This window comes from Phytopseudomonas straminea (genome assembly GCF_900112645.1).
GTDB classification, from domain to species: domain Bacteria; phylum Pseudomonadota; class Gammaproteobacteria; order Pseudomonadales; family Pseudomonadaceae; genus Aquipseudomonas; species Aquipseudomonas straminea.
On record NZ_FOMO01000006.1, the window covers coordinates 225,621 to 274,585 of the forward strand.

At 62.1% G+C, this 48,965-nt stretch carries 65 protein-coding genes (1 of these 65 only partly in view); 12 read left to right on the forward strand and 53 right to left on the reverse strand.

Going from position 1 to position 48,965, the window contains the following annotated elements; all coding sequences use genetic code 11:
- Both BM279_RS16515 and BM279_RS16520 read right to left on the reverse strand, forming a co-directional pair.
- On the reverse strand, positions 1 to 592 hold the 5' portion of the coding sequence (locus BM279_RS16515; protein ID WP_093505496.1) for an MFS transporter. 551 nt of this gene lie to the left of the window's left edge; only the first 592 of its 1,143 coding nucleotides appear in the window; it begins with the start codon at positions 590 to 592; its stop codon lies beyond the left edge, outside the window.
- Between the two features lie 93 nt (positions 593 to 685).
- Positions 686 to 2,179 carry an aldehyde dehydrogenase gene (locus BM279_RS16520; RefSeq protein WP_093505498.1) on the reverse strand — a complete coding sequence of 498 codons (1,494 nt, stop codon included), beginning with the start codon at positions 2,177 to 2,179 and terminating at the stop codon, positions 686 to 688.
- Between the two features lie 247 nt (positions 2,180 to 2,426).
- Between BM279_RS16520 and BM279_RS16525 the strand changes: the two genes are divergently transcribed.
- The gene (locus BM279_RS16525) at positions 2,427 to 2,786 is read left to right on the forward strand and encodes a cupin domain-containing protein (protein ID WP_093505500.1); all 360 of its coding nucleotides are present in this window, start codon (positions 2,427 to 2,429) and stop codon (positions 2,784 to 2,786) included.
- Between the two features lie 45 nt (positions 2,787 to 2,831).
- On the opposite strand, the gene BM279_RS16530 is transcribed toward BM279_RS16525, so the two are convergent.
- Genes BM279_RS16530 through BM279_RS16545 form a run of 4 tightly spaced genes read right to left on the reverse strand, consistent with a single transcriptional unit; the run spans position 2,832 to position 6,273 of the window.
- Positions 2,832 to 3,986: an ABC transporter ATP-binding protein gene (locus tag BM279_RS16530; protein WP_093505502.1), complete on the reverse strand. Its 1,155-nt coding sequence runs from the start codon at positions 3,984 to 3,986 to the stop codon at positions 2,832 to 2,834.
- 10 nt (positions 3,987 to 3,996) lie between these two features.
- Positions 3,997 to 4,656, reverse strand: a complete 660-nt coding sequence (locus tag BM279_RS16535) for an ABC transporter permease (RefSeq protein WP_093505504.1) — start codon at positions 4,654 to 4,656, stop codon at positions 3,997 to 3,999.
- 1 nt (position 4,657) lies between these two features.
- Entirely contained in the window at positions 4,658 to 5,548 is an 891-nt protein-coding gene (locus BM279_RS16540; RefSeq protein WP_093505506.1) for a glycine betaine ABC transporter substrate-binding protein, read from the reverse strand.
- Between the two features lie 11 nt (positions 5,549 to 5,559).
- Positions 5,560 to 6,273: an ABC transporter permease gene (locus BM279_RS16545; RefSeq protein ID WP_093505508.1), complete on the reverse strand. Its 714-nt coding sequence runs from the start codon at positions 6,271 to 6,273 to the stop codon at positions 5,560 to 5,562.
- A gap of 308 nt (positions 6,274 to 6,581) precedes the next feature.
- Here BM279_RS16545 and BM279_RS16550 point away from each other — a divergent pair, with 308 nt between their 5' ends.
- Complete coding sequence (locus BM279_RS16550; protein WP_093505510.1) at positions 6,582 to 7,856, forward strand: cation:proton antiporter; 1,275 nt, start codon at positions 6,582 to 6,584, stop codon at positions 7,854 to 7,856.
- Between the two features lie 33 nt (positions 7,857 to 7,889).
- Here BM279_RS16550 and BM279_RS16555 read toward each other — a convergent pair whose 3' ends face one another.
- The 11 genes from BM279_RS16555 to nrdR all read right to left on the reverse strand — a co-directional run bounded on the left by BM279_RS16555 (position 7,890) and on the right by nrdR (position 16,328).
- Positions 7,890 to 8,534 (reverse strand): retropepsin-like aspartic protease family protein, encoded by a 645-nt coding sequence (locus BM279_RS16555; RefSeq protein ID WP_093505512.1) that lies wholly within the window; start codon positions 8,532 to 8,534, stop codon positions 7,890 to 7,892.
- Between the two features lie 15 nt (positions 8,535 to 8,549).
- Positions 8,550 to 9,278 (reverse strand): substrate-binding periplasmic protein, encoded by a 729-nt coding sequence (locus BM279_RS16560; RefSeq protein WP_093505514.1) that lies wholly within the window; start codon positions 9,276 to 9,278, stop codon positions 8,550 to 8,552.
- Positions 9,279 to 9,286: 8 nt separating this feature from the next.
- Positions 9,287 to 9,820: a phosphatidylglycerophosphatase A family protein gene (locus BM279_RS16565; RefSeq protein ID WP_093505516.1), complete on the reverse strand. Its 534-nt coding sequence runs from the start codon at positions 9,818 to 9,820 to the stop codon at positions 9,287 to 9,289.
- Positions 9,813 to 10,778, reverse strand: coding sequence for a thiamine-phosphate kinase (gene thiL, locus BM279_RS16570; protein WP_093505518.1), 966 nt, complete (start codon positions 10,776 to 10,778; stop codon positions 9,813 to 9,815). The genes BM279_RS16565 and thiL overlap by 8 nt, the downstream gene beginning before the upstream one ends.
- A 5-nt stretch (positions 10,779 to 10,783) precedes the next feature.
- Positions 10,784 to 11,263 (reverse strand): transcription antitermination factor NusB, encoded by a 480-nt coding sequence (gene nusB / locus BM279_RS16575; RefSeq protein WP_013789800.1) that lies wholly within the window; start codon positions 11,261 to 11,263, stop codon positions 10,784 to 10,786.
- Positions 11,260 to 11,736 carry a 6,7-dimethyl-8-ribityllumazine synthase gene (ribH, locus tag BM279_RS16580; protein ID WP_075931540.1) on the reverse strand — a complete coding sequence of 159 codons (477 nt, stop codon included), beginning with the start codon at positions 11,734 to 11,736 and terminating at the stop codon, positions 11,260 to 11,262. The genes nusB and ribH overlap by 4 nt, the downstream gene beginning before the upstream one ends.
- Positions 11,737 to 11,834: 98 nt before the next feature.
- Complete coding sequence (gene ribBA / locus BM279_RS16585; RefSeq protein WP_093505520.1) at positions 11,835 to 12,926, reverse strand: bifunctional 3,4-dihydroxy-2-butanone-4-phosphate synthase/GTP cyclohydrolase II; 1,092 nt, start codon at positions 12,924 to 12,926, stop codon at positions 11,835 to 11,837.
- 13 nt (positions 12,927 to 12,939) lie between these two features.
- Entirely contained in the window at positions 12,940 to 13,602 is a 663-nt protein-coding gene (locus tag BM279_RS16590; RefSeq protein WP_093505522.1) for a riboflavin synthase, read from the reverse strand.
- A gap of 12 nt (positions 13,603 to 13,614) precedes the next feature.
- Positions 13,615 to 14,076: a 6,7-dimethyl-8-ribityllumazine synthase gene (locus BM279_RS16595; protein WP_093505524.1), complete on the reverse strand. Its 462-nt coding sequence runs from the start codon at positions 14,074 to 14,076 to the stop codon at positions 13,615 to 13,617.
- A 667-nt stretch (positions 14,077 to 14,743) separates the two neighbouring features.
- Positions 14,744 to 15,862, reverse strand: coding sequence for a bifunctional diaminohydroxyphosphoribosylaminopyrimidine deaminase/5-amino-6-(5-phosphoribosylamino)uracil reductase RibD (gene ribD / locus BM279_RS16600; RefSeq protein WP_093505526.1), 1,119 nt, complete (start codon positions 15,860 to 15,862; stop codon positions 14,744 to 14,746).
- A gap of 1 nt (position 15,863) precedes the next feature.
- Positions 15,864 to 16,328, reverse strand: coding sequence for a transcriptional regulator NrdR (gene nrdR, locus BM279_RS16605; RefSeq protein WP_013789794.1), 465 nt, complete (start codon positions 16,326 to 16,328; stop codon positions 15,864 to 15,866).
- Between the two features lie 148 nt (positions 16,329 to 16,476).
- On the opposite strand from nrdR, the gene BM279_RS16610 reads away from it, so the two are divergent.
- The 3 genes from BM279_RS16610 to trxA are packed head-to-tail and all read left to right on the forward strand — an operon-like array spanning position 16,477 to position 18,508.
- Positions 16,477 to 16,917, forward strand: coding sequence for a YbaY family lipoprotein (locus tag BM279_RS16610; RefSeq protein WP_093505528.1), 441 nt, complete (start codon positions 16,477 to 16,479; stop codon positions 16,915 to 16,917).
- A complete protein-coding gene (locus BM279_RS16615; protein ID WP_093505530.1) occupies positions 16,914 to 17,576 on the forward strand; it encodes a 50S ribosomal protein L11 methyltransferase in 663 nt (220 codons plus the stop codon). The genes BM279_RS16610 and BM279_RS16615 overlap by 4 nt, the downstream gene beginning before the upstream one ends.
- A gap of 59 nt (positions 17,577 to 17,635) precedes the next feature.
- Positions 17,636 to 18,508, forward strand: coding sequence for a thioredoxin (gene trxA, locus BM279_RS16620; protein WP_093505532.1), 873 nt, complete (start codon positions 17,636 to 17,638; stop codon positions 18,506 to 18,508).
- A gap of 241 nt (positions 18,509 to 18,749) precedes the next feature.
- Here trxA and BM279_RS16625 read toward each other — a convergent pair whose 3' ends face one another.
- The gene (locus BM279_RS16625; protein WP_093505534.1) at positions 18,750 to 19,103 is read right to left on the reverse strand and encodes a hypothetical protein; all 354 of its coding nucleotides are present in this window, start codon (positions 19,101 to 19,103) and stop codon (positions 18,750 to 18,752) included.
- Positions 19,104 to 19,234: 131 nt separating this feature from the next.
- Here BM279_RS16625 and BM279_RS16630 point away from each other — a divergent pair, with 131 nt between their 5' ends.
- From BM279_RS16630 to BM279_RS16650, 5 genes are all read left to right on the forward strand, one after another.
- The gene (locus tag BM279_RS16630) at positions 19,235 to 19,807 is read left to right on the forward strand and encodes a DUF2796 domain-containing protein (protein WP_093505536.1); all 573 of its coding nucleotides are present in this window, start codon (positions 19,235 to 19,237) and stop codon (positions 19,805 to 19,807) included.
- A gap of 128 nt (positions 19,808 to 19,935) precedes the next feature.
- On the forward strand, positions 19,936 to 20,643 hold the full coding sequence (locus BM279_RS16635; RefSeq protein ID WP_093505538.1) for an ABC transporter ATP-binding protein: 708 nt from the start codon (positions 19,936 to 19,938) through the stop codon (positions 20,641 to 20,643).
- A gap of 1 nt (position 20,644) precedes the next feature.
- A complete protein-coding gene (locus BM279_RS16640) occupies positions 20,645 to 21,907 on the forward strand; it encodes an ABC transporter permease (RefSeq protein ID WP_093505540.1) in 1,263 nt (420 codons plus the stop codon).
- Positions 21,908 to 21,964: 57 nt separating this feature from the next.
- The gene (locus BM279_RS16645) at positions 21,965 to 22,486 is read left to right on the forward strand and encodes a DUF3299 domain-containing protein (RefSeq protein WP_093505542.1); all 522 of its coding nucleotides are present in this window, start codon (positions 21,965 to 21,967) and stop codon (positions 22,484 to 22,486) included.
- Positions 22,487 to 22,607: 121 nt separating this feature from the next.
- The gene (locus tag BM279_RS16650; protein ID WP_093505544.1) at positions 22,608 to 23,300 is read left to right on the forward strand and encodes an OmpW/AlkL family protein; all 693 of its coding nucleotides are present in this window, start codon (positions 22,608 to 22,610) and stop codon (positions 23,298 to 23,300) included.
- A gap of 179 nt (positions 23,301 to 23,479) precedes the next feature.
- On the opposite strand, the gene BM279_RS16655 is transcribed toward BM279_RS16650, so the two are convergent.
- Both BM279_RS16655 and BM279_RS16660 read right to left on the reverse strand, forming a co-directional pair.
- A complete protein-coding gene (locus BM279_RS16655) occupies positions 23,480 to 24,409 on the reverse strand; it encodes an NAD-dependent epimerase/dehydratase family protein (RefSeq protein ID WP_093505546.1) in 930 nt (309 codons plus the stop codon).
- Positions 24,402 to 25,286 (reverse strand): sugar nucleotide-binding protein, encoded by an 885-nt coding sequence (locus BM279_RS16660; RefSeq protein WP_093505548.1) that lies wholly within the window; start codon positions 25,284 to 25,286, stop codon positions 24,402 to 24,404. Before BM279_RS16660 ends, BM279_RS16655 begins: the two co-directional genes overlap by 8 nt.
- A 240-nt stretch (positions 25,287 to 25,526) precedes the next feature.
- On the opposite strand from BM279_RS16660, the gene BM279_RS16665 reads away from it, so the two are divergent.
- Positions 25,527 to 25,874: a VanZ family protein gene (locus BM279_RS16665; protein ID WP_093505550.1), complete on the forward strand. Its 348-nt coding sequence runs from the start codon at positions 25,527 to 25,529 to the stop codon at positions 25,872 to 25,874.
- 54 nt (positions 25,875 to 25,928) lie between these two features.
- Here BM279_RS16665 and BM279_RS16670 read toward each other — a convergent pair whose 3' ends face one another.
- Both BM279_RS16670 and BM279_RS16675 read right to left on the reverse strand, forming a co-directional pair.
- Positions 25,929 to 26,423, reverse strand: a complete 495-nt coding sequence (locus BM279_RS16670) for a single-stranded DNA-binding protein (protein ID WP_013789781.1) — start codon at positions 26,421 to 26,423, stop codon at positions 25,929 to 25,931.
- A gap of 15 nt (positions 26,424 to 26,438) precedes the next feature.
- On the reverse strand, positions 26,439 to 27,827 hold the full coding sequence (locus BM279_RS16675) for an MFS transporter (RefSeq protein ID WP_093505552.1): 1,389 nt from the start codon (positions 27,825 to 27,827) through the stop codon (positions 26,439 to 26,441).
- A 132-nt stretch (positions 27,828 to 27,959) separates the two neighbouring features.
- On the opposite strand from BM279_RS16675, the gene uvrA reads away from it, so the two are divergent.
- Complete coding sequence (uvrA, locus tag BM279_RS16680; RefSeq protein ID WP_013789779.1) at positions 27,960 to 30,794, forward strand: excinuclease ABC subunit UvrA; 2,835 nt, start codon at positions 27,960 to 27,962, stop codon at positions 30,792 to 30,794.
- 57 nt (positions 30,795 to 30,851) lie between these two features.
- Here uvrA and bfr read toward each other — a convergent pair whose 3' ends face one another.
- From bfr to tuf, 31 genes are all read right to left on the reverse strand, one after another.
- Positions 30,852 to 31,316, reverse strand: a complete 465-nt coding sequence (gene bfr / locus BM279_RS16685; protein ID WP_093505554.1) for a bacterioferritin — start codon at positions 31,314 to 31,316, stop codon at positions 30,852 to 30,854.
- 142 nt (positions 31,317 to 31,458) lie between these two features.
- On the reverse strand, positions 31,459 to 33,750 hold the full coding sequence (gene katG / locus BM279_RS16690) for a catalase/peroxidase HPI (protein WP_093505556.1): 2,292 nt from the start codon (positions 33,748 to 33,750) through the stop codon (positions 31,459 to 31,461).
- 171 nt (positions 33,751 to 33,921) lie between these two features.
- Positions 33,922 to 34,308: a 50S ribosomal protein L17 gene (rplQ, locus tag BM279_RS16695; protein ID WP_013789776.1), complete on the reverse strand. Its 387-nt coding sequence runs from the start codon at positions 34,306 to 34,308 to the stop codon at positions 33,922 to 33,924.
- Between the two features lie 43 nt (positions 34,309 to 34,351).
- The gene (locus BM279_RS16700) at positions 34,352 to 35,353 is read right to left on the reverse strand and encodes a DNA-directed RNA polymerase subunit alpha (RefSeq protein ID WP_013789775.1); all 1,002 of its coding nucleotides are present in this window, start codon (positions 35,351 to 35,353) and stop codon (positions 34,352 to 34,354) included.
- Positions 35,354 to 35,375: 22 nt separating this feature from the next.
- The gene (gene rpsD / locus BM279_RS16705) at positions 35,376 to 35,996 is read right to left on the reverse strand and encodes a 30S ribosomal protein S4 (protein WP_013789774.1); all 621 of its coding nucleotides are present in this window, start codon (positions 35,994 to 35,996) and stop codon (positions 35,376 to 35,378) included.
- Positions 35,997 to 36,013: 17 nt separating this feature from the next.
- Complete coding sequence (gene rpsK / locus BM279_RS16710) at positions 36,014 to 36,403, reverse strand: 30S ribosomal protein S11 (protein ID WP_013789773.1); 390 nt, start codon at positions 36,401 to 36,403, stop codon at positions 36,014 to 36,016.
- A 30-nt stretch (positions 36,404 to 36,433) separates the two neighbouring features.
- A complete protein-coding gene (gene rpsM, locus BM279_RS16715; protein ID WP_074890145.1) occupies positions 36,434 to 36,790 on the reverse strand; it encodes a 30S ribosomal protein S13 in 357 nt (118 codons plus the stop codon).
- A 131-nt stretch (positions 36,791 to 36,921) separates the two neighbouring features.
- A complete protein-coding gene (gene rpmJ / locus BM279_RS16720; protein ID WP_002555468.1) occupies positions 36,922 to 37,038 on the reverse strand; it encodes a 50S ribosomal protein L36 in 117 nt (38 codons plus the stop codon).
- A 28-nt stretch (positions 37,039 to 37,066) separates the two neighbouring features.
- On the reverse strand, positions 37,067 to 38,395 hold the full coding sequence (secY, locus tag BM279_RS16725; protein ID WP_013789771.1) for a preprotein translocase subunit SecY: 1,329 nt from the start codon (positions 38,393 to 38,395) through the stop codon (positions 37,067 to 37,069).
- The gene (rplO, locus tag BM279_RS16730) at positions 38,396 to 38,830 is read right to left on the reverse strand and encodes a 50S ribosomal protein L15 (protein ID WP_013789770.1); all 435 of its coding nucleotides are present in this window, start codon (positions 38,828 to 38,830) and stop codon (positions 38,396 to 38,398) included.
- Between the two features lie 3 nt (positions 38,831 to 38,833).
- Entirely contained in the window at positions 38,834 to 39,013 is a 180-nt protein-coding gene (rpmD, locus tag BM279_RS16735; RefSeq protein WP_013789769.1) for a 50S ribosomal protein L30, read from the reverse strand.
- 2 nt (positions 39,014 to 39,015) lie between these two features.
- A complete protein-coding gene (gene rpsE, locus BM279_RS16740) occupies positions 39,016 to 39,516 on the reverse strand; it encodes a 30S ribosomal protein S5 (RefSeq protein ID WP_013789768.1) in 501 nt (166 codons plus the stop codon).
- A 3-nt stretch (positions 39,517 to 39,519) separates the two neighbouring features.
- A complete protein-coding gene (rplR, locus tag BM279_RS16745; protein ID WP_003293038.1) occupies positions 39,520 to 39,870 on the reverse strand; it encodes a 50S ribosomal protein L18 in 351 nt (116 codons plus the stop codon).
- 11 nt (positions 39,871 to 39,881) lie between these two features.
- On the reverse strand, positions 39,882 to 40,415 hold the full coding sequence (rplF, locus tag BM279_RS16750; RefSeq protein ID WP_093505558.1) for a 50S ribosomal protein L6: 534 nt from the start codon (positions 40,413 to 40,415) through the stop codon (positions 39,882 to 39,884).
- A gap of 13 nt (positions 40,416 to 40,428) precedes the next feature.
- A complete protein-coding gene (gene rpsH, locus BM279_RS16755; protein WP_013789766.1) occupies positions 40,429 to 40,821 on the reverse strand; it encodes a 30S ribosomal protein S8 in 393 nt (130 codons plus the stop codon).
- Positions 40,822 to 41,006: 185 nt separating this feature from the next.
- Positions 41,007 to 41,312, reverse strand: a complete 306-nt coding sequence (gene rpsN, locus BM279_RS16760; protein ID WP_013789765.1) for a 30S ribosomal protein S14 — start codon at positions 41,310 to 41,312, stop codon at positions 41,007 to 41,009.
- Between the two features lie 13 nt (positions 41,313 to 41,325).
- Entirely contained in the window at positions 41,326 to 41,865 is a 540-nt protein-coding gene (gene rplE / locus BM279_RS16765) for a 50S ribosomal protein L5 (protein WP_013789764.1), read from the reverse strand.
- Between the two features lie 19 nt (positions 41,866 to 41,884).
- Positions 41,885 to 42,199: a 50S ribosomal protein L24 gene (gene rplX / locus BM279_RS16770; RefSeq protein ID WP_003463290.1), complete on the reverse strand. Its 315-nt coding sequence runs from the start codon at positions 42,197 to 42,199 to the stop codon at positions 41,885 to 41,887.
- A gap of 11 nt (positions 42,200 to 42,210) precedes the next feature.
- Positions 42,211 to 42,579, reverse strand: a complete 369-nt coding sequence (gene rplN / locus BM279_RS16775) for a 50S ribosomal protein L14 (RefSeq protein WP_002555479.1) — start codon at positions 42,577 to 42,579, stop codon at positions 42,211 to 42,213.
- Positions 42,580 to 42,602: 23 nt separating this feature from the next.
- Positions 42,603 to 42,869: a 30S ribosomal protein S17 gene (gene rpsQ, locus BM279_RS16780; RefSeq protein ID WP_093505560.1), complete on the reverse strand. Its 267-nt coding sequence runs from the start codon at positions 42,867 to 42,869 to the stop codon at positions 42,603 to 42,605.
- A 2-nt stretch (positions 42,870 to 42,871) separates the two neighbouring features.
- Positions 42,872 to 43,063 carry a 50S ribosomal protein L29 gene (gene rpmC, locus BM279_RS16785; RefSeq protein ID WP_013789763.1) on the reverse strand — a complete coding sequence of 64 codons (192 nt, stop codon included), beginning with the start codon at positions 43,061 to 43,063 and terminating at the stop codon, positions 42,872 to 42,874.
- On the reverse strand, positions 43,063 to 43,476 hold the full coding sequence (rplP, locus tag BM279_RS16790; protein WP_003243901.1) for a 50S ribosomal protein L16: 414 nt from the start codon (positions 43,474 to 43,476) through the stop codon (positions 43,063 to 43,065). The genes rpmC and rplP overlap by 1 nt, the downstream gene beginning before the upstream one ends.
- Positions 43,477 to 43,488: 12 nt before the next feature.
- Entirely contained in the window at positions 43,489 to 44,175 is a 687-nt protein-coding gene (rpsC, locus tag BM279_RS16795) for a 30S ribosomal protein S3 (RefSeq protein ID WP_013789762.1), read from the reverse strand.
- A gap of 13 nt (positions 44,176 to 44,188) precedes the next feature.
- Positions 44,189 to 44,521 (reverse strand): 50S ribosomal protein L22, encoded by a 333-nt coding sequence (gene rplV, locus BM279_RS16800; protein ID WP_003103908.1) that lies wholly within the window; start codon positions 44,519 to 44,521, stop codon positions 44,189 to 44,191.
- 11 nt (positions 44,522 to 44,532) lie between these two features.
- Positions 44,533 to 44,808 (reverse strand): 30S ribosomal protein S19, encoded by a 276-nt coding sequence (gene rpsS, locus BM279_RS16805; protein ID WP_013789761.1) that lies wholly within the window; start codon positions 44,806 to 44,808, stop codon positions 44,533 to 44,535.
- 16 nt (positions 44,809 to 44,824) lie between these two features.
- The gene (gene rplB, locus BM279_RS16810; RefSeq protein ID WP_013789760.1) at positions 44,825 to 45,649 is read right to left on the reverse strand and encodes a 50S ribosomal protein L2; all 825 of its coding nucleotides are present in this window, start codon (positions 45,647 to 45,649) and stop codon (positions 44,825 to 44,827) included.
- 14 nt (positions 45,650 to 45,663) lie between these two features.
- The gene (rplW, locus tag BM279_RS16815; protein WP_013789759.1) at positions 45,664 to 45,966 is read right to left on the reverse strand and encodes a 50S ribosomal protein L23; all 303 of its coding nucleotides are present in this window, start codon (positions 45,964 to 45,966) and stop codon (positions 45,664 to 45,666) included.
- Positions 45,963 to 46,565, reverse strand: coding sequence for a 50S ribosomal protein L4 (gene rplD / locus BM279_RS16820; RefSeq protein WP_013789758.1), 603 nt, complete (start codon positions 46,563 to 46,565; stop codon positions 45,963 to 45,965). Before rplD ends, rplW begins: the two co-directional genes overlap by 4 nt.
- 12 nt (positions 46,566 to 46,577) lie before the next feature.
- On the reverse strand, positions 46,578 to 47,213 hold the full coding sequence (rplC, locus tag BM279_RS16825; RefSeq protein ID WP_013789757.1) for a 50S ribosomal protein L3: 636 nt from the start codon (positions 47,211 to 47,213) through the stop codon (positions 46,578 to 46,580).
- Positions 47,214 to 47,295: 82 nt separating this feature from the next.
- Entirely contained in the window at positions 47,296 to 47,607 is a 312-nt protein-coding gene (rpsJ, locus tag BM279_RS16830; RefSeq protein WP_013789756.1) for a 30S ribosomal protein S10, read from the reverse strand.
- 182 nt (positions 47,608 to 47,789) lie between these two features.
- Positions 47,790 to 48,965: elongation factor Tu (tuf, locus tag BM279_RS16835; protein WP_093505562.1), on the reverse strand; the 1,176-nt coding region annotated here is incomplete at its 5' end.

Here is a 48,965-nt window from a genome sequence, read left to right on the forward strand (position 1 = left end):
GCTGGCAGAACACCAACAGGCCACGCCCGGACGCGCTGTGGGCATCGACCACCGGTGCGCCGGTGCGGCCGATCAGCAGCAGCGAGCCGCCGACCAACAGCGACACGCCAAACCAGAAGCCCAGGTCGGTATCGGTGCCCAGCACGCTAAGCAGCAGCGGCCCGCACAGCTGGCTCAGGGCGTAGCCGGTGCCATACAGCGCCACCAGCCGGCCGCGCCACTTCTCCACCGCCAGTTGGTTGATCCAGCTCTCGCCGAGAATGAACACCACGGTCAGGGTCACGCCCAACAATAGGCGCAGCACAATCCAGACGGGATAGCTCTGCAGCAGCGCCAGGCCGGTGACCGACAGCGCGCCGGCCAGCAGACAGAATTGCATCAGCCGTGGCGTCGGGCAGCGCGCGGCCAGCCCGCCAGCCAGCGAGGCGCCTAGCAGCACGCCGATGGCCGGCGTGGCCGCCATGATGCCGATGGCGAACGAGCCATAGCCCCAACTCTCCAGGCGCAGCGACACCAGCGGCATGGTCACGCCCATGGCCAGACCGATACTGATCACCGCCAGGCAGACGGCGAAGTAGGTTCCCCAACGCATTACTGACTCCCTCGAAACACAGCGGCCGGGCTCTGGGAGCCCGGCCGCCGGCTTGCTCAGGCCCGCCGACTGGCGGGCCTCATCCGTGCAGGATCAGAGTTTGATCCAGGTGGCTTTCAGTTCGGTGTACTTATCGAAGGCGTGCAGAGACTTGTCACGGCCGTTGCCCGACTGCTTGAAGCCACCGAACGGCGCGGTCATGTCGCCGCCGTCGTACTGGTTGACCCACACGCTGCCGGCGCGCAGAGCGCGGGCGGTCAGGTGCGCCTTGGAGATATCCGCGGTCCACACCGCGGCGGCCAGGCCATACACGGTGTCGTTTGCGATCTGCACGGCTTGCTCGGCGCTGTCGAAGCCGATCACCGAGAGCACCGGCCCGAAGATTTCCTCGCGAGCGATGGTCATGGCATTGGTCACGCCGTCGAAGATGGTCGGCTCGACATAGGTGCCGCCGCTCTCCTCCAGGGTGCGCTTGCCGCCGATCAGCAGCTTGGCGCCATCCTTGTGGCCGGCCTCGATGTAACGCAGCACGGTGTCCATCTGCTGAGTATCGACCAGGGCGCCGACGTTGGTGTCCGGGTCCAGCGGGTTGCCGGCCTTCCAGCCTTTCAGGGCCTCGACCACCATCGGCAGGAAGCGCTCCTTGATGGAGTTTTCCACCAGCAGGCGCGAGCCCGCGGTGCACACTTCGCCCTGGTTGAAGGCGATGGCACTGGCCGCAGATTCAGCAGCGGCCTTGAGATCCGGCGCATCGGCGAACACGATGTTGGGGCTCTTGCCACCGGCCTCCAGCCATACGCGCTTCATGTTCGATTCGCCGGCATAGATCATCAGTTGCTTGGCGATCTTGGTCGAGCCGGTGAACACGATGGTGTCGACATCCATATGCAGGGCCAGGGCCTTGCCGGCGGTGTGACCATAACCGGGCAGCACGTTGAACACACCGGCCGGGATTCCGGCTTCGATGGCCAATTGGGCGACGCGGATGGCGGTCAGCGGCGATTTCTCGGACGGTTTAAGGATCACCGAATTACCGGTGGCCAGGGCCGGGCCGAGCTTCCAGCTGGACATCAGCAGCGGGAAGTTCCAAGGCACGATGGCTGCCACAACGCCGACCGGCTCGCGGGTCACAAGACCGAGCTGGTCATGGGGCGTCGGCGCGACTTCGTCGTAAACCTTGTCGATCGCCTCGGCGCTCCAACGGATGGCATTGGCCGCCGCCGGTATATCGATGCCCAGCGAATCGCTGATCGGCTTGCCCATGTCGAGGGTTTCCAGCAGCGCCAGCTCTTCGGCGTTGGCCATCAGCAGCTCGGCGAAGCGGATCATCTTGGACTTGCGCTTGGCCGGGGCGATACGCGACCACACGCCGGAATCGAAGGCGGCGCGCGCCGACTTCACCGCCAGTTCGGCGTCCGCCAGGTCGCAACTAGCGACCTGGCCCAGCACCCGGCCATCGACCGGGCTGATGCATTCGAAGGTTTCACCGCTCTGCGCAGACTGGTACTCGCCCTGCACGAAGGCGCGGGTCTCGATTTTCAGATCCTTTGCACGCTGCTCCCAGTCGGTACGGGTCAAACGGGTCATCTGATCATCCTCTTTCGTCGGTGAAGGCGCGCGGGCGCCTGCGGTGGCCCCAAGGGCCTCGGAAACTGCGAGCCACACTAAACCAGCGCTCGCAGGATTTTCAATATTCTTGACACTTGGTGGCCAAACGCCTTGCTGCGTTCATTTTTTTAAACATAGACTCGGCCCGTGCCTGCCGCGGCATTCAGCCCTTTCGCCGCACGCGGCATGATCGCCAACGTCCTCTGAATAACCATGGAACGTGCAGATGAACATCCAGCAGATCGTCGATTTCGCCCACAGCGCTGGTAGCGCCGAAAGCTACCGCCCCGCCGCCGAGAAGATCCTCAAGGGCGACCCGCAGCAGCAGGTGCGCAACCATTACTTGAGCCCCTGCGGGCAATTCAATACGGGGATCTGGGAGGGTGAGGTCGGCCAGTGGACGGTGAATTACACCGAGCACGAATACTGCGAGATCCTGCAGGGCGTGTCGGTGCTGCGTGATCACGACGGCAATGCCAAGACCGTGCGCGCCGGTGACCGCTTCGTGATACCGGCTGGCTTTACCGGCACGTGGGAAGTGCTGGAGACCTGCCGCAAGGTCTACGTGATCTTCGAACAGGCCTAAGGCCAGGCCCCGGGCCGGTTACGGTAACCGGCCCGGGGCGAAGCATCAGCTGGCGACCTGCTCCGCCGGCGAGACGATGCTGCTCTTGCCCCGCGAGCGCCCGGAACTCAGGTAATCGGCGATGGATTCCTGGGTGACTTCACCAAGGAAGTCATTTTCCGCGCTGAGCACCGGCAGCCACGAGCGGTTGAACTCGTACATGCGCGACAACAGGATGCGCAGGTGCTCGTCGTGGGCGGCGGTGGCGTTGAACGGCTGCACGAACGGCTGCACTGCACCGCCCTGACCACGCAGGTCACGGCGACGAATGAAGCCAAGGGCCTTCTTGCCGGCGTCGGTCACCACCAGGTGGCGACGGTCGTGTTCTTCCATCAGTTCGACTGCATCGGCGATGCTCGCCTCGGCCAACACCGACGGCGCATCGTCAGCGGCATCTTCGGCGCGGATAAGCAGCAGGCGCTTGAGGGTGCTGTCCTGGCCGACGAAACCGCTGACGAAATCATCGGCAGGGTGCGCCAGAAGGGTATCCGGGTGGTCGAACTGGAGCAGCGTCCCATCCTTAAAGATGGCAATCTTGTCCCCCAGTTTGATGGCTTCATCGATGTCGTGGCTGACCATAATCACGGTCTTGTTCAGCGCGCGTTGCATCTGGAAGAACTCATTCTGGATGGCGTCGCGGTTGACCGGGTCGACCGCGCCGAACGGCTCGTCCATCAGCAATACTGGGGCGTCGGCCGCCAGGGCGCGGATCACGCCGATCCGCTGCTGCTGGCCACCGGACAGTTCGCGTGGGTAACGCGACAGATACTGCTTGGGCTCCAGCTGCACCATGCTCATCAGCTCCACGGCGCGGTCGTGGCAGCGCTTCTTGTCCCAGCCGAGCAACTTGGGCACCACGGTGATGTTTTCCTCGATGGTCATGTTGGGGAACAGACCGATCTGCTGGATCACGTAGCCAATGTTGCGGCGCAGGGTCACCTCATCGATGCCGGTGGTGTCCTCACCGTTGATCAGTACACGCCCGGAGGTCGGCTCGATCAGCCGGTTGATCATCTTCAGCGTGGTGCTCTTGCCGCAGCCCGATGGGCCGAGAAATACGCAGATCTGGCCTTCGTCGACGGTCAGGCTGACTTCGTTGACGGCGACGACATCTTTGCCTTTCTGCTGGAATTTCTTGGTCAATTTGTCGAGTTGAATCATGTTCGAATCCTCAGTGGGCGGCTTTCAGGCCACGGGGAGTGAGCGTTTTCTGCAGCCACTGCAAAAACAGGTCGGCGACGATGGCGAGCAGGCTCACCAGCACGGCGCCAACGAACAGGGTCGCCATATCGCTGCGGCTGATGGCGGTGAGAATCAGCACGCCGAGGCCGCCGGCGCCGATGGTGGCGGCAATGGTCATCACACCGATGTTCATCACCACGGCGGTGCGCACGCCCGCCAGGATCACTGGCACAGCAATCGGCAGGTCGACCATGCGCAGGCGCTGCCAGAAACTCATGCCAATGCCTTTACCCGCCTCGCGAATGCCCGGCTCGACGCTGGTCAGCGCCAGGTAGGTGTTACGCAGAATCGGCAGCAGCGAATAGAGGAACACCGCAGTCACCGCCGGCAGCGGGCCAAGGCCCTGGCCGAACTGCGAGTAGAACGGCAGCAACAGGCCGAATATGGCGATGGCCGGCAAGGTCAGTACCACGGTGGCCAGGCCCTGCAGCGGCCCGGCTAGCCATGGAAAGCGGGTCATCAGGATACCCAGCGGCACACCGATGAGGATCGCCAAGCCCACGGCGATACCAACCAGGGAGATGTGTTCGACGGTCAGGCTGGCCACCTCGGCCCAGTCGATATGCTGGAAAGCGGTCATGAAATCCATATCAGTTGCCCTCCCCGATCAGTTTTTCCTGACGCAGGAAATCTGCCGCCACTGCGGCAGGCGTCTCGCGATCCACGTCGACGCGGGCGTTGAGGCGACGCATGGTGGCGTCGTCCAGGCGCTCGGCCAGCGGCTTGAGCAACGCTTCGAGCTCCGGGTGCTGCTTGAGGTAGTCGGCATTGACCACCGGCGCGGCTGTGTAATCCGGGAAGTACTTGCGGTCATCCTCGAGCAGACGCAAGCCGAAGGAATCCAGGCGGCCGTCGGTGGTGTACACCAGGCCGACGAACACCTGACCGTTGCGCAGCGCGGTGTAGACCAGGCCCGGGTCCATCTGGCGAATTTCGTTACGGGTGAAGGTCAGGCCGTATTCCTGGACCAGCCCTTTCAGGCCATCGGAACGGTTGGCGAACTCGATGTCCAGCGCCAGCAGACGGCTACCCTTACCTGGGGTTTTCAGGGCGGCGGCCAGGTCGCTGATGGTATGGATATCCGGGTGTTCCTCTGCGACCTTTTCCGGCAGCGCCAGAGCGTAAGTGTTGTTGAAGTTCGAGGGCGCCAGCCAGATCGCGCCCTCTTTGGCGTCCAGCTCCTTGACACGCTGATAGGCGGCTTCCTTGTCTAGGCGTTCGGTGACCTTGTTGTAGGCCACCAGCGAGGTGCCGGTGTATTCCCAGGTCAGGTCCAGCTGGCCGCTCTTCATGCCGTTCCAGGCGATGGTGCTGCCCAGGTTACCGACGATGCGCGCCTGATAGCCGTGAGGGCGTAGGTACTGTGCGGTGAGTTCGGAGAGGATCACCTGCTCGGTGAACACCTTGGCACCGATACGAATTTCCGCAGCCTGGCTGGTCGCTGCCAGCAGCAGGCCGAGGCAAAGAACGAGAGACTTCATTATCGTTTCCTTCAACGGACCACCCCCCGCTCGAACCAGAAGCGGCTGACGGCCGCCACCAGACCATCGAGCAGCAGCGCCAGCAAGGCGGTGGCGGCAGCGCCGAGAATCAGCAAGGGCTGGTCTTCGAGGGCAATGGCGGGAAAGATCAGGCTGCCCAGGCTGTTGGCGCCGATCAGGAACACCAGCGGCGCAGTGCCGACGTTCAGCGCCAGCGCCACGCGAATACCGCCGACGATGATCGGCACCGCATTGGGCAGCTCGACCTTCCACAGTGACTGGCGCGGCGTCATGCCGATGCCGGTGGCGGCTTCCGTCAGCGAGCTCGGCACGTTGCGCAGGCCTTCGTAGGTGTTGCGCACGATGGGCAGCAGCGAGGCCAGGAACAGCGCCAGGATCGCCGGGCCGTTACCGATGCCGACGATGGAAAGGGCAATGGCCAGCACCGCCAGGGGCGGCACGGTGTTACCGACGTTGAAAACCTGCATGAAGCGCTCGGCACTGTGCTCGCGGCCGGGCCGACTGAGCAGGATGCCGGCGGGGATGCCGACCGCCAGGGCCGCCAGCATCGACACGAACACCAGGTACAGGTGTGCCTGCAGATAGAAAATGAGATCTTCACGGTGCTGCGCGAGCACCGCCGGGGTGATCCAGTGGACCAGCAAGGCCAGTACCGCGATCAGCGCAACAGCGCCCAGCAGCACCTTGCCGAAGCTTTTCAGCATATTGCGACTCCATTAAACGACCGCCGTTGGCGTATCGATCCGACCGGACGCATTGCGCGTCGGTCTCTTCATGCCGGAGGCTGGGACATCGGTCGGCGATGTCCCGCATATCAAGGCTCAGGCGCCCTGCAGCCCTCCGACCCACGCTTGATCGACCCATGTTGCGCCGCTTCGGTTCCCCTCTTTTGCTATCGTTCTGCCATGGGCAGACGGTCATCCACTGCCACACATCCGGTTACAAGCCAGGTATCATCGGGGCTCCAGGGTGTTCGCCGGGATGGCGAACATCAGCCTTCAAAGGAGACCCCGTGCTCGACCTCGTTGCCGCCTTTATCGTCCTCACCACGCTGCTCACCTACGTCAACTATCGCTTTATCCGCCTGCCGCCCACCATCGGCGTGATGGCCACGGCGCTGATCTTCTCGTTGATCGCCCAGGGCCTGAGCCAGCTCGGTTACCCGCTGATCGAAATCGAGGCGCAGCAGATCATCCGCCGCATCGACTTCTCCGATATCCTGATGACCTGGTTCCTGCCGGCCCTGCTGTTCGCCGGCGCCTTGCACGTCGACCTGAGCGATCTGCGCAGCTACAAATGGCCCATAGGCCTGCTGGCCACCGTCGGCGTGCTGATCGCCACCAGTGTGATCGGCACCCTGGCGTTCTACATCTTCGCCCTGTTCGGCTGGCACGTGGACTTCATCTACTGCCTGCTGTTCGGCGCGCTGATCTCGCCCACCGACCCGATTGCGGTGATGGGCATCCTCAAGTCGGCCGGCGCGCCCAAGCCGCTGGCCACCACCATCGTCGGCGAATCGCTGTTCAACGATGGCACCGCAGTGGTGGTGTTCACCATCCTGCTCGGCATCCTGCAACTGGGCAGCACGCCGACCCTGGGTACGGTGAGCTGGCTGTTCGTTCACGAGGCGGTGGGCGGTGTGCTGGTCGGCACCGCGCTGGGCTATGGCGTGCTGCTGATGCTGCGCAGCATCGACCAGTACCAGGTCGAGGTGATGCTGACCCTGGCGCTGGTATTCGGCGGCGCAGCACTGGCGGCGCGGCTGCACGTCTCCGGGCCTATCGCCATGGTGGTGGCCGGCCTGATCATCGGCAACCTGGGCCGCAAGCACGCCATGTCGGACGAATCACGCCGCTACGTGGACGGTTTCTGGGAGCTGATCGACGAGATTCTCAACGCCCTGCTATTCGCCCTGATCGGCCTGGAACTGCTGCTCCTGCCGTTCTCCTGGCTGCACATCATCGCCGCCTTCGTGCTCGGTGGCGCGGTGCTGGTAGCACGCCTGCTGACCGTGGCGCCAGCGGTGTTCGTGATGCGCCGGCGTGCCGGCGGGCGCCGCCAGGTATCCCACGGGGCGATCCGCATCCTCACCTGGGGCGGGCTGCGCGGTGGTGTGTCGGTGGCCCTGGCGTTGTCATTGCCACTGGGCGAGGAACGCGATCTGCTGCTGAGCCTGACCTATATCGTCGTGCTCACCTCGATCCTGCTGCAGGGCTTGTCCATCGGCCCACTGGTCAGCCGGCTGTACCGTGGCCAGCCCCAGGTCGCGGTGGACGATCATCACTGAGAAAACCGGGGCGCATTTGACTGGCGCCCCGATTCAGATGCGCGACTCGAGCACCAGCAGGTTGTTTTCCACCCGCCAGCCGACGCGATTGAGAAAGCTCATGCCCAGCAGCGCCTCGCTCGGCGAGGCGCCTTCGAGCACCACCGCCTCGACACCCAGCACCTGCAGCGAGCCGACGCTGACCTTGTCGAGGGTCACCCGCCAGCCCTTGGCCGTGCCGCTGGCGGTGTTGACCTGAATCGGCTGGCCGCGGGTGCGATAGTCGATGCCCAGGCGGCGGGCATGATTTTCATTGAGAGCCACGGAGGTGGCGCCGGTATCGACCAGAAACTGCTGGGCGCGGCCATTGATCGCGCCTTCGGCCCAGTAGTGGCCGCCGTTGCTGCGAGCGATGCTGAGGGTCTGTTTCTGCGGCGCGGCGACGCCTGAGGTGTTGTATTCGCGGCTCAGGCCGTAACTGCGCTCCACACCGTCGACGCGCAGCACGGCGCTGTGGCTGTCGACACTGACCACCTGCACGCCGCCTGGGCCGGCCTGGCCGACGCGCACCAGCTTGCGCTGGCCGTCCACCGACAGCACCGCCGCACCGGGGAACAACCCGACCACCTGAACCGGCGTAGCAGCCAGCAGTAGCGGCGCGACCAACAGGCCTACCATGACCATCATCACTCGACGCATCCGTGCCTCTCCCGGCTATTCGAAGGGGTAATGCTGGCCCCAGCGCTCGAAAATCGCGCGCAGCTCGTCTTTCTCGACCAGCTCGGCCATGCGCTGATCGAACAATTGGGCCAGCGCGCGGCCACGTGGTGTGTCGGAAAAGCCGATATACAGCGGCAGGCGCAGCAGGTCGGTGGCACGGTATTTACCGGGCTGCTCGGCGCCGGCAAGCACCTGTTCGACCTCGGGGCGGGCGTCGATGTAGTAGTCGGCGTGGCCCTGATCGAGCATCGACAGAATACCGCTGCGCCGCTGCAATTCGTTGTAGTGGGTGAGGCCGGGAATATAGCGCTGATACTCGTAGCCGCGCATCCACACCAGGCGCGAGCGGCCGAGCTGGGCCTGATCGGGCTCAGGCTTGCTGGCAAGGCTCAGGGCGCTGATCAGGTCCGAGTCGTAATGCCAGGTCGGGTACACCACGCCGCCGCTGACTTCGTTCTGGTACGACGCTACCCAAGCGTCGGCTTCGCCGCGCTTCACCAGACCGATGGAACGGGTGTAGGGCACGATCTGCATGTCCAGTCTGACACCAGCGGGCTCGAAGACCTTGCGCAGCACGTCCCAGGACAGCCCGGTGCCGTCCGGGTTGATGCGGTCGACCCACACGTCGCTGGCCATGCGAATGGATGTCGGCACCTCGCTGCTCGCCTGGGCGCAGACGCCAATCGACAACAGCAGGGCCAGCAGCATCGCGCGCATCGTCATGCCTCCGCTCAGGCGAAACCCAGGCTGGCCGCCAGGCCATTGGCCCAGCCCCAGACCAGCAGTTGCATGGACAGCCAGGCGAACACCCCGGCCAGCACGTCGTCGAGCATGATGCCGAAGCCGCCGTGCACGTGGCGGTCGATCCAGCGGATCGGCCACGGCTTGAGAATGTCGAAGAAGCGGAACATCAGAAAGCCCACGAACACCCAGCCCCAGCCTTCGGGCACCAACCACAGGGTGATCCACATGCCGACCATCTCGTCCCAGACGATGCCCTCGTGGTCATGCACGCGCAGGTCGTCGGCAACCTTGCCGCACAGCCACACGCCGAACAGCATGGTCACGCCCAACATCAGCCAGTAGCCCCAGTCTGGCAGCATCTGCCACAGCGGGATGAACGGCACGGCAGCCAGCGAGCCCCAGGTGCCCGGGGCCTTGGCCATGGTCCCGGTGCCGAAGCCGAAGGCCAGGAAATGCCAGGGGTTGCGCCACACGGAAGGTGGTACGAATTCGGCGGGGACTTGCTTGGGATGATCAGTCACGGTTCGATCCGAAATGTTGGTAGCCACTGTACCGTGGCTTGATGACGCGGCCGTCGGCGTCCAGAAGATGCACGCCCTGCCCGGCCTCGACGCGACCGATCACCCATACAGGCTGGCCCATGGCGCGCAGCGCGTCCAGTTTCTCAGCAGGCAGGGTAAAGGCAAGCACGTAGTCGTCGCCACCACCAAGCGCTAGCTGGCGCGCCGCCTCGTCGCCCATGCAGGCCAGCAGGGCATTGCTCAGCGGTAACTGCGCCTCTTCGATGAACAGCGCCACGCCGGACGCCTGAGCGATATGCTCACAGTCGGCGAGCAGGCCGTCCGAGATATCCAGCGCCGCGGTAGCGAGACCGCGCAGGGCCTGGCCGAGCTGTAGCTGCGGCGCCGGCGACCAGTAGTGGGCCAGCAGCTCGGCACTATGCACCTGCTCGGCCCGCTCGCCGAGCACGAACGGCAGCGCGCCGGCGCCATTGCCAAGGGTACCGCCCACACAGAGCAGATCACCCGGGCGCGCGCCGGCGCGGGTCAGCGCCAGGCCGACGGGCACACGGCCGAATACGGTGAGGGTCAGGCTCAGCGGCCCACGGGTGGTGTCGCCACCAACCAGGCGCACGCCACATTGACGCGCCATGCGCTCCAGCCCGGCCGTGAAGTCGGCCAGCCAGTCGGGGGAAACCTCGGGAAGGGTCAGTGCCAGCGTAAAGGCCAGGGGCGTTGCGCCCATGGCGGCCAGGTCACTGACCGAAACGGCCAGGGCGCGCTGGCCAAGCAGCTCACCTGGCGCGTCGACCGGGAAATGCACGCCGGCTACCAGGGTGTCGGTGGACACTGCCAGCTGCTCGCCGGCCGGCATCTCGAGCAGGGCGCAGTCATCGCCGATTCCCAGCACCACACCATCGGCCGCCTGCGCACAGGCGGCTGCGGCGAAGTAGTGACGAATCAGCTCGAACTCGCCCAAGACACTCAGCGCTTGTTGAAGTCGCGGACTTCGTCGGCGCGCAGGGTCGGCGCCAGTTTGTCGAGCACGCCGTTGACGAACTTGTGACCGTCGGTGGCGCCGAACACCTTGGCGAGTTCGATGCCTTCGTTGATCACTACGCGGTACGGCACGTCGATGCGGTTACGCAGCTCGTAGGTGGACAGACGCAGGATGGACAGCTCGACCGGGTCGATCTCGTCCAGCGGACGGTCGAGCAGCGGTTCGAACAGGGCGTCGATCTCGCTCTTCTGGCGCGGCACGCCGTGCAGGATCTCGTGGAAGTAGGCGCCGTCGACCGCGCTGAAGTCGTTGTCGACCCGAAACTGCGCTTCGATCTCATTGAGTGCCTGGCCCGCGATGTGCCAGGAGTAAAGGGCCTGCATGGCCAGGGTGCGCGCCTGACGGCGAGCCAGCAGCTTGGGGCTCGGGCCTTTCTTGGCTGGCTTGTTGTCGTTCTGGCTCACTTGGCCTCCAACTGCGCCAGCAGGCTGACCATTTCCAGAGCGGACAGGGCAGCTTCGGCGCCTTTGTTGCCGGCCTTGGTGCCGGACCGCTCGATGGCCTGCTCGATGGAATCGACGGTCAGCACGCCAAAGGCGACCGGTACGCCGAACTCCATGGAGACCTGGGACAGGCCCTTGGTGCACTCACCGGCCACGTATTCGAAGTGCGGGGTGCCGCCCCGGATCACTGCGCCGAGGGCGATGATGGCGCTGTACTCGCCGCGCTGGGCGACTTTCTGGGCGACCAGGGGAATCTCGAAGGCACCCGGCGCGCGGATGATGGTGATGTCGTCTTCGCTGATGCCGTGGCGAACCAGGGCGTCGACCGCGCCGCTGACCAGGCTTTCGACCACGAAGCTGTTGAAGCGGCCGACCACCAGGGCGAAGCGGCCCTTGGGAGCGATGAAAGTACCTTCGATGGTCTTGAGTGTCATAGCGAGTTCTCGAGCTGTCTTTAAAGAGCCAGGGCCTGCCATGGCAGGCCCCGAAAATATAGGCGATGAGAGCCGAGGCTCCATCGCGGTCGCCGCGCTTATTTGGGCGGCAGGTATTCTACAACTTCCAGGTCGAAACCGGATATCGCGTTGAACTTCATCGGCGCGCTCATCAGGCGCATCTTGCGCACGCCCAGGTCACGCAGGATCTGCGAACCGGCACCGACCGTGCTGTAGGTGCTCGGCATCTTGCTGATGGTGGCGCCGTCCGCTTCGCGGATATGCGCCAGTACCTCGTCGCCGCCCAGCGAATGGCCGAGCAGCAACACCACGCCGCTGCCGGCCTCGGCCACTTCGGTCATCGCCGCGCGCAGGCTCCAGCGCCCCGGCTGGCGCACCATCAGCAGGTCGCGCATGGGGTCCATGTTGTGCACGCGCACCAGAGTCGGTTCCTCGGCACAGATGGTGCCCAGGGTCACGGCCATGTGCACGTCGCCTTCCACCGAGTCGCGGTAGGTCACCAGGTTGAACTGGCCGACCTCGCTGTCCAGCGGCTGCTCGGTGATGCGCTGCACGGTGCGCTCGTGGAGCATGCGGTAGTGGATCAGGTCGGCGATGGTGCCGATCTTGATGCCGTGCTTGGCAGCGAATTCTTCCAGTTCCGGGCGACGGGCCATGGTGCCGTCGTCGTTCATGATCTCGCAGATCACCCCGCTCGGCTCGAAGCCGCCCATGCGCGCCAGATCGCAGGCCGCCTCGGTATGGCCGGCACGGGCCAGCACGCCGCCGGGCTGAGCCATCAGCGGGAAGATGTGGCCAGGGCTGACGATGTCTTCGGCCACCGCGTGCCTGGCCGCAGCGGCCTGCACGGTACGTGCGCGGTCGGCAGCGGAAATGCCGGTAGTGACGCCTTCGGCTGCCTCGATGGACACGGTGAACTTGGTACCGAAACCGGAGCCGTTGCGCGGCGCCATCAGCGGCAGCTTGAGGGTTTCGCAGCGCTCGCGGGTCATCGGCATGCAGATCAGGCCGCGGGCGAAGCGGGCCATGAAATTGATGTGCTCGGCGGTCACGCATTCGGAGGCGATGATCAGGTCGCCTTCGTTCTCGCGGTCTTCGTCATCCATGAGGATGACCATCTTGCCGGCGCGGATGTCCTCGACCAGCTCTTCGATACTGTTGAGTGCCATGGTGGCGGTGTCCTTAATGCTTCAGGTAGCCGTGTTCGGCGAGAAAACCTTCGGTCAGCCCGGAGCTATTCGGCTCGGCGGCCTTGTCACCGAGCAGCAGGCGCTCCAGATAACGGGCCAGCAGGTCGACCTCGAGGTTGACGCGACGCCCGGGGCGGTAGTCGGCCATGATGGTTTCGGCCAGGGTGTGCGGCACGATGGTCAGCTCGAACTCGGCGCCATCGACGGCGTTGACCGTCAGGCTGGTGCCGTCGACGGTGATCGAACCCTTGTGGGCGATGTACTTGGCCAGCTCGCGCGGCGCGCGCACCTTGAACTGGATGGCACGGGCGTTCTCCTCACGGGAGACGATCTCGCCAACGCCGTCGACGTGCCCGCTGACCAGGTGGCCACCCAGGCGCGTGGTCGGTGTCAGGGCCTTTTCCAGGTTGACCCGGCTGCCGGTCTTCAGGTCGACGAAGGCGGTACGCGCCAGGGTTTCGCGGCTGACATCGGCCCAGAAGCCGTCGCCCGGCAGCTCGACGGCGGTCAGGCACACGCCGTTGACCGCGATGCTGTCGCCCAGGACGACGTCACCCAGATCCAGCTTGCCGGTCTTCACGTATACGCGTACGTCACCGCCCTTGGGGGTGATGGCGGCAATGCTGCCGATGGATGCGATGATTCCGGTGAACATAAAGGCTCCTCGTCAGACCGGCAATTCTTTGAGCTTGCGCAGCGTGTCGGCGCAAGTGCGCGCCGCTTCGGCGCCCTTGACCAGAAAATGCTTGCGGAAGAACGTCTGATGCTCTTCGCCGGCATGGAAATGATGAGGCGTGAGCACCGCCGAGAACACCGGCACGTCGGTGTCCAGTTGCACCTGCATCAGGCCCTCGATCACCGCCTGGGCGACGAACTCGTGGCGGTAGATACCACCGTCGACCACCAACCCGGCGGCGACGATACCGGCGTAGCGGCCGCTTTTGGCCAGGCGCTTGGCGTGCAGAGGGATTTCGAAGGCGCCGCCGACTTCGAAGCAATCGATTTCGCTGGCCGCGTAACCCTGGCGCTGCATTTCTTCGATAAAGGCGTGACGAGACTGATCGACGATTTCGCGGTGCCAGCAGGCCTGCACGAAGGCGACCCGGCGTACGCTGTTAGAGATGGACATGTTCGACTCCTGTTTATGGTTAAAACAGGGCAGCTTGGATCGATAGGGATGGTACGGACATGCAGCGACCGAAAGGCCACCTGACCAGGCAATCCCGCTCTCTCTTCATCCGGACTATACCGTCGGCTCCGGAATCACACCGGATCTGCTCGTCCCCGGGCGGCTGGTGCCGTACCGGGCGCTCGCGGGCTAGGTAGAACCTGAGTTTAGATCTCGCGAGCTAGCGCCAGACAAGGCGAAATTGGGCGAGGGCGCGGAGTTTACAGGCTGTAAATGAGCAGCCCGAGCCCAATTTCAACGCCGTATGGCCGACGCGCAGCAGATCTAAAACAGGTTCTTGGCACCATTACCGCCGGTGGGGAATTACACCCCGCCCTGAGAACGTGTGGCTGCTTGTCGCAGCCGACAGGCGTTTTACCACAGTTGCCGCGCCAGCGCACGGCGGCCATGCCCAAGAGGCTGTTCACGACCTTCGCGCCGGGCTTTATCTATTTGACGGCAATGCGGCAGAACGGGCGCTCCCCGATCCACTGTGGGAGCGCGCCATGCGTGCGAAAAGTCGCGGGCATGGCCCGCTCCCACAGATACTGCGCCGATGGCCGCTTTTGCCTCGTAGCAGCCCGTACGTATGCCCAGAAAGATCGCGAACAGGCTACAAGTTGTGCGTTCAGCTCGCGCGATCGGGCACCGCGACGATGCGCCAGTCGTCACCGACCGCACGCATGTCAACGATCTTCAGGGCTGGCGCTTCGGCCATACGCGCCAGCGGCAGGTCGAGCAGCGGCCGCGCGCTGGAACCGAGGAACTTGGGCGCAACGAACAATTGGTACTCGTCGACCAGCCCCAGCCGGGAAAAGGCGCCAGCCAGCTTCGGCCCGGCCTCGACCAGCACTTCGTTGGCGCCACGCGCGGCCAGCTCCAGCAGCAACTTACGCAGATCGACATGGCCGCTGCTGCCGGGAATGGCCAGCAGCTCGTGGCCGTCATCCTGATAACGGCAGCGCGAGGTGGCCGCCGCGCAGGTGGCGACCAGCGCCGGGCCGGCCTGGAAGAACGGCGCGCTGAGCGGCACCCGCAGGCGGCCATCGATCAGCACGCGCAGCGGCGGCCGCGCCTGGGCCAGTGCAGTCAGCTCGGCGCCCAGGCCCAGTTCGTCCGGGCGTACGGTCAGGCGAGCGCCATCGGCCAGCAGCGTATCGGCGCCACTGAGCACCACGCTGGAGCGCGCACGCAGACGCTGCACCGCGGCACGCGCCGCCGGCCCGGTGATCCATTGGCTCTCGCCACTGGCCATGGCGGTGCGCCCATCCAGGCTCATCGCCAGCTTGACGCGCACCAGCGGCAGGCCGGTTTCCATACGCTTGGTAAAGCCGGCATTCAGCGCCCGCGCCTCGGCCTCCAGCACGCCGCCCTGCACGGCAATGCCGGCATTCATCAGGCGCAGCAGGCCACGCCCGGCGACTTCCGGATTAGGGTCCTGCATGGCGGCGACCACGCGGGTGATGCCGGCGGCGATCAGTGCATCGGCGCACGGCGGCGTACGCCCGTGGTGGCTGCACGGCTCCAAGGTCACGTAGGCGGTAGCACCACGGGCCTTGTCACCGGCCTGGCGCAGCGCATGAACCTCGGCATGGGGCTCGCCGGCCTTGGCGTGCCAGCCGTCGCCGACGATCTTGCCGTCGCGCACGATCACGCAGCCGACACGGGGATTGGGGTGGGTGGAATACAGACCCTTGCGCGCCAGTTCGAGGGCGCGCGCCATGTAGGCGTGATCGCTGTTGCTCATCTCAATCCTGATTCGGCTCGCGGGAAAGACGGTCGATTTCCTCGCGGAATTCGTTGAGGTCCTGGAAGCGGCGGTACACCGAGGCGAAGCGGATATAGGCCACTTCATCAAGCTTCTGCAGTTCGGTCATCACCAGCTCGCCGAGTACCAGTGACTTGACTTCGCGCTCGCCGGTGGCGCGCAACCGATGCTTGATATGGGCGATGGCCGCTTCCAGCCGCTCGACGCTCACCGGGCGTTTTTCCAGTGCACGCTGCATGCCGGCACGCAGCTTGTCTTCGTCGAAGGGCTGGCGGCTGCCGTCCTGCTTGATCAGGCGCGGCATCACCAGCTCGGCGGTTTCGAAGGTGGTGAAGCGCTCGCCGCAGGCCAGGCATTCGCGGCGGCGACGCACCTGATCCCCCTCGGCGACCAGACGCGAATCGATGACTTTGGTGTCGTTGGCGGAGCAGAACGGGCAGTGCATGGCGGGAAACGGTCACTGGCAGGAAAGCCCGCATGGTAGCGCATCAACACCTTCTGGCGCCAAGCGCACCAGAGCGGGCGCTTTCCTTTGCATTCACCGCCGGCTCTAGCGAGAATCCGGGGCATTGCCCGCCCTTCAGGATCATCCGATGCCACTGCGCCCGCTCGCCCCGCTCTGCCTTGCCGCCCTGCTCGCCGCCTGCGCAGGCGAAGCACCACCGCCTGCTCCTGCCCCGGTACCGCCAGTGGTGAAGAAGGAAGAGCCCGCGCCACTGCCGGCCCATCTGCGCGAACTCACCGGCACCCTGCTGGACGTGCCCGCCGGCGCCGAGGTGGAACTAGCGCTGCTGACCATCAACGATCGCGGCCTGCCCCACAAGCTGCTCGGCAATATCCAGCTGCGTGGCACCGGCGCGCCGCTGCCGTTCAGCCTGCCGTTTAATCCGGAGAACTTCAATCAGGGCATCCGCGTGGAGCTGCGTGGGCGCGTGCATCAATCCGCCAAGCTGGTGCTGCACATGCCCAACCAGCTGATCCGTGAGCCGCAAAGCCAGTCGCTCGGCGAGATCCGCGTAACGCCGGCGCTGTGACCCCACCACCACACCTGCAGGCCGCGCTGGGTGAACTGCTCGGCGATGCCCGGCTGACTACCACCACGCTGCCGGGCAGCGACCTACGCCTGTGGCTGATCGACCCGGCCAATATGGACCGCTGCTTCAGTCCCGAGGAAACCCGGCGCATTCTCGAAGAACCGCCGTACTGGTGCTTCTGCTGGGCCAGTGGCCTGGTGCTGGTCGACTGGCTGGCGCGCCACCCCGAGTGGGTGCGCGGCAAGCGGGTGCTGGACCTGGGCACAGGCTCGGGCGTCGCCGCGATCGCGGCCGCCCGCGCCGGCGCTGCCCAAGTGGTGGCCTGCGACCTGGACCCACTGGCGCTGGCGGCCTGCCGCGCCAACGCCGCGCTCAACGGCGTGGAGCTGGCCTATTCGAGCGACCTGTTCAGCGAGCCGCGCGACTATGACCTGGCCATCGTCGCCGACGTGCTTTACGACCGCAGTAACCTGCCCCTGCTCGACCGCGCGCTGGAACATGCCCGCGAAGTGCTGGTAGCCGACTCCCGAGTGCGCGATTTCAATCATCCGCGCTATCGGCGCATCGCCGGGCTGGAGGGGTGTACCTGGCCCGACCTGGCCGAGCCGGAAACCTTCCGTCACGTCAGCCTGTATCACGCTGCCACAGCCCCCTTGTAGCCTTGCAGCGGCGCCCACATTTATAGTCACACCCATTTTCGCCCGGACAGAGACCGACCATGAGCGACTCCCCCTACATCTTCGATATCAATGGCGCCGCCCAATTTGAGCAACTGGTGATCGAGAACTCGTTCAACAAACCGGTGCTCGTCGATTTCTGGGCCGAGTGGTGCGCACCCTGCAAGGCGCTGATGCCGGTACTGGCGCAGATCACCGAGGGCTACGCGGGCGAGCTGCTGCTGGCCAAGGTCAACTGCGATATCGAGCAGGACATCGTCGCGCGCTTCGGCATTCGCAGCCTGCCGACCGTGGTGCTGTTCAAGAACGGCCAGCCGGTCGACGGCTTCCAGGGCGCTCAACCGGAGTCGGCGATTCGCGCCCTGCTGCAGCCCCACATCGCTGAGCCACCGGCGCCCCAGGCCGACCTGCTGGAAGTGGCACAAAACGCTTTCGCCGACGGCCGCATCGGTGAAGCCGAAGCCGCGCTCAAGGAACTGCTGACGGAAAACAACGAGAACGCCGCCGCGCTGATTCTCTACGCCCGCTGCGTGGCCGAACGTGGCGAGCTGAACGAGGCCGAGCAGGTGCTGGGCGCCGTGAAAGGTGATGAGCACAAGCAGGCACTTGCCGGTGCCCGTGCGCAGATCACCTTCCTGCGCCAGGCCGCCGACCTGCCGGACGCTGCCACCCTGAAAAGCCGCCTCGCCCAGAACGGCGAAGATGACGAAGCGGCCTATCAGCTGGCCATCCAGCAACTCGCCCGCCAGCAATACGAGCCGGCGCTGGACGGTCTGCTGAAGCTGTTCATGCGCAATCGCAATTACGCCGACGGCCTGCCACACAAGACCCTGCTGCAGGTATTCGACCTGCTCGGCAACGACAATCCGCTGGTCACCACCTACCGTCGTCGGGTGTATCAGGCGCTGTACTGAGGACACCTGTCCACGATCTTCGTGCCGGGCTTTAGCTATTTTGACTGCAACGCGGCGGAAGCGGACATAGAGCGCTGCTACTTTTGTAGGAGGGGCCGGGCGGCGACCCGCTTTAGCCGCGAGCTCTTTGTCGGCCTTGATAAAAAGCTCGGGGCTGAAGCCCCTCCTACGAGATCGCTGGATGTCCGCTTCTGCCTAGTAGTTGCCCATAGGCATGCCCAGATCACCCAGGCAGCCTGAACTACGCCTCTCCTACCCAGCAATAAACTGGCGCATCGGCGCCGGTTTCCATGCGCACCTGCTCGCAGTGGCGCAGCCGCACCAGTAGGCGCTTGCCGGCTACTTCCCCGCCAGCCAGCGCTGCCAGTTGCGCCATCAGCTGCGGCCCTTCGATACGCCCGGCGCGGCGCAGCAACTCCAACACCGTCTGCCACTGAGCATCCTGATCGGCTGGCGCTGGGGCTGAGGTGGCTGTCGCCGGGCTCTGCGCAGGCGCCACCGACACGGCCGCTGCCAACTGTGCCCAATCCTGGGGATCCAGCTCCACTGTCAGGTCCACCGGCCAATCACCGATCCGTCCGCGAATACGCACCATATCTGCCTCCAACCAAATCGATTCGCCATGCTCCCACGAGCAGGCAAGCAAACCAAGGCGGCTCTACCACAGCGCATAAATTTGTTATAACGTATCAATTCCTGTAAACCCTTCCTGCCTCGGAGCTATCCATGCGCCACCTGCTGCTTGCCCTGCCCTTCGCCCTGCTGCCCCTGGCCGTCGCCCAGGCCCACGATGAACATGAACACGGCAGCCTCGGCAAACACGAACACGGCGTCGCCACGCTGAACGTGGCCCTGGAGGGCAGCACCCTGGAAATCGAGCTGGAAAGCCCGGCCATGAACATCGTCGGCTTCGAGCATGCCGCGACCAGCGATGCCGACAAAAAGACCGTTGCCGCCGCCCGCGCGGTACTGAAAAAACCCCAGACCCTGTTCAGCTTGCCCGCCGCAGCCGGCTGCAGCCTGAGCGAAAATGAAGTGCGCAGTCCGCTGTTCGGCAACGCCGAAGCCGATCACGATCACGACGAGCCTGCTGACGGCGACGACCATCACCACGAGCACAGCGATATCGATGCCGATTACAGCTTCACCTGCAAGCAGCCGGGTGAGCTGAAGACCCTCGACCTGTCGGCGTTCTACAAGCAATTCCCGGCCACCCAGAAGATCAACGTGCAACTGATCGGCCCGAGCGGACAGCAGGGCGTCGAGTCGACCCCGGCCAACCCGCGCCTGAGCTTCTGACCGACCATGCCGATGCCGTCACCAGGCGGCATCGGCTGTTGCACACGTTCGGCAACACCCTCTGGCTCAGCATTTCGTGGCCATGACTGGCACACTTGCTGTTTTTCTCTCCAGCGCCAGCAGTCCCCATGACCACAGCACTGATCGAACTCACTGACCTCGGCTTCGCCTGGCCCGGCCAGGACGAGCTTCTGGACATCCCCCATTTTCACCTGCAACGCGGCGAGACCCTGTTTCTCAAGGGCCCCAGTGGCAGTGGCAAAACCACCCTACTCGGCCTGCTCGGCGGCGTACAGAAACCCGGCCGCGGCCGCATTCGCCTGCTGGGCGAAGACCTCGCCACGCTCTCGGCGGCCCGCCGCGATCGCTTTCGCGTCGACCACACCGGCTACATCTTTCAACAGTTCAACCTGCTGCCATTCCTGAGCGTGCGCGACAACGTCGAGCTGCCGTGCCGCTTTTCGCGCCTGCGGGCCGAGCGCGCCGCACAGCGCTACGGCAGCGTCAGCGAGGCCGCCGGCAAGCTGCTGGAGCACCTGGGCCTGCACCCCGAGCTGCTCGAACGCCGCGCCGATTCGCTGTCCATCGGCCAGCAGCAACGTGTCGCTGCCGCCCGCGCGCTGATCGGCCAACCGGAGCTGGTGATCGCCGACGAGCCGACCTCGGCGCTGGATGCCGATGCTCGCCAGGCGTTTCTCGAACTGCTGTTCGGCGAATGCCGCGACGTCGGCGCCAGCCTGCTGTTCGTCAGCCATGACCAGAGCCTGGCCGCGCTGTTCGACCGCAGCCTGTCGCTCGCCGAACTCAACCGCGCCAGCAAGCCACAGGAGGTCTGAGGTGTTCCTATTACGACTCGCCCTGGCCAGTCTGGCCAACCGCCGTTTCACCGCCCTGCTCACGGTGTTCGCCATCGCCCTGTCGGTGTGCCTGCTGCTAGCGGTGGAACGGGTGCGCACCGAGGCGCGCACCAGCTTCGCCAACACCATCAGCGGCACCGACCTGATCGTCGGCGCCCGTTCCGGCAGCGTGAATCTGCTGCTCTACTCGGTGTTCCGCATCGGCAACGCCACCAACAACATCCGCTGGGACAGTTTCGAGAAGCTCGCGGCCCACCCTCAGGTCGACTGGGCAATACCGATTTCACTGGGTGATTCGCACCGCGGCTACCGGGTGATGGGCACCAACCAGGACTACTTCGACCACTACCACTACGGTCGGGGCCAATCCTTGCAGTTGGCCCAGGGCGAACGCTTCCACGACCTGTTCGACGTGGTGCTCGGCGCCGAAGTGGCCGAGGCGCTGCACTACAAGCTCGGCGACAAGATCGTGCTGTCTCACGGGGTCGCGGCCATCAGCCTGCAGCAGCACGACGACAAACCCTTCGTGGTCAGCGGCATCCTCGCCCGCACCGGCACGCCGGTGGACCGCACCCTGCACATATCCTTGGAAGGCATGGAGGCATTGCACGTCGACTGGCAGAACGGCGTACCGGCCCGCGGCGCCGGCAAGGTCAGCGCCGAACAGGCGCGCCACATGGATTTGCAGCCCAAGGCGATCACCGCGGCGATGCTCGGCCTGAAGAGCAAGATCGCCACCTTCGCCATACAGCGCGAAGTCAACGAATACCGCGGCGAGCCGCTACTGGCGATCCTCCCTGGTGTAGCCCTGCAGGAGCTGTGGAGCCTGATGGGCACGGCGGAAAAGGCGCTGTTCGTGGTCTCGCTGTTCGTGGTGCTGACCGGCCTGATCGGCATGCTCACGGCGATTCTCACCAGCCTTAACGAACGGCGTCGAGAGATGGCCATCCTGCGCTCGGTCGGCGCGCGGCCTTGGCATGTCGCCAGCCTGCTGATCCTCGAAGCCTTCTCACTGGCGGTGGCCGGCGTGGTGGCCGGCACTGCGCTGCTGTATGCCGGCATCACCGGTGCCCAGGGCTACGTGCAGGCCAACTACGGCCTGTATCTGCCGCTTAGCGCGCCGACGCCCTATGAGTGGACGCTGCTCGGCGCTATTCTGGCGGCCGCCCTGCTGATGGGCTGTGTGCCGGCCTGGCGTGCGTATCGGCAGTCGTTAGCGGATGGGCTCTCCATCCGGCTGTGACTGTGTGAAGCCGGGCCTGATCAGCCCGGCTTCGTTTTCCAATTCAAAGGTAGTGTCATGCGTCGCGTCCTGCTTACCGCTCTGCTTCTCGCCCTGGCCTCGCCGCTCTGGGCTGACGACCTGCGTACCCTGAACTGGCAGGAGCTGATCCCCAAGGACGCGCCGCCCCAGGTGCCGCAGATGACACCGATGCACGACATGTCGCAGTTGGGCGATGCGTTGTCCGAGGGTGGCGCCGCCTCGTTGCAGCAGTTCCCGTCAGCACCGGTGGTCAAGGAAATGGACGGCCAGAACGTCAAGATCCCCGGCTACATCGTACCGCTGGACGTCACCGAAGAAGGCCGCGTGACCGAGTTCCTGCTGGTGCCCTACTTCGGCGCCTGCATCCACGTGCCTCCGCCGCCGTCCAACCAGATTATCCACGTCAACACCGAACTGGGCGTGCTGCTCGACGCGCTGTACCAGCCCTTCTGGGTCGAAGGCCCGCTCAAGGTCGAGCACAGCAGCAGCGAACTGGCCGAGGTCGGCTATCAGCTGGCGGCGGACAAAATCTATCCCTACGAACTGCCGGCCAACTGACATCGTGACAAACCGTCGCACCCTTGCTTAGCCAGCTATTGAGCTGAGTCAACAGGCGCTTCACCCAGCGCCTTACCCTGACGCCATCCGAGATGATTCGAATGACCGTTAGGAGCTCACCATGTACAAGTCGCTGTTCTCTGCCTCGCTGATCGCCCTGGCGCTGGCGCCCCCCGTTGCCCAGGCGCACCAGGCCGGTGACATTCTCGTACGCGCCGGCGCCATCACCGTCAACCCCGATGCGGACAGCTCCTCGATCAAGGTCGACCGCGGCGGCCTGGCGGGCACCGATCTGGGCGGCAAGGCGACCATGAGCAGCGACACCCAGCTGGGCCTGAACTTCGCCTACATGCTGACCGACCACTTGGGCGTCGAACTGCTCGCCGCCACGCCGTTCGAGCATGACGTGAAGATCAAGGGCACCGTGCTGGACGCCGCCAACGGCAAACTCGGTACCCTCAAGCACCTGCCGCCGACCCTGAGCCTGGTGTACTACCCGCTCGACGCCAAGTCGGCCTTCCAGCCCTACGTCGGCGGCGGCATCAACTACACCTGGATCTACGACGAACACGTGGGCAGCGGCGCCTCGACAGCCGGTTTCGACAACTTCCGCGCCAAGAACTCTTGGGGCCTGGCCTGGCAGATCGGTGCCGACTACATGCTCACCGACAACCTGATGATCAACGCCCAGGCTCGCTACATCGACATCGACACCACCGCCTATGTGGACAACACCGCCCTGGGCGTGCGCGCCAAGGTCGACGTGGATGTGGATCCGTTCGTGTACATGGTGGGGTTGGGTTACAAGTTCTAAGGACAGCTCGAAGAAGCGGGCTGACAGCGATCTGCTTTTGTGGGAGCGGCCGGGGACGCCTAGTCGATGCCCGCGATTCGCGCGCACGGCGCGCTCTCACAGGTTCAGCGCTAGGCTCACCAACTCCAAGACGCAAAAAGCCGGCATCGCCGGCTTTTTGCTATGCAGCGCTTAACGACTCAGCTATTGAGCAACGCCGCCAATCCATCACGCAGCGAGGTCCGCACCGGCAGCCGGTACTCGTTCGCCAGGCGGCCATTGTCGGCACGGGAATGGCGGATATCGCCGGCTCGTGCGTCCAGATGCGTCACCGGCGGCAGGCCGCCGAGCAGCTGACCGATCTGCGTCAGCAACTCTTTGAGGCTCACCGCCTGGTTCCAGCCGACGTTAACCGCACCGGGTGGCGGCTGCCTGGCGTCCAGTGCTTGCAGCAGCAGCTCGACCAGATCGGCGACATAGAAGAAGTCGCGGGTCTGCTCGCCGTCACCGAACACGCTGATCGGCAAGCCCTGCTGGGCGCGCTGGGTGAAGATGCTGATCACACCGGAATACGGCGAGGATGGATCCTGGCGCGGGCCGAACACGTTGAAGAAGCGAAAAATCGCCGGTTCCAGCCCGTGCTGCCGCGCGTAGAATTCCAGGTAATGTTCGCTGGCCAGCTTGTCCGAAGCGTAGGGTGTCAGCGGCGCCTTGGCGGTATCCTCGTCGATGGCCACGCCTTCGCCGTTGTTGCCGTAAACCGCGGCGCTGGAGGCAAAGACCACACGACGCACACCATGCTCGCGCATCGCTTCGCAGATGTTCAGGGTGCCGATGAAGTTGCTCTGGTGGGTGCTGACCGGATCGTCCACCGAGGCCTGCACCGACGCCACCGCGGCCAGGTGCACCACGGCGCTGCAGCCGGCCACCGCGCGACTGACCAGCGCGGCATCGGCCACGTCGCCTTCGATGAAGGTCAGACGAGCATCATCGAGCGGCAGATTACTCAGCTTGCCCATGGACAGGTTGTCCAGCACGCGCACGCTGTGCCCGCGCGCCAACAGGGCGTCGACCAGATTGGAGCCGATAAAGCCGGCGCCGCCGGTGACGAGAACGGGTTGATCAGACATGGCGGTAATACTGCTCCAGCAGGCTCGGCAGGCCAGCACGCCAGGCGCGCGGCTTGACGCCGAAGGTGTGAAGGATTTTCTTGCACGCCAGTACGCCGTGCTGCGGTTCATCGGAGGCATCGCCGCGGGCGGCATGGGCCTGGCCGCAAATTTCTTCCAGCAGGTTTTCCCGCAGGTGACGGGCTTCGCTGAGAATCGCCTGACCCAGCGCCAGGGCGGTGGTCGCCTCGTGGCCGCCGTAATGGTAGGTACCCCATAGCGGGGCGGCGCAATCGAGCTGCTTGAGTACGGCGAGAATCACCCGCGCGGCATCGTCCACCGGCGTCGGGTTGCCCCGCCGATCATCGGCCAGGAACAGCGCCTTGTCGCGCTCGGCACGCACCAGAAAACGCGCCAGCAGGCCGTCCGGACTGTCATCGAGAATCCAGCCGAAGCGCAGCAGCACATGGCGTGGGCACAGCGCGCGCACGCTCTGTTCCATGCGCACCAACACCTGGCCACGCGTGCTCAGTGGCTGGGTTTCGTCCTTCTCGTTGTAGGCCGTGGCGCGGGCGCCATCGAACACCCGATAGCTGGAAGGCTGTAGCAGGCGAATATCATGGTGCTGGCAGAGTTCGGCCAGGCGCTCGACGGCGCGTTCCTGAGCAGCGAAACGCTCGACGCTGACCTTGGAGGCCTGAAACCAATCGAAATAGTAGGCGAGGTTGATCACCGCATCAGGGCGGGTATCGTCGACCAACTGAGTCAGGCTGGCGGCATCCCAACCCTGGGTCGGCGGGCGCGGGGCGAGAAAGCCGATATCTTCCTCGGCGCCCAGGCGAATCAACGCCCGGCCCAGCGTACTGCCACCACCCAGCAACAACAGGCGCATGCGCATAACGAAACTAGAAGCTCCACAATCAGATTTGAGCCGACGCCCGGCAATGCTGCACGGCCAGCCGGCTCTTGGCAGAGCCCGAATGGTTCAGCCCCATGGCCTGCATTTTGCTGTTTTTACCCCTCGGCGTCATCACCGGGCTTTATCCTGACGCGCCTGGCCCTTGTCAGAGCACACTCCTGGCAACCTACAGGGCAGTAATGACCTGATGTAGAGCCGATAGAAACCAAGGAAAACCACGTGAAAAAATTGCTGTTCCTGGCCTGCTGCGCGCTACTCGCCTATGGCCTGTTTCGCCCCGAGCCGCCGCCGGACCTGTTCAATGAGTCGGACAAATTCCTGCACCTGATCGCCTTTGGCGGTCTGTCGCTGGTCACCCGCTTCGCCTTCCCCGGTACGCCCGGTTGGTTGCTCTGGCCGCTACTTTTCATTCAGGCGCCGCTCTCGGAATGGCTGCAGCACCTGCTGCAGCCGACCCGTGAATTCAGCACCATGGACGTACTGGCCAACTTCTGCGGCATCGCGCTCGCCCTGCTGTTCTGGGTCTGCCAGGACCTGTTGCGCAAGCGGCTGTTCAGCACAGCCTGAGCGGCACAAACGAAAAGGCCCCGCAGTGCGGGGCCTTTTGCAGTCAGCGCTCGATCAGAACGGAATGTCGTCGTCGAAGCTGTCGTAGTCCTGGGCCGGCTGCGGCTTCTGTTGCTGCGGGGCGGACTGACGTGGCGCCTGCTGCTGCGGCTCGCGCTGCGGTGCCGGACGCGACTGACGCTGCTCACCACCACCGGCGCCGTCAGGACGGCCGCCGAGCAGCTGCATGGTGCCCTGCATGTCGACGATGATCTCGGTGGTGTAGCGCTTGATGCCGTCCTTTTCCCACTCGCGGGTCTGCAGCTTGCCCTCGATGTACACCTGGGAGCCCTTGCGCAGGTACTCGCCGGCGATCTCGGCAACCTTGCCGAACAGCGACACACGGTGCCATTCGGTCTTCTCGACGCGCTGACCGGTCTGCTTGTCCGTCCACTGCTCGCTGGTTGCCAGGCTCAGGTTGGTCACGGCATTGCCGCTGGGCAGATAGCGCGTTTCCGGATCCTGTCCGCAGGTACCGACCAGAATGACTTTGTTAACCCCACGGGCCATAACGCTCTCCTACTTTCAGCACGTCCCCGGCGCCGCTTCGATCAAGCGCTGCAGCGACGTGCGATCCAATTGTTGGGTATCCACTTTCACATAGAGGGCGGCCTCTTCGACCACCACAACGGCATCCGCTACTCCCGGCGCCGCCTGAATTCGCTCGGCCAGACCTGCTTCCTGCAACGCCGCACTGGAGAGCGGCAACCGCAGGCTGGTCACATACGGCGGTTCGCGCATAGTAACAGCTATGGCCAGCCAGAGAACCGTTAACAACGCACAGCCGCCGAACACGCCGGCCAGGGCGAAGTGCTGATACAGCCAGCCGCCGAGAATGCCGCCCAGCGCCGAGCCTAGGAACTGACTGGTCGAGTAAACGCCCATCGCCGTGCCCTTGCCACCGGCCGGCGCCACCTTGCTGATCAGCGAAGGCAGCGAGGCTTCGAGCAGGTTGAACGCGGTGAAGAACACCACGATGCCCAGCATCAGGTTGCGCAGGCCATGGCCGAACAGCCAGAAGAACAGCTCGCAGGCGAGTAGCACGACGACCGAGCCTATCAGCACACGGCGCATGCGGCGCTTCTTCTCGCCATAGATGATGAACGGCACCATCAGGAAGAAACCGCCGAGCAGCGCGGTGAGGTACACCCACCAATGCTGCTCCTTGGGCAGCCCGCCCTGCTCCACCAGCGCCAGCGGCAAGGCGATGAAGCTGGCCATGAGGGTCGCGTGCAGGGCGAAGATGGCGAAGTCCAGGCGCAGCAGATCCGGGTTTTTCAAGGTCGGCCACAAGGCCTGCTTGGCCACCCCCGACTCACGGTGCTGCAGCGGTCCGGCACTGGACGGCACCAGCCCCGCGACAATGACAATCCCCAGCAGCGCCATGGCACCGGTGGCCAGGAACAGGCCGGACAGGCCGAAGGCGCGTGTCAGCAGCGGGCCAACCACCATGGCGATAGCGAACGACAGGCCGATGCTCATGCCGATCAGCGCCATAGCCTTGGTGCGGTGTTGTTCGCGGGTCAGGTCGGACAGCAGCGCCATCACCGCCGCGGAGATCGCCCCGGCGCCCTGCAGCACGCGTCCGGCGATCACGCCCCAGATGGAATCGGCATTGGCTGCCAAGAGACTACCGGCGGCGAAGATCACCAGGCCGAAGTAGATCACCGGCCGCCGGCCGATGCGGTCGGAGATCACGCCGAAGGGAATCTGTAGAAAGGCCTGGGTCAGGCCGTAGGCGCCGATCGCCAGACCGATCAGCGCCGGGGTTGAACCGGCGAGCTCCTGCCCATAGGTAGCCAATACCGGCAACACCATGAACATGCCCAGCATGCGGAATGCGAACACCAACGCCAGCCCACCGGCTGCACGAGTTTCCGCGCCACTCATGCGTTCGCTGTGCGAATCGCCCATCGTCAGTAACCTGTTGAAACAAGCCGACGATTCTACCAGTCGAAACCCTACTGGCACAGCAGCGGCGCTTTGCCGCACGCCCGTTGCCCCCCTTATACTCGGCGGTTTATCCGCCCGCCACGCGAGGCTGTTTTGGACAAGATCCTGATCCGGGGTGCCCGCACCCACAATCTGAAAAATATCGACCTCACCCTGCCCCGCGACAAGCTGATCGTGATCACCGGCCTGTCCGGCTCGGGCAAGTCGTCTCTGGCCTTCGACACGCTGTACGCAGAAGGCCAGCGCCGCTACGTGGAGTCGCTGTCGGCCTACGCCCGACAGTTCCTGTCGATGATGGAAAAGCCCGATGTCGACACCATCGAAGGCCTGTCGCCGGCGATTTCCATCGAGCAGAAGTCCACCTCGCACAACCCGCGCTCGACGGTCGGCACCATTACCGAGATCTACGACTACCTGCGCCTGCTCTACGCCCGCGCCGGTACGCCGCGCTGCCCCGACCATGACCTGCCGCTGGAAGCCCAGACGGTCAGCCAGATGGTCGACCAGGTGCTGGCCATGCCGGAGGGCAGCAAGTTGATGCTGCTGGCTCCGGTGATTCGCGAGCGCAAGGGCGAGCACCTGGCGGTGTTCGACGAGCTGCGCGCCCAGGGTTTCGTGCGCGTGCGGGTCGACGGCAAACTGTATGAGCTGGACGAGTTGCCCAAGCTCGACAAGCAGAAGAAGCACAGCATCGACGCCGTGGTAGATCGCTTCAAGGCCCGCGGCGATCTGCAACAGCGCCTGGCCGAATCCTTCGAGACCGCGCTCAAGCTGGCCGACGGCCTGGCGCTGATCGCGCCCATGGAAGGGGAAGAAGGCGAAGAAATCATTTTCTCCGCGCGCTTCGCCTGCCCGGTGTGCGGCCATTCGATCAGCGAGCTGGAGCCCAAGCTGTTCTCCTTCAACAACCCGGCTGGCGCCTGCCCGACCTGCGACGGCCTGGGCGTGAAGCAGTATTTCGACGCCAAGCGCCTGGTCAACGGTGAGCTGACCCTGGCCGAAGGCGCCATCCGCGGCTGGGACCGGCGCAACGTTTACTATTTCCAGATGCTCGGCTCATTGTCGTCGCACTATGGCTTCAGCCTCGACAAACCATTCGCCGAACTCGACGCCGAGCACCAGAAAGTCATCCTCGGCGGCAGCGGTTCGCAGAACGTCGACTTCAAATACCTCAACGACCGTGGCGACATCGTCAAGCGCTCGCACCCGTTCGAAGGCATCGTGCCCAACCTCGAGCGCCGCTACCGCGAGACCGAGTCGACCAGCGTGCGTGAGGAACTGGCCAAGTTTCTCAGCACCCAGCCCTGCCCTGACTGTCGCGGCACCCGCCTGCGTCGCGAGGCCCGCCATGTGTGGGTGGGCGAGAAGACCCTGCCGGCCGTCACCGGCCTGCCGATTGGCGCAGCCAGCGACTACTTCGGTGGCCTGACCCTGGACGGTCGCCGCGGCGAGATCGCCAGCAAGATTCTCAAGGAGATCTGCGAACGCCTGCAGTTCCTGGTCAACGTCGGCCTCGACTACCTGACTCTGGACCGCAGCGCCGACACGCTGTCCGGCGGCGAGGCCCAGCGAATCCGCCTGGCCAGCCAGATCGGCGCCGGCCTGGTGGGCGTCATGTACATCCTCGACGAGCCGTCCATCGGCCTGCACCAGCGCGACAACGAACGCCTGCTCGGCACCCTGCGTCACCTGCGCGACATCGGCAACACGGTGATCGTGGTCGAGCACGACGAGGACGCCATCCGCATGGCTGACTACGTGGTCGACATCGGCCCGGGTGCTGGCGTACACGGCGGGCAGATCGTCGCCGAGGGCACGGCCGAGGAAGTCATGGCCCATCCGGACTCGCTGACCGGCAAGTACCTGTCCGGCCGCACCAAGATCGTCGTGCCGGCCAAGCGCACACCGCGTAACAAAAAGCTGTCGTTGAAGATCAAGGGTGCTCGTGGCAACAACCTGCAGAACGTCAACCTGGAAATCCCCATCGGCCTGCTGACCTGCGTGACCGGTGTGTCTGGCTCGGGCAAGTCCACACTGATCAATAACACCCTGTTTCCGCTCAGTGCCACGGCATTGAACGGCGCCACGACCCTGGAAGCCGCCGCCCACGACAGCATCGACGGCCTGCAGCATCTGGACAAGGTGGTGGACATCGACCAAAGCCCCATTGGCCGCACGCCGCGCTCCAACCCGGCGACCTACACCGGGCTGTTCACGCCGATCCGCGAGCTGTTCGCCGGTGTGCCGGAAGCTCGCTCCCGCGGCTACGGCCCGGGGCGCTTCTCGTTCAACGTCAAGGGTGGCCGCTGCGAGGCGTGCCAGGGCGACGGTCTGATCAAGGTGGAGATGCATTTTTTGCCGGACATCTACGTGCCTTGCGACGTCTGCAAGAGCAAGCGCTACAACCGTGAAACTCTGGAGATCAAGTACAAGGGCAAGAGCATCCACGAGGTGCTGGAAATGACCATCGAGGATGCCCGCGCGTTCTTCGATGCCGTGCCGGCATTGGCGCGCAAGCTGCAGACGCTGATGGACGTTGGCCTTTCGTACATCAAGCTCGGCCAGTCGGCGACCACCCTGTCCGGGGGCGAGGCGCAGCGGGTCAAGTTGTCCCGCGAGCTCTCCAAGCGTGACACCGGCAAGACCCTGTACATCCTCGACGAGCCGACTACCGGTCTGCACTTCGCGGATATCCAGCAACTGCTCGACGTGCTGCACCGCCTGCGCGACCACGGCAACACGGTGGTGGTGATCGAACACAACCTGGACGTGATCAAGACCGCCGACTGGCTGGTGGACCTCGGCCCGGAAGGTGGCTCCAAGGGCGGTCAGATCATCGCCTGCGGCACGCCGGAGGAAGTGGCCGAGATGCCGCAGTCCCACACGGGGCACTTCCTCAAGCCGCTGCTGGAACGTGATCGCGCCTGAGCGCCGCGCTGAAACGAGAAAGCCCCGCGAATGCGGGGCTTTTTCTTGGGTGGTGAGTTACATCTGGCTTTGCAGATACTTCTCCAGACCCAGCTTGTCGATCAGCTGCAGCTGGATTTCCAGCCAATAAGCGTGATCTTCCTCGGTGTCCTTGAGCTGCAGCAGCAGGATGTCGCGGGTCTGGTAATCCTGATGGCGCTCGCACAGCTCGATGCCCTTGCTCAGCGCAGCGCGTACCTGGTACTCCAGCGCCAGGTCCAGCTTCAGCGCCTCCGGCACGGTCTGCCCGAAGGTGAAGGCATCCGGCACCATGTCCGGCACACCTTCGAGGAAAAGAATGCGCTTGAGCAACGCGTCGGCGTGCTCGGTCTCCTCCTCCATCTCGTGGTTGATGCGCTCGTAGAGCTTGTTGAAGCCCCAGTCTTCGTACTGACGCGAGTGGATGAAGTACTGATCGCGCGCGGCCAGCTCCCCTTTAAGCAGGAACTTGAGGTAGTCGATGACTTCGATATGGCCCTTCATGGGGAAATCCTTGGTGCTGCGAATGAATGGGTGAATGCTCGACCCATCACCCGGCCGGGTCAAGCAAAAAGCACAACGCCCCCATAACGGAGGCGTTGTGTTGGAGCAGCTCGCCGACCGGGCGCAAGCGCCCGATCATGGATCAGGCGAGATCGAAACGGTCGAGGTTCATAACCTTGGTCCAGGCCGCTACGAAGTCGTCGATAAAACGCGCATCGGCGCTGGCGTAGACTTCGGCCTGGGCACGCAGGATCGCATTGGAGCCGAACACCAAGTCGACACGGGTCCCGGTCCACTTGACCTTGCCAGTCTTGCGGTCACGCCCCTCAAACAGGTTGGAGTCACCGGCCACCGCCTTCCACGCCGTGCCCATGTCGAGCAGGTTGACGAAGAAGTCGTTGCTCAGCGCGCCCGGCTTGTCGGTGAGCACACCATGACTCGCGCCGCCGACGTTGATATTGATCGCCCGCAGGCCACCGACCAGCACCGTCAGTTCTGGCGCGGTCAGGGTCAGCAGCTGCGCCTTGTCGATCAGCAGCGCCTCGGCTGGCACGCTGTAACGACCCTTGAGGTAGTTGCGGAAGCCGTCGGCGATCGGCTCAAGCACGGCGAAGGACTCCACATCGGTCTGCGCCTGGGAGGCGTCACTACGCCCTGCCGAGAACGGCACCTTCACGGTACGCCCAGCCTTGCTGGCAGCCTGCTCAATACCGGCGTTACCGGCCAGCACGATCAGGTCGGCCAGGCTCACCTGCTTGCCACCAGTGGCTGCGCGGTTGAACTCGGCGCGAATGCCTTCCAGCTTCGCCAGCACCTTGGCCAGTTGCTCGGGCTGATTGGCGGCCCAATCCTTCTGCGGGGCCAGGCGAATACGCGCACCATTGGCACCACCGCGCTTGTCGGAGCCGCGGAAGGTCGAGGCCGAGGCCCAGGCGGTGCCCACCAGCTCGGATACCGACAGCCCGGAAGCCAGCACTTGGGACTTGAGGGTGGCCACGTCCGCGTCGTCAATCAGCGGGTGATGTACCGCCGGCAGCGGGTCCTGCCACAGCAGCTCTTCTTTCGGCACTTCCGGGCCGAGGTAGCGCGAACGTGGGCCCAAGTCACGGTGGGTCAATTTGAACCAGGCGCGGGCGAATGCTTCGGCGAAAGCCTGAGGATTTTCCAGGAAGCGACGGGAGATCTTCTCGTAAGCCGGATCGAAGCGCAGCGACAGGTCGGTGGTCAGCATGGTAGGCACATGCTTCTTCGACGGGTCGTGTGCATCGGGGATGATCGCGTCGGCGTTCTTGGCGATCCACTGGTGGGCGCCGGCGGGGCTCTTGGTCAGCTCCCACTCGAACTTGAACAGGTTCTCGAAGAAGTTGTTGCTCCACTGCGCAGGCGTGGTGGTCCAGGTCACCTCCAGCCCGCTGGTGATGGTGTCGCCAGCCTTGCCGCTACCGAACGAGCTGGCCCAGCCCAGGCCCTGCTCTTCCAGGCCAGCCGCTTCCGGCTCAGCGCCTACGTGGTCAGCCGGGCCGGCACCGTGGGTCTTGCCAAAGGTGTGACCACCCGCGATAAGAGCAACGGTTTCCTCATCGTTCATCGCCATGCGCGCGAAGGTTTCGCGGATGTCATGGGCGGCAGCCAGCGGATCAGGGTTGCCTTCCGGGCCTTCCGGGTTCACGTAAATCAGGCCCATCTGCACGGCGGCAAGCGGGTTCTCCAGGTTACGCCCCTGGCTGTCGGTACGGTCCTGCTCCTGGCCATGCAGCTCGGCATCGGCGACCAGCACGCCCTGGTCGTCTTCACGGCCGGCAGCGCCTTTGCCATAGCGCTCATCGCCACCCAGCCAGGTCTTCTCGGTGCCCCAGTAAACATCCTGATCCGGTTCCCAGGTGTCCTCACGGCCACCGGCGAAACCGAAGGTTCGGAAGCCCATGGTTTCCAGGGCGACGTTACCGGTCAGCACCAGCAGGTCGGCCCAGGAAATCTTCTGGCCGTACTTCTGCTTGATCGGCCACAGCAGGCGGCGCGACTTGTCGATGTTAACGTTGTCCGGCCAGCTGTTAAGCGGTGCGAAACGCTGCTGGCCACGACCAGCACCGCCACGACCGTCGCCCGTGCGGTAGGTACCAGCGGCGTGCCAGGCCATGCGGATGAACTGCGGGCCGTAATGGCCGAAGTCGGCGGGCCACCAGTCCTGCGAGTCGGTCATCAGCGCACGCAAGTCTTTCTTCAGGGCTTCGTAGTCCAGCGAGTTGAAGGCTTCGGCGTAATTGAAGTCCTCACCCAACGGGTTGGACTTGGAGGAATGCTGGTGCAGCAAATCGACGCGCAGCTGATTGGGCCACCAATCACGGTTGCCTGTACCGCCGCCAGCGGCATGCTTCGGGGTTTCTGGAGAGGCTTTACCCGAGAATGGGCATTTGCCTTCGGTCTTGTCACTCATGTCTCTCTCCTTACCTGGCCTGATCGTTCCCGACTGAGCGGGATTGGCGTTGAGTATTGACGAGCACAAGCGAAGCGACAAATGAATAACAACTTACAGTGCGATAGATTTTGGCTAAACGAGAGGCATAAAAAAACCGGGCCTGAGCCCGGTTCTTCTTGCAACGATGCCTTACTCGGCAGCTTCTACCTTGCCGCCGACCGGACGGTCGACCAGCTCGACATAAGCCATCGGGGCATTGTCACCAGCGCGGAAACCGCACTTGAGGATACGCAGGTAACCGCCCTGACGGGTGGCGTAGCGCTTGCCCAGATCGTTGAACAGTTTGCCAACGATAGCTTTCGAACGAGTACGGTCGAAAGCCAGACGACGGTTAGCAACGCTGTCTTCCTTAGCCAGGGTGATCAGCGGCTCGGCAACGCGACGCAGTTCCTTGGCTTTCGGCAGAGTAGTTTTGATCAGCTCATGCTCGAACAGCGATACCGCCATGTTCTGAAACATGGCCTTGCGGTGAGCGCTGGTGCGGCTGAGGTGACGGCCACTTTTACGATGACGCATGGTTCAATTCCTTACCAAACTACACGTTCGGTGATGATGACGATCAGGCAGTCGCCTTGTCGTCTTTCTTCAGACTTGCCGGCGGCCAGTTGTCGAGGCGCATACCGAGGGACAGACCACGGGAAGCCAGAACGTCCTTGATTTCAGTCAGGGACTTCTTACCCAGGTTCGGCGTTTTGAGCAGCTCTACTTCGGTGCGCTGGATCAGGTCACCGATGTAGTAGATGTTCTCTGCCTTCAGGCAGTTGGCCGAACGGACGGTCAGTTCAAGGTCATCAACCGGACGCAGCAGGATCGGGTCGATCTCGTCTTCCTGCTCGATCACAACCGGCTCGCTGTCGCCCTTCAGGTCGACGAATGCAGCCAGTTGCTGTTGCAGGATGGTAGCGGCACGACGGATGGCCTCTTCAGGATCCAGGGTACCGTTGGTTTCGAGATCGATAACCAGCTTGTCCAGGTTGGTGCGCTGCTCGACGCGAGCGTTTTCCACCACGTAAGACACGCGACGCACCGGGCTGAAGGAAGAATCGAGCTGCAAGCGACCAATGCTGCGGCTCTCGTCTTCATCGCTCTGGCGCGAATCGGCCGGCTCATAGCCGCGACCACGAGCTACAACGAGCTTCATGTTCAGCGCGCCATTAGCGGCCAGATTGGCGATTACGTGGTCGCCGTTGACGATTTCAACATCATGATCCAGCTGAATGTCGGCAGCGGTTACGACGCCAGAGCCCTTCTTCGCCAGAGTCAGTGTAACTTCGTCTCGACCGTGCAGTTTGATGGCCAGACCTTTGAGGTTGAGCAGGATTTCAATGACGTCTTCCTGAACACCTTCAATGGCGCTGTACTCATGGAGTACACCGTCAATCTCGGCCTCGACTACTGCACAGCCAGGCATGGAGGACAACAGGATGCGACGCAGCGCGTTGCCCAGGGTATGGCCGAAACCACGCTCGAGAGGCTCGAGAGTGATCTTGGCGCGGGTCTGACTGACCACCTGCACATCGATATGGCGGGGGGTCAGGAACTCATTTACCGAAATCTGCATGGATGCACCTATTTTCTAGCCCTTACTTGGAGTAGAGCTCGACAATCAGGCTCTCGTTGATGTCAGCGGAGAGATCACCACGAACCGGAACGCTTTTGAACACGCCGGATTTCTTCTCGGTGTCTACATCTACCCACTCAACACGGCCACGCTGAGCACACAGCTCAAGAGCCTGAACGATGCGCAGCTGATTCTTCGACTTCTCGCGAACTGCAACCACGTCACCAGCTTTGACCTGGTAGGACGGTACGTTGACAGTCTTGCCGTTTACGCTGATCGCTTTGTGCGAAACCAGCTGACGGGACTCGGCACGAGTAGCGCCGAAACCCATACGGTAAACGACGTTATCCAGACGGCACTCGAGCAGTTGCAGCAGGTTCTCGCCGGTAGCGCCTTTCTGGCTGGCTGCCTGCTTGTAGTAACCGCTGAACTGACGCTCCAGTACACCGTAGATACGACGAACTTTTTGCTTCTCACGCAGCTGGGTGCCGTAGTCGGACTGACGGCCACGGCGCTGGCCGTGAATACCTGGGGCTGCTTCGATGTTGCACTTCGATTCCAGAGCGCGGACGCCACTCTTCAGGAACAGATCAGTGCCTTCACGACGAGACAGTTTGCATTTGGGACCAATGTAACGAGCCATTTCTCACTGTCTCCTGATTACACGCGACGCTTCTTCGAAGGACGGCACCCGTTATGCGGGATAGGCGTCACATCGGTGATGCTGGCGATCTTGTAACCGCAGCCGTTAAGAGCACGGACAGCGGACTCACGACCCGGACCTGGGCCCTTGACGTTGACGTCGAGGTTCTTCAGGCCGTATTCCAGCGCAGCTTGACCAGCACGCTCAGCAGCCACCTGGGCAGCGAACGGGGTGGACTTGCGGGAACCGCGGAAACCCGAACCACCGGAAGTAGCCCAGGACAGGGCGTTACCTTGACGGTCGGTGATGGTCACGATGGTGTTGTTGAAAGAAGCGTGGATGTGGGCGATGCCATCAACCACCGTCTTTTTGACTTTCTTACGAGTACGAGCAGCAGGTTTTGCCATGACTAAATTCCTGTCGATTCGCGAACGCGATTACTTGCGGATCGGCTTACGCGGGCCCTTACGGGTGCGTGCGTTGGTCTTGGTGCGCTGACCGCGAACCGGCAGACCTTTACGATGACGCAGGCCGCGGTAGCAACCCAGATCCATCAAGCGTTTGATTTTCATGTTCACTTCACGGCGCAGATCACCCTCGGTATTCACCTTGGCGACTTCACCACGCAGCTGCTCGATCTGCTCGTCAGAGAGATCCTTGATCTTTGCTGCCGGGTTTACACCGGTAGCGGCACAGATTTTCTGTGCAGTAGTGCGACCAACACCAAAGATGTAGGTCAGCGAGATAACAGCGTGCTTGTTATCCGGAATGTTAACGCCTGCAATACGGGCCATTCAGTGGAACTCCAATTGACAGCTACCTACGCCCCGGAAGCCAAGAAATGGGGCGCGAGATATTATCGCTGTAAAAACAAATAATCAACCCGGCAGCGCACTAGCTGCCGGGCTTATAGCGTCGATCACATTCAGCCTTGGCGCTGTTTGTGACGCGGTTCCGCGCTGCAGATCACTCGCACTACACCTTCACGGCGAATAATCTTGCAGTTGCGGCACAGCTTTTTCACCGATGCACGAACTTTCATCACCAACTCCTCGAACCTTATGGACACTTCAGCGGAGCATGCCGCTGCCGTAGCCCTTCAGGTTGGCTTTCTTCATCAGGGATTCGTACTGGTGCGAAACGAGGTGCGATTGTACTTGCGACATAAAGTCCATCACAACCACTACCACGATCAGCAACGAGGTCCCGCCAAGGTAGAACGGTACGTTGGCCGCCACCACCAGGAACTGGGGCAACAAGCATACGGCCGTCATGTACAGAGCACCGAACATGGTCAAGCGAGTCAGAACGCCATCGATATAGCGTGCAGACTGCTCACCGGGACGGATACCCGGAATAAAGGCACCGGACTTCTTCAGGTTTTCCGCTACGTCTTTCGGGTTGAACATCAGCGCTGTATAGAAGAAGCAGAAGAAAATGATCCCTGCACTAAACAGCAAAATGTTCAACGGCTGACCAGGAGCGATAGCCTGTGAAATATCCTGCAGCCAGCCCATACCTTCGGACTGACCAAACCAGGCACCCAGCGAGGCCGGGAATAACAGAAGGCTGCTGGCGAAGATGGCCGGGATTACGCCCGCCATGTTCACCTTCAACGGCAGGTGGCTGGTCTGCGCAGCGAAGACCTTGCGGCCCTGCTGACGCTTGGCGTAGTGCACCGCGATACGACGCTGGCCACGCTCAATGAACACCACAAAACCGATGATCGCTACTGCCAGCAAACCGATGGCGATGAGAGCGAAAATGTTGATATCGCCCTGCCGTGCAGACTCGAAAGACTGCCCGATCGCCGACGGCAGACCGGCTACGATGCCCGCAAAAATCAGCATCGAAATACCGTTGCCAACACCGCGCTCGGTGATCTGCTCGCCCAGCCACATCATGAACATCGCACCCGCCACAAAGGTGGTGACTGCAACGAAGTGGAAGCCGAAATCGACCGAGAACGCTACGCCCTGGCTCGCCAGGCCAACGGACATGCCGATAGCCTGGACGAACGCCAGAACCAAGGTGCCGTAGCGGGTGTACTGACTGATCTTGCGACGACCAGCCTCACCTTCCTTCTTCAACTGCTCCAGCTGCGGGCTCACGGCGGTCATCAGCTGCATGATGATCGATGCCGAGATGTACGGCATGATCCCCAGCGCAAAGATACTCATCCGTTCCAGCGCGCCGCCGGAAAACATGTTGAACAAGCTAAGAATGGTCCCCTCATTCTGTCGAAACAGATCGGCCAGACGGTCAGGGTTTATACCGGGAACTGGGATATGCGCGCCGATTCGATAGACGATGATCGCCATGAACAGAAAGCGCAGACGAGCCCAGAGTTCGGACAACCCGCCACCAGCCAGAGCAGAGAGAGCACCTTGCTTAGCCATTTATTCCTCGAACTTACCGCCAGCTGCTTCGATAGCCGCACGCGCACCTTTGGTGGCAGCGATACCTTTGAGGGTGACCGCGCGAGTAATCTCACCGGACAGCATGACTTTCACACGCTGTACGTTTTGATTAATCAGGTTGGCATCCTTCAGCGCCTGCAGAGTAACTACGTCGCCTTCGATCTTGTTCAGCTCGGAAGTACGCACTTCTGCGCGATCCATAGCTTTCAGAGACACGAAACCGAACTTGGGAAGACGACGGTGCAGAGGCTGCTGGCCGCCTTCGAAACCCGGAGCAATGGTGCCACCGGAGCGGGAGGTCTGACCTTTGTGACCACGGCCACCGGTCTTGCCCAAACCACTACCGATACCACGGCCCGGACGGTGCTTCTCGCGACGGGAACCCGGCGCTGGACTCAAATCGTTCAGGTACATGGATCAACCCTCCACACGGAGAAGGTAATAAGCCTTGTTGATCATGCCGCGGTTTTCCGGAGTATCCAGAACTTCAACGGTATGATTGATGCGACGCAGGCCGAGGCCTTTGACGCAGGCTTTGTGATTGGCCAGACGGCCATTGGTGCTCTTGATCAGAGTCACTTTGACGGTGTTAGCCATGGTTAGAGAATCTCCTCGACACTCTTGCCACGCTTGGCTGCAACCGAATCCGGAGACTGCATAGCCTTCAGACCTTTGAAAGTGGCATGAACCACGTTCACAGGGTTGGTAGAGCCGTAGCACTTGGCCAGAACGTTCTGAACACCAGCAACTTCCAGGACGGCACGCATGGCGCCACCAGCGATGATGCCGGTACCTTCGGAAGCAGGCTGCATGTAAACCTTCGAAGCGCCGTGGGCGGACTTCATGGCGTACTGCAGAGTGGTGCCGTTCAGATCAACTTGGATCATGTTGCGACGAGCAGCTTCCATCGCCTTCTGGATGGCAGCCGGCACTTCACGGGATTTGCCACGGCCGAAACCTACACGGCCCTTGCCATCACCTACCACGGTCAGCGCGGTGAAGGTGAAGATACGGCCGCCTTTTACGGTCTTGGCAACGCGGTTCACCTGAACCAGCTTCTCGATATAGCCTTCGTCGCGCTTTTGGTCGTTATTTGCCATAACTTAGAACTCCAGCCCGCCTTCACGAGCAGCATCAGCCAGCGCCTTGACGCGGCCGTGGTACTTGAAGCCAGAACGGTCGAATGCAACCTGGGTCACACCAGCGGCTTTCGCGCGCTCGGCAACCAGCTCACCAACTTTCTTGGCCGCGTCGACGTTGCCGGTGGCGCCGTCACGCAGTGCTTTGTCCAAGGTAGAGGCGCTGGCCAGAACCTTGCTGCCGTCGGCCGAGATGACCTGGGCGTAGATGTGCTGCGAAGAGCGATACACGCACAGACGCACGGCTTCGAGCTCGTGCATTTTCAGGCGTGCTTTGCGAGCGCGACGCAGACGAGTAACTTTTTTGTCGGTCATTTCCTAGCCCCTTACTTCTTCTTGGCTTCTTTACGGCGGACGACTTCGTCAGCGTAACGAACACCTTTGCCCTTGTAAGGTTCAGGACGGCGGAAGTCACGAATCTCCGCGGCAACCTGACCAACCAGCTGCTTGTCGACACCCTTGATCAGGATCTCGGTCTGGTTCGGGGTTTCGGCCACAACGCCTTCCGGCAGTTGGTAGTCGATAGGGTGAGAGAAGCCCAACGCCAGGTTCAGCACCTGACCCTTGGCCTGCGCCTTGTAACCAACACTGATCAGCTGGAGCTTGCGCTCGAAGCCTTGGCTTACGCCGATGACCATGTTGTTAACCAGAGCGCGGGTAGTACCGGCCATCGCACGAGTCTGCTGGTCGCCATTGCGAGCAGCGAAACGCAGCTCACCGGATTCCTGCAGCACTTCAACGGACGAGTGAACGTTCAGTTCCAGAGTGCCCTTGGCACCCTTCACCGAAAGCTGCTGACCGGCGAGTTTGATCTCTACACCAGCAGGCAGCTTGACGGGGTTCTTAGCAACGCGAGACATGCTTATCCCCCCCTTAGAACACAGTGCAAAGCACTTCGCCGCCGACACCGGCAGCGCGCGCAGCGCGGTCCGTCATCACACCTTTGTTGGTGGAGACGATGGAAACACCGAGACCGCCGCGAACTTTCGGCAGATCATCGACGGATTTGTACTGGCGAAGGCCGGGACGGCTGACGCGCTTGACTTCTTCGATAACCGGACGGCCTTCGAAGTACTTCAGCTCGATGGACAGCTGCGGCTTTGCTTCGCCGCTGATCTGATAACCCGCAATATAACCTTCGTCCTTGAGAACTTTGGCTACAGCCACCTTCAGGGTAGAAGAAGGCATGCTTACGACGGACTTTTCAGCCATCTGGGCATTACGGATACGAGTTAGCATGTCCGCTAACGGGTCCTGCATACTCATGGGCTAGACGCTCCTGATACAAAAAGAATTAGCCTCTCGACTAAAGAATCACCAGAGCTCACGGAAATCCGGGCTCAGGAGAGCCGGGCATTCTAGAGACTGATCAAAAATGAATCAAGCCCCAAAAGGGGCTTGATTCATATTGCTTGAACGCCGGAGCTAGCTCCGGCGTTTGCCGCGTCGGCTTACCAGCTGGCTTTGACCAGACCCGGTACGTCGCCACGCATGGCTGCTTCACGCAGCTTGATACGCGACAGACCGAACTTGCGGAATACACCGTGCGGACGACCGGTGATGCGGCAGCGGTTACGCAGACGCGAAGCGCTGGCATCACGAGGTTGCTTCTGCAGGGCGACGCTGGCTTCCCAACGCGCTTCTGGAGTTGCGTTCTGATCCACGATGATGGCTTTCAGCTCGGCACGCTTTTTGGCGTACTTGGCAACCGTGCGCTGACGCTTCAGCTCGCGGTTTTTCATGCTCGTCTTGGCCATGTTCCTACTCCAATCAGTTGCGGAACGGGAATTTGAAAGCACGCAGCAGAGCGCGACCTTCATCATCCGTACGGGCAGTGGTGGTCAGGGTGATGTCCAGACCACGCAGCGCATCGATCTTGTCGTAATCGATTTCCGGGAAGATGATCTGCTCTTTCACGCCCATGCTGTAGTTGCCGCGGCCGTCGAAGGACTTGGCATTCAGGCCGCGGAAGTCACGCACGCGCGGCAGGGAGATGGACAGCAGACGATCCAGGAACTCGTACATACGCTCGCGACGCAGAGTGACCTTGACGCCAATCGGCCAACCTTCACGAACCTTGAAACCTGCGATCGACTTGCGGGCATGAGTCACAACGACTTTCTGACCGGTGATCTTCTCGAGGTCGGCAACGGCGTTCTCGATGACCTTCTTGTCACCGATTGCTTCGCCCAGGCCCATGTTCAGGGTGATCTTGGTGATGCGCGGAACTTCCATCACGTTCGCCAGCTTCAGTTCTTCCTTCAGCTTGGGCGCGATTTCCTTCCGGTAAATCTCTTTCAGTCGTGCCATGGTATTTACCTACGGATTCTCAAGCGCCAACCGGCTTCTGGGTGGACTTGAAGACACGAATTTTCTTGCCGTCTTCGACTTTGAAACCAACACGGTCAGCCTTGTTGGTTTCGCTGTTGAAGATGGCAACGTTGGAAGCGTGCAGTGGCGCTTCTTTCTCGACGATACCGCCTTGAACGCCCGACATCGGGTTCGGCTTGGTATGACGCTTCACCAGGTTGATGCCACCGACGACCAGACGGTCGTCAGCGAGAACCTTGAGCACCTTACCGCGCTTACCTTTGTCTTTGCCGGCGATCACGATGATCTCGTCGTCACGACGAATCTTTTGCATGTCGGATCTCCTTAAAGCACTTCAGGGGCGAGCGAGACGATCTTCATGAACTTCTCGGTACGCAGTTCACGGGTCACTGGCCCGAAGATGCGGGTACCGATCGGCTCTTGCTTGTTGTTCAGCAGAACAGCAGCGTTGCCGTCGAAGCGGATGATCGAACCGTCGGCACGGCGAACGCCGTGACGGGTACGAACGACCACTGCGGTCATGACCTGACCTTTCTTCACTTTACCGCGCGGAATTGCTTCCTTGACGGTGACCTTGATGATGTCGCCGATGCCGGCGTAGCGACGATGCGAACCGCCCAACACCTTGATGCACATGACACGACGTGCACCGCTGTTGTCAGCCACATCGAGCATGGATTGAGTCTGAATCATAAAATTTCTCCGACCCTTAGCTCTTAGACTTCGACGGCGCGTTCGACGACTTCAACCAGAGCCCAGGACTTGGTCTTGGACTGCGGACGGGTTTCACGGATGGAAACCTTGTCGCCGATCTTGCACTGGTTGGATTCGTCGTGAGCGTGCAGCTTGGTCAAACGCTTGACGTATTTACCGTAGATCGGGTGCTTGACGCGACGCTCGATCAGAACGGTGATGGTCTTGTCCATCTTGTCGCTGACGACGCGGCCGGTCAGCGTACGGACTGTTTTTTCAACTTCGGCCATGATCACTTACCTGCCTGCTGGTTGAGCACAGTTTTCACACGAGCGATGTCGCGCTTAACTTGCGAGAGCAGGTGAGACTGCCCCAACTGGCCAGTTGCTTTCTGCATGCGCAGATTGAACTGGTCGCGCAGCAGGCCGAGCAGTTGCTCGTTCAGCTGCTCTGCGTTTTTTTCACGAAGTTCTTTCGCTTTCATCACATCACCGTCCGTTTAACAAAGGTGGTGGCGAGCGGCAGCTTTGCAGCAGCCAGGGCGAAAGCCTCACGCGCCAGCTCTTCGGAAACGCCTTCGATCTCGTACAGGACCTTGCCTGGCTGGATCTGGGCTACCCAATATTCAACGCCACCCTTACCTTTACCCATACGCACCTCGAGAGGCTTCTTGGTAACCGGCTTGTCCGGGAAAACGCGAATCCAGATCTTCCCGCCACGCTTAACGTGACGAGTCAGAGCACGACGAGCGGACTCGATCTGACGGGCGGTGAGACGACCGCGGGCAACGGACTTCAGCGCGAACTCGCCGAAGCTGACCTTGCTACCGCGCTGAGCCAGACCACGGTTGTGGCCGGTCATCTGCTTGCGGAACTTCGTACGCTTTGGTTGCAACATGATGCGTACTCCTTATTTCTTAGCAGCTTTACGAGGCGCAGGTGCTTGCGGCTTCAGCTCTTCATGGCGGCCACCGATGACCTCGCCCTTGAAGATCCAAACCTTCACACCGATCACACCGTAAGTGGTGTGCGCTTCGTAGGTGGCATAGTCAATGTCAGCGCGCAGGGTGTGCAACGGCACACGACCTTCGCGGTACCACTCGGTACGTGCGATTTCCGCACCGCCGAGACGACCACTCACCTGGATCTTGATGCCCTTGGCACCAATACGCATGGCGTTCTGTACAGCGCGCTTCATGGCGCGACGGAACATAACGCGACGCTCCAGCTGCTGAGCTACGCTCTGCGCAACCAGCATACCGTCGAGCTCCGGCTTGCGGATCTCTTCGATATTGATGTGCACTGGCACACCCATTTGCTTGGTCAGGTCCTGACGCAGCTTCTCAACATCTTCACCTTTCTTGCCGATCACGATGCCGGGACGAGCGGTGTGGATGGTGATGCGTGCGGTTTGGGCCGGACGAGCGATGTCGACACGGCTTACGGACGCGCTTTTTAGTTTGTCGAGGAGATACTCACGCACCTTCAGATCAGCGAACAGGTAGTCCGCATAAGTCCGGCCGTCTGCGTACCAGACGGAGGTGTGATCCTTGACGATTCCCAGGCGAATGCCAGTGGGATGTACTTTCTGACCCATCTGATCGACTCCGTTACTTGTCCGCAACCTTGACAGTGATATGGCAAGACCGCTTGACGATGCGATCAGCGCGGCCTTTGGCACGCGGCATGATGCGCTTCAGCGAACGCCCTTCGTTGACGAAAACGGTGCTGACCTTCAGGTCATCAACGTCGGCGCCTTCGTTGTGCTCGGCGTTGGCCACAGCCGACTCCAGCACTTTCTTCATGATTTCCGCGGCTTTCTTACTGCTGAAAGCCAGCAGGTTGAGCGCTTCGCCCACCTTCTTCCCGCGGATCTGGTCGGCGACCAAGCGGGCTTTCTGGGCGGAGATGCGAGCGCCCGACAACTTAGCGGCTACTTCCATTTCCTTACCCCTTAACGCTTGGCTTTCTTGTCAGCCACGTGCCCACGATAAGTGCGGGTACCGGCGAACTCGCCCAGTTTGTGGCCGACCATGTCTTCGTTCACCAGAACGGGGACGTGTTGACGACCGTTATGCACGGCGATGGTCAGACCGACCATCTGCGGCAGAATCATCGAACGACGCGACCAGGTTTTAACCGGCTTGCGATCGTTCTTTTCTGCTGCCACTTCGACCTTCTTCAGTAGGTGAAGATCGATAAAAGGACCTTTTTTCAGAGAACGTGGCACTGTCGTATCCCTCTAGTTACTTGCGACGACGGACGATCATGTTGTCGGTGCGTTTGTTACCACGAGTCTTCGCGCCCTTAGTCGGGAAGCCCCATGGAGACACCGGATGACGACCACCAGAGGTACGACCTTCACCACCACCGTGTGGGTGGTCGACCGGGTTCATGGCAACACCACGAACGGTCGGGCGAACGCCACGCCAGCGCTTGGCACCAGCTTTACCCAGCGAACGCAGGCTGTGCTCGGAGTTCGAGACTTCGCCCAGGGTCGCGCGGCATTCGGCCAGCACTTTACGCATTTCACCGCTGCGCAGACGCAGGGTGACGTAGACACCTTCACGAGCGATCAGCTGAGCCGAAGCACCAGCGGAACGAGCGATCTGAGCACCTTTGCCCGGCTTCAGCTCGATACCGTGAACGGTCGAACCCACCGGAATGTTACGCAGCGGCAGGCTGTTGCCGGCCTTGATTGGCGCCATCGAACCTGCAACCAGCTGATCGCCGGCGCTCACACCTTTCGGTGCGATGATGTAACGACGCTCACCGTCGGCGTATTTCAGCAGAGCGATGTGCGCGGTACGGTTCGGGTCATATTCAACGCGCTCGACAGTGGCAGGAATGCCATCTTTGTCGTTGCGACGAAAATCGACCAGACGGTAATGCTGCTTGTGACCACCACCGATATGACGGGTGGTGATACGGCCGTTGTTGTTACGACCGCCAGACTTCGACTTCTTCTCGAGCAGTGGAGCATGAGGAGCGCCTTTGTGCAGCTCCTGATTGACCACCTTGACCACAAAACGGCGGCCCGCGGAAGTCGGTTTGCATTTAACGATTGCCATGATGCACCCCTTCCTTACTCAGCACTGCTGGTGGCGAAATCGAGATCCTGGCCTGGCTGAAGGGAGATGATCGCCTTCTTCCAGTCGTTACGCTTGCCCAGACCGCGAGCGGTGCGCTTGCTCTTGCCCAGAACGTTCTGGGTAGTGACATGCTGAACCTTCACGCTGAACAGGCTTTCGACGGCCTTCTTGATTTCCAGCTTGGTTGCGTCAGTCGCAACTTTGAAAACGAACTGGCTTTTCTTGTCTGCCAGAGTCGTGGCCTTCTCGGAGATGTGCGGGCCAAGCAGCACTTTGAATACGCGTTCCTGGTTCATCCCAGCAGCTCCTCGAATTTCTTCACGGCAGAAACGGTAACCAGTACCTTTTCATACGCGATCAGACTGACCGGATCGGAACCTTGCACGTCACGAACGTCGACGTGTGGCAGGTTGCGAGCAGCCAGGTACAGATTTTGATCTACGGCGTCGGAGACGATCAGAACGTCGCTCAGACCCAGACCATTCAGCTTGCCCAGCAGCTCTTTGGTTTTCGGAGCTTCGACAGCGAAGTCTTCAACCACTACCAGACGGTCGCTACGGACCAGCTCAGCAAGAATCGAACGGATCGCAGCGCGATACATCTTCTTGTTCAGCTTCTGATCATGGTTCTGCGGACGTGCTGCGAAGGTCACACCACCGCCACGCCAGATCGGACCACGGGAAGTACCAGCACGCGCACGGCCAGTACCCTTCTGACGCCACGGGCGCTTACCGCCACCGGAAACGTCGGAACGAGTCTTCTGCTGCTTGCTGCCCTGACGGCCGCCAGCCATGTAGGCGACGACAGCTTGGTGAACCAGGGTCTCGTTGTAGTCGCCACCGAAAGTCGCATCGGAGACTTCGATCGCTTGAGCGCCATTTACATTTAATTGCATGTCAGCTTCCCCTTAACCGCGAGCCTTGGCAGCCGGACGCACAACCAGGTTGCCGCCAGTAGCGCCAGGAACGGCACCCTTGACCAGCAGCAGGTTGCGTTCAGCATCCACGCGCACTACTTCCAGGGACTGCACAGTCACGCGCTCAGCACCCATGTGACCGGACATTTTCTTGCCCTTGAATACACGGCCCGGCGTCTGGCACTGGCCAATCGAACCCGGAACGCGGTGGGACACGGAGTTACCGTGGGTATTGTCTTGGCCGCGGAAGTTCCAACGCTTGATGGTACCGGCGAAGCCTTTACCTTTGGACTGACCGGTCACGTCGACCAGTTGACCAGCTTGGAAGATTTCAGCGTTGATCAGATCGCCAGCCTGGTAGTCGCCTTCTTCAAGACGGAATTCCAGAACGGTACGACCTGCCGCGACGTTCGCCTTGGCGAAGTGACCGGCTTGAGCCTTGCTGACACGAGAAACGCGACGCTCGCCGACAGTGACTTGCACTGCACGATAGCCATCGGACTCCTCAGTTTTGAACTGGGTGACGCGATTCGGCTCGATCTCAATGACCGTAACCGGAATGGAGACACCTTCTTCGGTGAAAATGCGGGTCATGCCGCACTTACGACCGACTACACCAATAGTCATGTTGTAACCTCATGAGTGTACGGGGCTTTCACCCGCTATGGCCGCCCATTTCAGAGCGTTACACGACTAAAACCGCCAGGTTTTAGCCGAGGCTGATCTGCACTTCCACGCCAGCCGCAAGATCGAGCTTCATAAGAGCATCAACGGTTTTATCCGTTGGCTGGACGATGTCCAGCACGCGCTTATGAGTGCGGATTTCGTACTGATCGCGAGCGTCTTTGTTGACGTGTGGCGAAGTCAGAACGGTGAACCGCTCTTTGCGAGTTGGCAGAGGAATCGGACCACGCACCTGAGCACCAGTACGTTTCGCGGTTTCCACGATTTCCTGGGTTGATTGATCGATCAGGCGATGGTCAAAAGCCTTCAACCGTATACGGATTTGTTGGTTTTGCATTTTGACCTCAGATTCCAAGCTGCGATTCCCAGTTAACGGACGCAATACGCCCGTTAAAAGGAGGCGTGATTCTATAGACGCCCCCAGGGAGTGTCAACCCGGTTAGAAAATAACCAGCAGATATCTTCCACCCATAAAAAAGCCCCCGCTGGGCGGGGGCTTTTTTGGATCAGATCAATCGATTACTCGACGATCTTGGCAACCACGCCAGCACCAACGGTACGACCACCTTCGCGAATTGCGAAGCGCAGGCCGTCTTCCATGGCGATCGGCTTGATCAGGGTGACAACCATTTTGATGTTGTCGCCCGGCATTACCATCTCAACGCCTTCCGGCAGTTCGCACGAACCGGTTACGTCAGTGGTACGGAAGTAGAACTGCGGACGGTAGCCCTTGAAGAACGGAGTGTGACGACCACCTTCTTCTTTGGACAGAACGTACACTTCAGCTTCGAACTTGGTGTGCGGCTTGATGGTGCCCGGCTTGGCCAGAACCTGACCACGCTCTACGTCGTCACGCTTGGTGCCGCGCAGCAGAACGCCACAGTTCTCACCAGCACGACCTTCGTCGAGCAGCTTGCGGAACATCTCGACACCGGTGCAGGTGGTCTTGGTGGTAGCACGCAGACCAACGATCTCGATTTCTTCCTGGATCTTGACGATACCGCGCTCTACACGACCGGTAACTACAGTACCGCGGCCGGAGATCGAGAATACGTCTTCGATCGGCATCAGGAACGGACGGTCGATAGCACGAACCGGCTCGGGGATGTAAGTATCCAGAGTCTCGACGAGTTTCTTGACGGCAGTGGTGCCCATCTCGTTGTCGTCCTGACCGTTCAGAGCCATCAGCGCCGAACCGATGATGATCGGAGTGTCGTCGCCCGGGAAGTCGTAGGTGCTCAGCAGGTCACGAACTTCCATCTCGACCAGCTCCAGCAGCTCAGCGTCGTCAACCATGTCAGCCTTGTTCAGGAAGACAACGATGTACGGAACGCCTACCTGACGGGACAGCAGGATGTGCTCACGGGTTTGCGGCATCGGACCATCAGCGGCCGAGCAAACCAGGATCGCGCCGTCCATCTGGGCAGCACCGGTGATCATGTTCTTGACGTAGTCAGCGTGACCCGGGCAGTCAACGTGCGCGTAGTGACGAATGTTGGAATCGTACTCTACGTGTGCAGTGTTGATGGTGATACCACGAGCCTTCTCTTCCGGAGCGCTGTCGATCTTGTCGAAGTCGACGCGAGCCGAGCCGAATACTTCGGAGCAGACGCGAGTCAGAGCAGCGGTCAGAGTGGTTTTGCCATGGTCAACGTGACCAATGGTGCCAACGTTGACGTGCGGTTTGTTACGTTC

Bases quoted from the DNA above. Each gene is read 5' to 3' on its own strand.
- BM279_RS16520 (WP_093505498.1), bottom strand. From the start codon at position 2,179: ATGACCCGTTTGACCCGTACCGACTGGGAGCAGCGTGCAAAGGATCTG.
- BM279_RS16525 (WP_093505500.1), top strand. From the start codon at position 2,427: ATGAACATCCAGCAGATCGTCGATTTCGCCCACAGCGCTGGTAGCGCC.
- BM279_RS16530 (WP_093505502.1), bottom strand. From the start codon at position 3,986: ATGATTCAACTCGACAAATTGACCAAGAAATTCCAGCAGAAAGGCAAA.
- BM279_RS16535 (WP_093505504.1), bottom strand. From the start codon at position 4,656: ATGGATTTCATGACCGCTTTCCAGCATATCGACTGGGCCGAGGTGGCC.
- BM279_RS16540 (WP_093505506.1), bottom strand. From the start codon at position 5,548: ATGAAGTCTCTCGTTCTTTGCCTCGGCCTGCTGCTGGCAGCGACCAGC.
- BM279_RS16545 (WP_093505508.1), bottom strand. From the start codon at position 6,273: ATGCTGAAAAGCTTCGGCAAGGTGCTGCTGGGCGCTGTTGCGCTGATC.
- BM279_RS16555 (WP_093505512.1), bottom strand. From the start codon at position 8,534: ATGCGTCGAGTGATGATGGTCATGGTAGGCCTGTTGGTCGCGCCGCTA.
- BM279_RS16560 (WP_093505514.1), bottom strand. From the start codon at position 9,278: ATGACGATGCGCGCGATGCTGCTGGCCCTGCTGTTGTCGATTGGCGTC.
- ribH (WP_075931540.1), bottom strand. From the start codon at position 11,736: ATGACACTCAAGACCATCGAAGGTACTTTCATCGCTCCCAAGGGCCGC.
- ribBA (WP_093505520.1), bottom strand. From the start codon at position 12,926: ATGGCACTCAACAGTATCGAAGAGCTGGTCGAGGACATCCGCGCCGGC.
- BM279_RS16590 (WP_093505522.1), bottom strand. From the start codon at position 13,602: ATGTTCACCGGAATCATCGCATCCATCGGCAGCATTGCCGCCATCACC.
- BM279_RS16595 (WP_093505524.1), bottom strand. From the start codon at position 14,076: ATGTCCATCTCTAACAGCGTACGCCGGGTCGCCTTCGTGCAGGCCTGC.
- ribD (WP_093505526.1), bottom strand. From the start codon at position 15,862: ATGAGCAACAGCGATCACGCCTACATGGCGCGCGCCCTCGAACTGGCG.
- nrdR (WP_013789794.1), bottom strand. From the start codon at position 16,328: ATGCACTGCCCGTTCTGCTCCGCCAACGACACCAAAGTCATCGATTCG.
- BM279_RS16610 (WP_093505528.1), top strand. From the start codon at position 16,477: ATGCCACTGCGCCCGCTCGCCCCGCTCTGCCTTGCCGCCCTGCTCGCC.
- trxA (WP_093505532.1), top strand. From the start codon at position 17,636: ATGAGCGACTCCCCCTACATCTTCGATATCAATGGCGCCGCCCAATTT.
- BM279_RS16625 (WP_093505534.1), bottom strand. From the start codon at position 19,103: ATGGTGCGTATTCGCGGACGGATCGGTGATTGGCCGGTGGACCTGACA.
- BM279_RS16630 (WP_093505536.1), top strand. From the start codon at position 19,235: ATGCGCCACCTGCTGCTTGCCCTGCCCTTCGCCCTGCTGCCCCTGGCC.
- BM279_RS16635 (WP_093505538.1), top strand. From the start codon at position 19,936: ATGACCACAGCACTGATCGAACTCACTGACCTCGGCTTCGCCTGGCCC.
- BM279_RS16645 (WP_093505542.1), top strand. From the start codon at position 21,965: ATGCGTCGCGTCCTGCTTACCGCTCTGCTTCTCGCCCTGGCCTCGCCG.
- BM279_RS16650 (WP_093505544.1), top strand. From the start codon at position 22,608: ATGTACAAGTCGCTGTTCTCTGCCTCGCTGATCGCCCTGGCGCTGGCG.
- BM279_RS16655 (WP_093505546.1), bottom strand. From the start codon at position 24,409: ATGTCTGATCAACCCGTTCTCGTCACCGGCGGCGCCGGCTTTATCGGC.
- BM279_RS16660 (WP_093505548.1), bottom strand. From the start codon at position 25,286: ATGCGCATGCGCCTGTTGTTGCTGGGTGGTGGCAGTACGCTGGGCCGG.
- BM279_RS16670 (WP_013789781.1), bottom strand. From the start codon at position 26,423: ATGGCCCGTGGGGTTAACAAAGTCATTCTGGTCGGTACCTGCGGACAG.
- BM279_RS16675 (WP_093505552.1), bottom strand. From the start codon at position 27,827: ATGGGCGATTCGCACAGCGAACGCATGAGTGGCGCGGAAACTCGTGCA.
- bfr (WP_093505554.1), bottom strand. From the start codon at position 31,316: ATGAAGGGCCATATCGAAGTCATCGACTACCTCAAGTTCCTGCTTAAA.
- katG (WP_093505556.1), bottom strand. From the start codon at position 33,750: ATGAGTGACAAGACCGAAGGCAAATGCCCATTCTCGGGTAAAGCCTCT.
- rplQ (WP_013789776.1), bottom strand. From the start codon at position 34,308: ATGCGTCATCGTAAAAGTGGCCGTCACCTCAGCCGCACCAGCGCTCAC.
- BM279_RS16700 (WP_013789775.1), bottom strand. From the start codon at position 35,353: ATGCAGATTTCGGTAAATGAGTTCCTGACCCCCCGCCATATCGATGTG.
- rpsD (WP_013789774.1), bottom strand. From the start codon at position 35,996: ATGGCTCGTTACATTGGTCCCAAATGCAAACTGTCTCGTCGTGAAGGC.
- rpsK (WP_013789773.1), bottom strand. From the start codon at position 36,403: ATGGCAAAACCTGCTGCTCGTACTCGTAAGAAAGTCAAAAAGACGGTG.
- rpsM (WP_074890145.1), bottom strand. From the start codon at position 36,790: ATGGCCCGTATTGCAGGCGTTAACATTCCGGATAACAAGCACGCTGTT.
- rpmJ (WP_002555468.1), bottom strand. From the start codon at position 37,038: ATGAAAGTTCGTGCATCGGTGAAAAAGCTGTGCCGCAACTGCAAGATT.
- secY (WP_013789771.1), bottom strand. From the start codon at position 38,395: ATGGCTAAGCAAGGTGCTCTCTCTGCTCTGGCTGGTGGCGGGTTGTCC.
- rplO (WP_013789770.1), bottom strand. From the start codon at position 38,830: ATGTACCTGAACGATTTGAGTCCAGCGCCGGGTTCCCGTCGCGAGAAG.
- rpmD (WP_013789769.1), bottom strand. From the start codon at position 39,013: ATGGCTAACACCGTCAAAGTGACTCTGATCAAGAGCACCAATGGCCGT.
- rpsE (WP_013789768.1), bottom strand. From the start codon at position 39,516: ATGGCAAATAACGACCAAAAGCGCGACGAAGGCTATATCGAGAAGCTG.
- rplR (WP_003293038.1), bottom strand. From the start codon at position 39,870: ATGACCGACAAAAAAGTTACTCGTCTGCGTCGCGCTCGCAAAGCACGC.
- rplF (WP_093505558.1), bottom strand. From the start codon at position 40,415: ATGTCTCGCGTTGCTAAGAACCCCGTCAAGCTGCCTGCTGGTGTAGAG.
- rpsH (WP_013789766.1), bottom strand. From the start codon at position 40,821: ATGAGTATGCAGGACCCGTTAGCGGACATGCTAACTCGTATCCGTAAT.
- rpsN (WP_013789765.1), bottom strand. From the start codon at position 41,312: ATGGCCAAGACGAGCATGAAAAACCGCGAGCTGAAGCGTCAGCGCACG.
- rplE (WP_013789764.1), bottom strand. From the start codon at position 41,865: ATGGCACGACTGAAAGAGATTTACCGGAAGGAAATCGCGCCCAAGCTG.
- rplX (WP_003463290.1), bottom strand. From the start codon at position 42,199: ATGCAAAAGATTCGTCGTGACGACGAGATCATCGTGATCGCCGGCAAA.
- rplN (WP_002555479.1), bottom strand. From the start codon at position 42,579: ATGATTCAGACTCAATCCATGCTCGATGTGGCTGACAACAGCGGTGCA.
- rpsQ (WP_093505560.1), bottom strand. From the start codon at position 42,869: ATGGCCGAAGTTGAAAAAACAGTCCGTACGCTGACCGGCCGCGTCGTC.
- rpmC (WP_013789763.1), bottom strand. From the start codon at position 43,063: ATGAAAGCGAAAGAACTTCGTGAAAAAAACGCAGAGCAGCTGAACGAG.
- rplP (WP_003243901.1), bottom strand. From the start codon at position 43,476: ATGTTGCAACCAAAGCGTACGAAGTTCCGCAAGCAGATGACCGGCCAC.
- rpsC (WP_013789762.1), bottom strand. From the start codon at position 44,175: ATGGGTCAGAAAGTACATCCCACTGGCATTCGCCTGGGAATCGTCAAG.
- rplV (WP_003103908.1), bottom strand. From the start codon at position 44,521: ATGGAAGTAGCCGCTAAGTTGTCGGGCGCTCGCATCTCCGCCCAGAAA.
- rplB (WP_013789760.1), bottom strand. From the start codon at position 45,649: ATGGCAATCGTTAAATGCAAACCGACTTCCGCGGGCCGCCGTTTTGTG.
- rplW (WP_013789759.1), bottom strand. From the start codon at position 45,966: ATGAACCAGGAACGCGTATTCAAAGTGCTGCTTGGCCCGCACATCTCC.
- rplD (WP_013789758.1), bottom strand. From the start codon at position 46,565: ATGCAATTAAATGTAAATGGCGCTCAAGCGATCGAAGTCTCCGATGCG.
- rplC (WP_013789757.1), bottom strand. From the start codon at position 47,213: ATGACTATTGGTGTAGTCGGTCGTAAGTGCGGCATGACCCGCATTTTC.
- rpsJ (WP_013789756.1), bottom strand. From the start codon at position 47,607: ATGCAAAACCAACAAATCCGTATACGGTTGAAGGCTTTTGACCATCGC.